This is a genomic window from Paludibaculum fermentans, assembly GCF_015277775.1.
GTDB lineage: Bacteria > Acidobacteriota > Terriglobia > Bryobacterales > Bryobacteraceae > Paludibaculum > Paludibaculum fermentans.
Genome location: NZ_CP063849.1, coordinates 5,152,844 through 5,210,285 on the forward strand (window position 1 = coordinate 5,152,844; position 57,442 = coordinate 5,210,285).

Annotated in this window: 50 protein-coding genes (2 of these 50 cut by a window edge); 22 read left to right on the top strand and 28 right to left on the bottom strand. The window is 62.3% G+C overall.

Annotated features, from left to right (window positions below):
- The 4 genes from IRI77_RS20190 to IRI77_RS20205 all read left to right on the top strand — a co-directional run.
- Window positions 1-596, top strand: partial view of a 3-oxoacyl-ACP synthase III family protein gene (locus tag IRI77_RS20190; RefSeq protein WP_194446828.1) — the 3' portion only. 337 nt of this gene lie to the left of the window's left edge; only the last 596 of its 933 coding nucleotides appear in the window; its start codon lies beyond the left edge, outside the window; the stop codon is at window positions 594-596.
- 39 nt (window positions 597-635) lie between these two features.
- Complete coding sequence (locus IRI77_RS20195; RefSeq protein WP_194446829.1) at window positions 636-1,175, top strand: RNA polymerase sigma factor; 540 nt, start codon at window positions 636-638, stop codon at window positions 1,173-1,175.
- Window positions 1,172-2,170, top strand: coding sequence for a FecR domain-containing protein (locus IRI77_RS20200; protein ID WP_194446830.1), 999 nt, complete (start codon window positions 1,172-1,174; stop codon window positions 2,168-2,170). Before IRI77_RS20195 ends, IRI77_RS20200 begins: the two co-directional genes overlap by 4 nt.
- Before the next feature lie 86 nt (window positions 2,171-2,256).
- The gene (locus IRI77_RS20205; protein WP_228486226.1) at window positions 2,257-2,565 is read left to right on the top strand and encodes an oxidative damage protection protein; all 309 of its coding nucleotides are present in this window, start codon (window positions 2,257-2,259) and stop codon (window positions 2,563-2,565) included.
- On the opposite strand, the gene IRI77_RS20210 is transcribed toward IRI77_RS20205, so the two are convergent.
- The gene (locus IRI77_RS20210) at window positions 2,554-3,819 is read right to left on the bottom strand and encodes an ATP-grasp domain-containing protein (protein ID WP_194446832.1); all 1,266 of its coding nucleotides are present in this window, start codon (window positions 3,817-3,819) and stop codon (window positions 2,554-2,556) included. The genes IRI77_RS20205 and IRI77_RS20210 overlap by 12 nt on opposite strands.
- A 47-nt stretch (window positions 3,820-3,866) precedes the next feature.
- On the opposite strand from IRI77_RS20210, the gene IRI77_RS20215 reads away from it, so the two are divergent.
- On the top strand, window positions 3,867-4,460 hold the full coding sequence (locus IRI77_RS20215; protein WP_194446833.1) for a hypothetical protein: 594 nt from the start codon (window positions 3,867-3,869) through the stop codon (window positions 4,458-4,460).
- A gap of 39 nt (window positions 4,461-4,499) precedes the next feature.
- On the opposite strand, the gene IRI77_RS20220 is transcribed toward IRI77_RS20215, so the two are convergent.
- The 3 genes from IRI77_RS20220 to IRI77_RS20230 form a co-directional block, all read right to left on the bottom strand.
- A complete protein-coding gene (locus IRI77_RS20220) occupies window positions 4,500-5,819 on the bottom strand; it encodes a CUAEP/CCAEP-tail radical SAM (seleno)protein (RefSeq protein WP_194446834.1) in 1,320 nt (439 codons plus the stop codon).
- A gap of 99 nt (window positions 5,820-5,918) precedes the next feature.
- Window positions 5,919-9,308: a TonB-dependent receptor gene (locus tag IRI77_RS20225; RefSeq protein ID WP_194446835.1), complete on the bottom strand. Its 3,390-nt coding sequence runs from the start codon at window positions 9,306-9,308 to the stop codon at window positions 5,919-5,921.
- Window positions 9,309-9,878: 570 nt separating this feature from the next.
- Window positions 9,879-11,135, bottom strand: a complete 1,257-nt coding sequence (locus IRI77_RS20230; RefSeq protein ID WP_194446836.1) for a P-loop NTPase family protein — start codon at window positions 11,133-11,135, stop codon at window positions 9,879-9,881.
- 102 nt (window positions 11,136-11,237) lie between these two features.
- Between IRI77_RS20230 and IRI77_RS20235 the strand changes: the two genes are divergently transcribed.
- From IRI77_RS20235 to IRI77_RS20270, 8 genes are all read left to right on the top strand, one after another.
- Complete coding sequence (locus IRI77_RS20235; RefSeq protein WP_194446837.1) at window positions 11,238-12,914, top strand: type II secretion system protein GspD; 1,677 nt, start codon at window positions 11,238-11,240, stop codon at window positions 12,912-12,914.
- Window positions 12,915-12,999: 85 nt separating this feature from the next.
- Window positions 13,000-13,260: a hypothetical protein gene (locus IRI77_RS20240; RefSeq protein WP_194446838.1), complete on the top strand. Its 261-nt coding sequence runs from the start codon at window positions 13,000-13,002 to the stop codon at window positions 13,258-13,260.
- A gap of 12 nt (window positions 13,261-13,272) precedes the next feature.
- Window positions 13,273-14,340: an SIS domain-containing protein gene (locus tag IRI77_RS20245; RefSeq protein WP_194446839.1), complete on the top strand. Its 1,068-nt coding sequence runs from the start codon at window positions 13,273-13,275 to the stop codon at window positions 14,338-14,340.
- A gap of 25 nt (window positions 14,341-14,365) precedes the next feature.
- Entirely contained in the window at window positions 14,366-15,427 is a 1,062-nt protein-coding gene (locus tag IRI77_RS20250) for a metallophosphoesterase family protein (RefSeq protein WP_194446840.1), read from the top strand.
- Between the two features lie 135 nt (window positions 15,428-15,562).
- A complete protein-coding gene (locus IRI77_RS20255; RefSeq protein ID WP_194446841.1) occupies window positions 15,563-17,209 on the top strand; it encodes a sodium:solute symporter family protein in 1,647 nt (548 codons plus the stop codon).
- A gap of 10 nt (window positions 17,210-17,219) precedes the next feature.
- Window positions 17,220-17,399: a hypothetical protein gene (locus tag IRI77_RS20260; protein WP_194446842.1), complete on the top strand. Its 180-nt coding sequence runs from the start codon at window positions 17,220-17,222 to the stop codon at window positions 17,397-17,399.
- Complete coding sequence (gene galK, locus IRI77_RS20265; protein ID WP_194446843.1) at window positions 17,378-18,481, top strand: galactokinase; 1,104 nt, start codon at window positions 17,378-17,380, stop codon at window positions 18,479-18,481. The genes IRI77_RS20260 and galK overlap by 22 nt, the downstream gene beginning before the upstream one ends.
- Window positions 18,471-20,153, top strand: coding sequence for an ArnT family glycosyltransferase (locus IRI77_RS20270; RefSeq protein WP_194446844.1), 1,683 nt, complete (start codon window positions 18,471-18,473; stop codon window positions 20,151-20,153). Before galK ends, IRI77_RS20270 begins: the two co-directional genes overlap by 11 nt.
- A gap of 29 nt (window positions 20,154-20,182) precedes the next feature.
- Here IRI77_RS20270 and IRI77_RS20275 read toward each other — a convergent pair whose 3' ends face one another.
- The 6 genes from IRI77_RS20275 to groES all read right to left on the bottom strand — a co-directional run bounded on the left by IRI77_RS20275 (window position 20,183) and on the right by groES (window position 22,977).
- Window positions 20,183-20,491 (bottom strand): hypothetical protein, encoded by a 309-nt coding sequence (locus tag IRI77_RS20275; protein WP_194446845.1) that lies wholly within the window; start codon window positions 20,489-20,491, stop codon window positions 20,183-20,185.
- A gap of 68 nt (window positions 20,492-20,559) precedes the next feature.
- Entirely contained in the window at window positions 20,560-21,222 is a 663-nt protein-coding gene (locus tag IRI77_RS20280) for a transglutaminase family protein (RefSeq protein WP_194446846.1), read from the bottom strand.
- Between the two features lie 43 nt (window positions 21,223-21,265).
- Complete coding sequence (locus IRI77_RS20285; protein WP_194446847.1) at window positions 21,266-21,565, bottom strand: hypothetical protein; 300 nt, start codon at window positions 21,563-21,565, stop codon at window positions 21,266-21,268.
- 52 nt (window positions 21,566-21,617) lie between these two features.
- Window positions 21,618-22,094 (bottom strand): hypothetical protein, encoded by a 477-nt coding sequence (locus tag IRI77_RS20290; protein ID WP_194446848.1) that lies wholly within the window; start codon window positions 22,092-22,094, stop codon window positions 21,618-21,620.
- Between the two features lie 23 nt (window positions 22,095-22,117).
- Entirely contained in the window at window positions 22,118-22,645 is a 528-nt protein-coding gene (locus tag IRI77_RS20295) for an OmpH family outer membrane protein (protein WP_194446849.1), read from the bottom strand.
- A 44-nt stretch (window positions 22,646-22,689) separates the two neighbouring features.
- Entirely contained in the window at window positions 22,690-22,977 is a 288-nt protein-coding gene (groES, locus tag IRI77_RS20300; RefSeq protein ID WP_194446850.1) for a co-chaperone GroES, read from the bottom strand.
- 269 nt (window positions 22,978-23,246) lie between these two features.
- Between groES and IRI77_RS20305 the strand changes: the two genes are divergently transcribed.
- Genes IRI77_RS20305 through IRI77_RS20315 form a run of 3 tightly spaced genes read left to right on the top strand, consistent with a single transcriptional unit; the run spans window position 23,247 to window position 25,726 of the window.
- The gene (locus tag IRI77_RS20305; RefSeq protein WP_194446851.1) at window positions 23,247-23,834 is read left to right on the top strand and encodes an RNA polymerase sigma factor; all 588 of its coding nucleotides are present in this window, start codon (window positions 23,247-23,249) and stop codon (window positions 23,832-23,834) included.
- On the top strand, window positions 23,824-24,504 hold the full coding sequence (locus tag IRI77_RS20310; RefSeq protein WP_194446852.1) for a hypothetical protein: 681 nt from the start codon (window positions 23,824-23,826) through the stop codon (window positions 24,502-24,504). The genes IRI77_RS20305 and IRI77_RS20310 overlap by 11 nt, the downstream gene beginning before the upstream one ends.
- A 49-nt stretch (window positions 24,505-24,553) precedes the next feature.
- Complete coding sequence (locus IRI77_RS20315; RefSeq protein ID WP_194446853.1) at window positions 24,554-25,726, top strand: hypothetical protein; 1,173 nt, start codon at window positions 24,554-24,556, stop codon at window positions 25,724-25,726.
- On the opposite strand, the gene IRI77_RS20320 is transcribed toward IRI77_RS20315, so the two are convergent.
- Entirely contained in the window at window positions 25,698-27,737 is a 2,040-nt protein-coding gene (locus tag IRI77_RS20320; protein WP_194446854.1) for a CHAT domain-containing protein, read from the bottom strand. The genes IRI77_RS20315 and IRI77_RS20320 overlap by 29 nt on opposite strands.
- A 52-nt stretch (window positions 27,738-27,789) precedes the next feature.
- Here IRI77_RS20320 and IRI77_RS20325 point away from each other — a divergent pair, with 52 nt between their 5' ends.
- Both IRI77_RS20325 and IRI77_RS20330 read left to right on the top strand, forming a co-directional pair.
- Window positions 27,790-28,632, top strand: a complete 843-nt coding sequence (locus IRI77_RS20325; protein ID WP_194446855.1) for a ThuA domain-containing protein — start codon at window positions 27,790-27,792, stop codon at window positions 28,630-28,632.
- Between the two features lie 654 nt (window positions 28,633-29,286).
- The gene (locus IRI77_RS20330) at window positions 29,287-30,396 is read left to right on the top strand and encodes a TIGR03118 family protein (RefSeq protein ID WP_194446856.1); all 1,110 of its coding nucleotides are present in this window, start codon (window positions 29,287-29,289) and stop codon (window positions 30,394-30,396) included.
- Between the two features lie 112 nt (window positions 30,397-30,508).
- Here IRI77_RS20330 and IRI77_RS20335 read toward each other — a convergent pair whose 3' ends face one another.
- From IRI77_RS20335 to IRI77_RS20355, 5 genes are all read right to left on the bottom strand, one after another.
- The gene (locus IRI77_RS20335) at window positions 30,509-31,399 is read right to left on the bottom strand and encodes a DUF6807 domain-containing protein (protein WP_194446857.1); all 891 of its coding nucleotides are present in this window, start codon (window positions 31,397-31,399) and stop codon (window positions 30,509-30,511) included.
- Complete coding sequence (locus IRI77_RS20340) at window positions 31,392-32,939, bottom strand: sodium:solute symporter (protein WP_194446858.1); 1,548 nt, start codon at window positions 32,937-32,939, stop codon at window positions 31,392-31,394. The genes IRI77_RS20335 and IRI77_RS20340 overlap by 8 nt, the downstream gene beginning before the upstream one ends.
- A gap of 117 nt (window positions 32,940-33,056) precedes the next feature.
- The gene (locus IRI77_RS20345; protein WP_228486227.1) at window positions 33,057-34,622 is read right to left on the bottom strand and encodes an MGH1-like glycoside hydrolase domain-containing protein; all 1,566 of its coding nucleotides are present in this window, start codon (window positions 34,620-34,622) and stop codon (window positions 33,057-33,059) included.
- Window positions 34,623-34,680: 58 nt separating this feature from the next.
- Window positions 34,681-37,635 carry a TonB-dependent receptor gene (locus IRI77_RS20350; RefSeq protein WP_194446859.1) on the bottom strand — a complete coding sequence of 985 codons (2,955 nt, stop codon included), beginning with the start codon at window positions 37,633-37,635 and terminating at the stop codon, window positions 34,681-34,683.
- 40 nt (window positions 37,636-37,675) lie between these two features.
- Complete coding sequence (locus IRI77_RS20355) at window positions 37,676-38,944, bottom strand: Gfo/Idh/MocA family protein (protein ID WP_194446860.1); 1,269 nt, start codon at window positions 38,942-38,944, stop codon at window positions 37,676-37,678.
- A gap of 124 nt (window positions 38,945-39,068) precedes the next feature.
- On the opposite strand from IRI77_RS20355, the gene IRI77_RS20360 reads away from it, so the two are divergent.
- Complete coding sequence (locus IRI77_RS20360; protein ID WP_228486228.1) at window positions 39,069-39,890, top strand: IclR family transcriptional regulator; 822 nt, start codon at window positions 39,069-39,071, stop codon at window positions 39,888-39,890.
- On the top strand, window positions 39,890-40,756 hold the full coding sequence (locus tag IRI77_RS20365) for an NAD(P)-dependent oxidoreductase (protein ID WP_194446862.1): 867 nt from the start codon (window positions 39,890-39,892) through the stop codon (window positions 40,754-40,756). Before IRI77_RS20360 ends, IRI77_RS20365 begins: the two co-directional genes overlap by 1 nt.
- Window positions 40,757-40,806: 50 nt before the next feature.
- Here the strand turns inward: IRI77_RS20365 and IRI77_RS20370 are convergent, their stop codons facing one another.
- The 9 genes from IRI77_RS20370 to IRI77_RS20410 form a co-directional block, all read right to left on the bottom strand.
- Window positions 40,807-41,175, bottom strand: coding sequence for a response regulator (locus IRI77_RS20370; RefSeq protein ID WP_194446863.1), 369 nt, complete (start codon window positions 41,173-41,175; stop codon window positions 40,807-40,809).
- 73 nt (window positions 41,176-41,248) lie between these two features.
- Window positions 41,249-43,030, bottom strand: coding sequence for a methyl-accepting chemotaxis domain-containing protein (locus tag IRI77_RS20375; protein WP_194446864.1), 1,782 nt, complete (start codon window positions 43,028-43,030; stop codon window positions 41,249-41,251).
- The gene (locus IRI77_RS20380; protein ID WP_194446865.1) at window positions 43,015-44,094 is read right to left on the bottom strand and encodes a protein-glutamate methylesterase/protein-glutamine glutaminase; all 1,080 of its coding nucleotides are present in this window, start codon (window positions 44,092-44,094) and stop codon (window positions 43,015-43,017) included. The genes IRI77_RS20375 and IRI77_RS20380 overlap by 16 nt, the downstream gene beginning before the upstream one ends.
- Before the next feature lies 1 nt (window position 44,095).
- Window positions 44,096-44,995 (bottom strand): CheR family methyltransferase, encoded by a 900-nt coding sequence (locus tag IRI77_RS20385; RefSeq protein ID WP_194446866.1) that lies wholly within the window; start codon window positions 44,993-44,995, stop codon window positions 44,096-44,098.
- A 136-nt stretch (window positions 44,996-45,131) separates the two neighbouring features.
- Window positions 45,132-45,515, bottom strand: coding sequence for a response regulator (locus IRI77_RS20390; RefSeq protein ID WP_194446867.1), 384 nt, complete (start codon window positions 45,513-45,515; stop codon window positions 45,132-45,134).
- Window positions 45,516-45,545: 30 nt separating this feature from the next.
- Window positions 45,546-46,037, bottom strand: a complete 492-nt coding sequence (locus IRI77_RS20395; protein ID WP_267239318.1) for a chemotaxis protein CheW — start codon at window positions 46,035-46,037, stop codon at window positions 45,546-45,548.
- Window positions 46,038-46,081: 44 nt separating this feature from the next.
- The gene (locus tag IRI77_RS20400; protein ID WP_194446869.1) at window positions 46,082-47,908 is read right to left on the bottom strand and encodes a methyl-accepting chemotaxis protein; all 1,827 of its coding nucleotides are present in this window, start codon (window positions 47,906-47,908) and stop codon (window positions 46,082-46,084) included.
- A gap of 119 nt (window positions 47,909-48,027) precedes the next feature.
- Window positions 48,028-50,097, bottom strand: a complete 2,070-nt coding sequence (locus tag IRI77_RS20405) for a chemotaxis protein CheA (protein WP_194446870.1) — start codon at window positions 50,095-50,097, stop codon at window positions 48,028-48,030.
- Window positions 50,087-50,482, bottom strand: a complete 396-nt coding sequence (locus IRI77_RS20410; protein ID WP_194446871.1) for an STAS domain-containing protein — start codon at window positions 50,480-50,482, stop codon at window positions 50,087-50,089. Before IRI77_RS20410 ends, IRI77_RS20405 begins: the two co-directional genes overlap by 11 nt.
- Window positions 50,483-50,845: 363 nt before the next feature.
- On the opposite strand from IRI77_RS20410, the gene IRI77_RS20415 reads away from it, so the two are divergent.
- A complete protein-coding gene (locus IRI77_RS20415; RefSeq protein WP_194446872.1) occupies window positions 50,846-52,465 on the top strand; it encodes a SpoIIE family protein phosphatase in 1,620 nt (539 codons plus the stop codon).
- 18 nt (window positions 52,466-52,483) lie between these two features.
- On the opposite strand, the gene IRI77_RS20420 is transcribed toward IRI77_RS20415, so the two are convergent.
- From IRI77_RS20420 to IRI77_RS20430, 3 genes are read right to left on the bottom strand one after another with little or no spacing between them, the layout of a single operon-like run.
- Entirely contained in the window at window positions 52,484-53,698 is a 1,215-nt protein-coding gene (locus tag IRI77_RS20420) for an aspartate aminotransferase family protein (RefSeq protein WP_194446873.1), read from the bottom strand.
- Window positions 53,699-53,748: 50 nt separating this feature from the next.
- Window positions 53,749-56,175: a hypothetical protein gene (locus IRI77_RS20425; RefSeq protein ID WP_194446874.1), complete on the bottom strand. Its 2,427-nt coding sequence runs from the start codon at window positions 56,173-56,175 to the stop codon at window positions 53,749-53,751.
- A 16-nt stretch (window positions 56,176-56,191) separates the two neighbouring features.
- Window positions 56,192-56,671, bottom strand: coding sequence for a hypothetical protein (locus IRI77_RS20430; protein WP_194446875.1), 480 nt, complete (start codon window positions 56,669-56,671; stop codon window positions 56,192-56,194).
- A 411-nt stretch (window positions 56,672-57,082) separates the two neighbouring features.
- On the opposite strand from IRI77_RS20430, the gene nusG reads away from it, so the two are divergent.
- On the top strand, window positions 57,083-57,442 hold the 5' portion of the coding sequence (gene nusG / locus IRI77_RS20435; protein ID WP_194446876.1) for a transcription termination/antitermination protein NusG. 159 nt of this gene lie beyond the right edge of the window; only the first 360 of its 519 coding nucleotides appear in the window; the start codon lies at window positions 57,083-57,085; its stop codon lies beyond the right edge, outside the window.

Below are 57,442 nucleotides of genomic sequence, written 5' to 3' on the forward strand. Positions count from 1 at the left end.
GTTCACTGTTCGGCCTCTCGATGGCGGCGCGCCTTACCTCGCAGATTGGTCCGATTCTCGTGATCGGCGCCGAGAAGATGTCGCGGATTGTAGCGCGCGAGCCGCAGGAGCGCGGCGTGGCGGTACTGTTTGGCGACGGCGCGGGCGCCTGCCTGATTACAGCCGAAAAGGGCCGGGCCGAGATCGTCGATTCCGTTTTGGGCACCGATGGCTCGTATTCCGAGGATTTGACGCTGGAAAACGGCATGCCCATAAAAATGAATGGGCGCAGCGTGATTCTGCAGGCTTCCCGCAAGATTCCGGCCGCGATCCGGTCGCTGCTGGACCGCTATAAGATTCAGCCGCCGGATGTGCTGGCGTTCCTGATGCACCAGGCCAACCAGAACCTCATCGACCGGGTGGCCAGCACGCTGGGCGTGCCCAGCGCGAAGTTCTTTTCGAACATCCGCAAGTATGGGAACACCTCGTCGGCTTCGATGTTGATTGCGGCCTGCGAGTGGAGCCAGGACAACGACTTCGAGCCCGGCTTGCCCGTGGTCTTCGCAGCCTTCGGCGCCGGCTTCAACTGGGGCGCCCTGCTGGTTCGCGGCGTTTAGTTCACACATTCCACATTCCCGGCGTCTACCCTGTAGACAATGGCGGAGGAGACGCAAGGGCTGGTCGAAGCCGCGCAGCGCGGCGATCGTACCGCCTTTGGTTCGCTCTACGAACGGTATGGCCGCATGGTGCATGCCGTCCTGCTGGCGCGCGTCCATCGCCAGGAGACCGACGACCTGGTCCACGAGGTCTTCCTGCAGGCATGGCGGGCCCTGCCTTCCCTGCGGGAGCCGGCCGCCTTTCCCGGCTGGCTGGCGCGCATTGCACGAAACAAAGCCATGGATCACTACCGGCGCGGCCATGAGGAGCAGGAACTGCCCCTGACCCTGGAGGGCGGCGGGCGTCCGGGCGAAGATGGACAGTACATCCTCGCCATGGTACGGAGCCTGCCGGAAGCTTACAGGGAAACCCTGCTCATGCGCCTGGTGGAAGGGATGACCGGGCCCGAGATTTCGGTGCTGACGGGGCTGACGCATGAATCGGTGCGGGTGAATCTGTCGCGCGGCATGAAGATGCTGCGCGAGAAACTGGCTCCAGGATCCGGTGAACCGGGCCCCGGGGCGGAGAGACAGTCATGAGCGACTGGCACGACGACGAACTCGAGCGGATGCAGGAGGCTTTGCGGCCGCTGCGCTACCAGTCCCGGCGGGCGGAGTTGGAGGCACGCCTGGAGCCGCGTGGCCCCGTCCGCATGCCTGCCTGGAAACACTATGCCATCGCCGCCGCCGTGCTCGTCTCCGTTGGCGTTTCCGCCGCCGCGTATGTCTATCAACATTCACCGGGTTGGGCCATCGCCAGTACCGAGGGAGAGGTAAGCCTGAACTGGGGTTCGCGCTTCACGCGGGTATTGCGGTCCGGGGAAGGACTCGAGACCGCCGCGGGCCAGGTGCAGCTTCGCGTGGGCAGCATTGGGGCTCTCACCATCGGGAAGAACTCGCGGATCCGGCTGGTGGAGGCGTCGCCCAATCAGCAGACGGTCTCGCTGGAGCATGGTGAGATCCGGGCCAGCATTCTGGCTCCGCCACGCCAGTTCCAGGTATTGACCCCGGCGGCGAAGGCGGTGGACCTGGGGTGCGCGTACACGCTCAAGGTCGATCGCGACGGGAACGGACACCTGGAAGTGACCATGGGCTGGGTGAGCTTCGAGGACCGCGGCCGACAGTCGTTTATCCCGGTCGGGGCGGCGTGCCGGACCCGCAAGGGGCTGGGACCGGGCACTCCCTACTACCTGGACGCCGAACCCGGTTTGATCAACGCCCTGGAGCAGGTGGACTTCTCCGCACAGCCCGCGGAACGGCTGGCGGCCCGGAAAACCCTGCTGCCCCTGGCGCGCCGCCGGGATGCTTTGACGCTTTGGCACCTGCTTTCGCGAGGGACGCCAGATGAGCGGGGCATGACCGTGGACCGTCTGACCGCCCTGGCTCCGCTGCCGCCGGGCGTGACCCGCGAAGCCATACTCAGGCTGGAGCCCGACGCGCTGCAGCGGCTGTGGGACGGCATGAACCTGGGCCCCGGGGCGTGGTGGAAGCTGTGGGGCTTTACGCCGCCGCCCGCTCCTGTTGTGCGTCGCTAAGCGGCCGAAGGGCAGGAGTGCCGGGGCAGCCTTGCTGGGGTATCCTGGGATCACAGGAGACTTTCGATATGGGATGCGGCGGTTCGATGCCACCGAGACAAGAAGATTTGACGGGTAAGCGCACCGTGATGTGCGTGAAATTCGGGAAAGAGATGGTCGGCCTGGACGAGGCGCCTTTCGACGGGCATCCTCTCGGCCAGCGGATCTACGAGAACGTCTCGAAAGAAGCCTGGCGTATGTGGGTGGAGCACATGAAGATGCTCATGAACGAGTACCGCCTGAATCTGGGCACCAAGGAAGCGCAGGATTTCCTGCTGGCGCAGATGGAGCAGTACTTCTTCGGCGAAGGCGCTCAGCTTCCGCCGGATTTCACCCCTCAAAAATCAAAGAGCTGAGCGCTGTGGCTTTGCCATAACCGGCAGGGCCGTGGCGAATTGGAATTGCAGGCGGCTGTGGGCCTGGCGGAGCGAGGATTCGACCTCCGCCGGGCCCGGCCCCTTCGCAAATAGAAAACCCAGATAGCTGCTGCCTTCCGGCAACTGCTGAAACCGCTGCCCGGGCTGGGCTGTGATCTCCACCCCCTCCATTCCTGCCACTGCCAACGCCGCTTCCACGCCCGAACACCCTTCATAGAGACCATTGCGCGGAATGGGGATCATCATGACTCCGGACGCGGGTCCGTCGAGCGCAAGTGCTTCCAATGGCTGGCCGAGCGCATGGCGCAGAATCACCTGCTCCAGCGGAGTGCCGCCGTTGAAAGTGAGGACGCGCGCGCATAGGCCGCCGATGGGCCGAGCCGCGACCTCGAGCACCCAGGCTCCGCTATCGTTCCAACGCAGTTCCGAATGGATGGGCCCGTCGGTCAGCCCTAAAGCCGCCGCCGCGCTTTGAATCGCCTCGTGCATGGCGGCCTGGGCTTCCCGAGGCTCGCGGGAGGGCGTGACGTAGAGGGTCTCTTCGAAGAAGGGGCCTTCCAGCGGATCGGGCTTGTCGAAGATGGCCAGCGTCTGGAGTTTGCCGCGGGTCATCAGCCCTTCCAAGGCGAACTCGCGGCCGGGGATGTACTCCTCGATCTGAATAAAGCCGAGGGCGGGATGGCGATGGCGGAGCAACTCCGGCGCATTCAGCAAATTGCGAATTCTCTCGAAGGCGGCGACGAATTCGTCTGGATTATTGGCGCGGATTACGCCGCGGCTGCCGGAGAGTCCGAGTGGTTTGAGGACGCAGGGCCAGGGCGCCTGGAGGCAGGCGTCGGCCGGAGCCGTCGCGAGGGGGACGCGATAGAAGGTGGGCACGGGCAGGCCGGCGGCGGCGAACCGCTCGCGAGCGAGGTACTTGTTGCCGGCGGCCTCGACGGCGTCCGGCGGATGGAAGGGCAGAGACAGGCGGGCCGCGATGTGCGCAGCGGCCACGGCTGGCAGGTCGCCCACAGCCACAATGCCTGCGATGCCAGTAATTTCGCGCGCCAGGCGCTCGGCGGAGTCGGCTGGTTGATGGAACTTCAGGGGGAAGGCGTGGTCGCCCCAGGGATCGTCGAGGGAGCCGCAGCGATCGGTGGCCAGAACGGCCTCAAGACCCAACCGGGTCGCGGCTTCCTGGAAGCTGCGAGTCTGGTAGCCGAGCTTGGAGGCGACGATGAGGATCTTCACCAACATTAATTCTAGCTGGTGAAAAATGGGTGCGTTATTGTAGATCCATGAAGGGCCTTTTCTGTTTATTTCTCGCACTGGCGCCGCTGCAGGCGCAGTCGTGGTCAGTGGGCATTCCGGACTCCTTGATTACCTATCTCGCGTTGACGAGCAGCCAGGCAGGTCAGCTCGCGCAGAATAACAATGCCTACTCAGAGCTGGTATCCCGGAAGAATTCTCGTATTTACGAGGTGCAGAGCGAAATCGCTACAGAGACGGCCAAGGACCCTATCGATCCCAGCGCGCTAGGCGTGCGGTATATGGAGATCGAGCTGATTTGCCGCGACATCAAGAAGGCTGGAGACGACCTGCGCAAGAACAACACAGCATTGCTCACGGAGGCGCAGAAGGTCAAACTGGCGGCGCTGGAAGAGGCGATGAAGCTGGCTCCGGTGTACACGGCGGCTCAGAACGCGAACCTGCTTGCGGGGATACGGAGCGGGGATTTCTCGGCGATCATCGGCATACCGTCCGCTGCGGTCTTCTACCAAAAATGGCCTGCTGCCTGCAACACGCCATCCGCTGTTTCCATCTACGACCCGGTGGCCATGCCAACACCGCGGCCGTGCCGGGATGCTTCCTGCGTCGACAAACAGAAGTAGAAATTAGAGAAGAGCAACCTGCTCCTCAGTGGGCTCCGCTCAGCAGTACCAGGGTTCGTCCAGATAGGGCACGGCGGCGCGCGGGATGAGGTCGAAGTTCTCCGGCGGAGCTGCACCGTGGACCAGTTGCCAGATCTGGCGGAAGATCTCGTGCGGTGGATTGGCTGCTCTCTGACGGGACGCCACCAGATCGAAGACGCCGCGGGCCAGTTCGTCCACATCCGGATCCGGATGGTGCCAGCGGTGGAGGAGTCCGGCCGGATCGAAACCTTCCAACAGCGGTTCCACCTCCGGCAGACTCAGGATCAAGGAGTGCGCCGGGATCAGCAGCCGCAGGGCGAGTTGAATGGGCGCCACGTGGCTCGCCAGTCCGGTTTCCAGCAGCAGCGCCAGGAGGTCGCGATAGCCCTCCAATGTCGTCCAGGGGGTGAACGGCACGAAGGTCGGGTTCAGATGCAGCCCGGCTTCGCGGGCCAGAACCAGGGCGGCCAGGAAATCGGCGCGGGTGTGGCGCTTGTCGAGCTTCTCCAGCACCAGATCCTCAGTGGATTCCACGGCCGTCGTGATCAATACGCAGCCGGTGCGAGCCAGGGCAGGCAACAGCGCACGATGTTTGAGCAGGTGCTCCACCTTGATGGTGGCGTCGTAGGTCAGTTCCGGCCATTCCTGGTGCAGCGCTTCCACAATCCGCATTGCGTGTGTGGGGCCGTTGAGGAAGTCGGGATCGCCGAAGGTGATGTGCCGGGCTCCGGCGCTGGCCTGCCGGCGAATGTCCTCCAGGACGATTTCGGCGGGGACGACGCGGAAGACGCCGTTGTAGACCGGGACGACCGGGCAGTGCCGGCAGAGGTGCTTGCAGCCGCGGCTGGCCTCGGTGTAGCCCACGGTGCGGCGCTCGCCATTCACGTGGAGATGGGCGTAACGCTCGAGCTTGGGCAGGGTCGTGCGATCGGGCACGGCAAACGCCTGCCGTTCCAACTGGATGAGTGCGCCGGCCAGGCGTCCCTCTACCGCCTCCACCAGGCCTGATTCGAACTCACCGCCGATGATGTCGTGGACTCCGAGCTCGCGGAGGTGCTCGGCATTCAGCGGCGCGTAGAGGCCATAGGCCACCAAACGAACCGAAGGGTTGGCGTCGCGCACGCGCTCGAGCACCGGCAGGGCCATGCGAGTGGCCGTGTGCATGGGCAGGTGGAAGGCAATGCAATCCGCCTCTCGAACCGCCTTTGCCGGCAGGAGGCCGACCGTCAGATCGGCGCAGGTGACTTCGTGCCCGCGCGCCCGCAGCCAGGCCGCAGGCGAGGCCAGCCCGAAAGGTTGCCGGCCGAGTTCGTAAGTGGAGACAAGAACGACGCGCAACGGATCCGCCTGCTTTCATTATCGGATCTGGACAAAAGAAAAGGCTCCGTCCGAAGCAGGGGGAATCGGACGGAGCCAGCGGCGAGCGTGGCCGTCGAGTTAGAAGATGTACTTCAAGGCGAACTGCAGATTGCGCATGTTGGTGCGGGTGCCGCCGATCACGCCGTAACTCCCGGCATTGGTGATGTTGCCTGCCGAGTCACGCTGGATCTGTCCGGCATTGGTATCCGGATTGCCCCAGTTGGGATGGTTCGGCAGGTTGAAGGCCTCAAAGCGGAATTGCAGGGTGTGGTTTTCCGTCTTGGGAATGCGGAAGTTCTTCAGCGCCGAGAAGTCGACACCGACGATGGAGGGGCTGATGAGCGTGTTGCGGCCCACGTTGCCGAAGGTGCCGAAGGGCTGGAGCACGAAGGCAGCCGGGTTGTACCAGCGCTGCGGATCGCGGTTGCTCAGGTTCGGATCGGTGCCCGAGTTGTACATGGGGCGGTCGAAGCCGGCGCCTGTATTGGACTGGTCGCGGCCGGAGGTCACGGTGAGTGGGAAGCCGGTGGAGGCGGTCACGATGGTGCCCACCTGCCAGCCGCCGATGATGGTGTCGGCGAAGCTATTCGAGACGTTCCAACCCTTGCCCTTGCCGACCGGCAGGTCGTAGAGCAGCGAGGTGACAAAGCGATGGCGGGTGTCGAATGCCGACAGGCCGCGTTCGCAACGCATGCAATAGCTGTTCTGGGGGAAGAGGGTATCGCCGTCATTGACGCGAATGCCCGAGGTTTCGTCGATGGACTTGGACCACGTGTAGGACATCAGCGTGGAGAGGCCGCGCGAGTAGCGCTTGGTGACCTTGACGCCCAGCGAGTTGTAGTTGCCGCGGCCGCCGTTGTCGACCAGTTGGATGCGCCCGAAGTAGGGGTAAGGCGAACGCTGGATGACGCTGCCGGTGGCTCCGGGGAGGGCTTCGTTGACGGCGCGGAGGGATTCCAGCTTACGGCTGACAGAGCCGAGGTAGCCGGCTTCGATGACGAAGTTCGACGTGAACTCGCGCTGTACGTTGAACAGGTACTGCATGGAGTAAGGGGTGCGGCGTTCATACAGATTGGCGAACGCATAAGGATTCGCGATCTGCGGGAAGGCACCCACGATGGAGGAGAACGAGTTCGCCCACTGGCTGTCAGGCCGGTCGCTGACCGATTCCTTGCGGAAGCGGCCGGCGGTGTTGCGGGCCATGTCGAAGCGGGGATTGCCGGTGTCCTGGGTGTAGAACATGCCGGCGCCGGTGCGGATGACCCACTTGGAGGTCGGGCTCCAGCTGATGCCGATGCGCGGGGCGAAGTCGTTCATGTCACGGCGAACCATGGTGTTGCCGAGGCGGCCGTCCTGCGCCACATCGATGCCGGGCCAGCGGATGGCGATGCCGTCATAGGGATCCTTGCCGACGCCCTGCCGCAGGAAGATGGGGTAGCGGCTGCGGTCCTGGATCGCCGGCGTGGAATCCATGAACGGCATGTACACGGTGAACAGCCGGCCGCTGTCATCGGTCCAGGCGGGGGTGTTCTCGTAGCGCAGGCCAAGCGACAGGGTGATGTTGGAGGCGATCTTCCAGGTGTCGTCGATGTAGAACGAGAAACTGGTGGCGCGGAAGCGGGCGCTGCCGATGGCAACAGCCTGTTCCGCACGCCGCACTTCGCCCAGCAGGAAGTCGGCGAAGGCGTCGCCGCCCAGGTTCGTTCCGGTGGGCCCGCGGCGGGAAGCGTTCACTTCAAAGCCGAACGAACCGCGGGCGAACTGGTTGCCGTCCTGGTTGAACTGCTCGTTGCGCACTTCGCCGCCGAAGCGGAAGGTGTGGTGGCCGTGGATCCACGAGGTGTTGTTCAGGAACTGCATGGAGCGGTTCTTGTTCTCGTAGGGGCCCTCGGAGTCGTCGCCAAACCCGGAGTAGTTGGTGAGTCCGATGGCCGGGATGCCGTACGTGATGGGCGCTCCGCCCTTGAGTCCGGGAATGGCCAGTTCGTCCACGACATTGCGGACATTGGCGAGTTCGCGGGCCGTGGAGTTGTAGAACCGGGTGTAGCCGAAGCGGGTCTCGTTCACGATGTTGGGCGTGAGGGTGCGGGTGTTGGAGCCCATGTACTGCTCGACGTTGGTCAGTACCTGGGAGCCGTTCAACTTCAGGCCGGCATTGAGCTGGACTTCGTCGCCCCAGCTGTAGCGGCCGGCCCATTGGGATTTCGGCGATTCCACCCAGTCGAGACGCAGGATGAACTGGTCGCGATTGATGGGGGCGCCCTGGGCCTGCTGGAAGTTGTTCACGCGCGGGGTGGAGGTGGCCAGGTTGGGCGCCGGGTAGAACTCCAGCAGTTTCTTGGAGATGCCCTCGATACGATTGGCCGGGATGATGCCGCCCGGGAACGGGGTGGAGGTGATGAGACCATCCGCGCCGACCGTGCGGGTCTTCGGGTCGTAGATACCGCCGGCGATCTCGCTGAAGTCGCCGCCGCGCATGGCGGCGCTGGGCAGGCTGTAGAGAGACTGCGTGGAGCGGCGCTGGCGGAACGCTTCATAGTTGCCCATGAAGAAGAGCCGGTCTTTCCCGTTGAGGATTTTCGGGATCATAACCGGGCCCGACAGGGTGCCGCCGTATTGGTTCCATTTGAAAGGATCCTTGGGTGGGCGAGCGCTGCGGAAGGCGTAGTTCTTGGCGTCGAGCTTTTCGTTGCGCAGGAACTCGAAGACGGTGCCGTGGAACTGGTTACCGCCGGATTTAGTCAGCACGTTGATCTGGGCGGTGGCGCGGCCGAACTCGGCCGGGTAGACACCGGTCTGGACCTTGAACTCCTGCAGGGCGTCGATGGAAGGCTGGATCACGAAGGTGTTGAAGTTCGGATCGGTGTTTTCCACGCCGTCGAGGGAGTAGTGGTTGAACGAACTGCGCTGTCCGGCGACAGCGATCGACTGTTCGGAGCGGAAGCCGCCCTGCCGGGAGCGGGCCTGTCCGGCGGAAGGAAAGCCGGTGGAGGTATTCGGCGAGAGAGAGACTAACTGGAGGTAGTTTCTGCCGTTCAAGGGCAGTTCCACGATGCGTTTGTTCTCGACAACCGTACCCAGGGTGGAGTTTTCCGTCGTGAGCGCGCTGGCCTGCGCCGTAACTTCAATGGTTTCCGAAACGGAGCCGACGGCGAGATCCAGGTCGAGGCGAACCGTTTGCTGGACCTGGACTTCGATGTTAGTGGAGGCGGCGGCTTTGAACCCGGGCTTTTCGGCCTTGAGGTTGTATGAGCCAGGCGGGAGTGACGGGAAGCTGTAGATGCCGGCTTCGTTCGTGACGGAAGAACGAGTGGCGTTGGTGGCCAGATTCACGATGGTGACCGCAACTTCAGGCACGGGCGCGGAAGTTGTATCGCGGATCTGGCCGGTAATTTCACCCAGAGTCTGCGCAAGCATGGGCAGGCCCAGAGCAAGCACAATACAAACGACGTAGAAGATCCTCTTCATTGAGGCACCCCAGAGAGTGATGTATCGCCACAAGGCGAAAGTGTAGGTGGAGCATATCAGTAGGGATTGACGATTTCAAGTTCGTGAACAGAACTTATTTGCGAACGGTTCACGGAAGCGGACGTCAAACTCCAGTTTTCAGTCGAGATTCAGGCGAAGATCGAGCACATCACGGGATAGCTAACGATGGACGGAAGGGAACGACTTCGGAGGGCTCGTCTTAAAGACGCAGGAGTGTAGCAGCGAATACACAAGAGAGCGATGTTGAACCGCAACTAGTTGATAAGTATGAATTTATCATCTAGGCAGCAGACAGACGCTTCGCTGCCTGGGGCGACCCAGGTGTGCAGCGATTCGCGGATTCGAACACCCGTCGGCATGATCCCTGAGTGAGTATAGATTGATAGCGCCCGGCGGAGCGGTCATGGCCTGTCAGAAATTGCAGCGGTGATATGAATCAATTCACCAGCCTGGGCTCAATCTGGAATGCGTGGCTGCACGTCGGGCGGCGGGTGGAATACAGGGCGCCTCGGCGCCCGTACCCGGGAGCTTACTCGTTGGACCGCCGGCTTAGCTGCGGGCGAAGTAGAGGTAAACCGCGCGTTCGATATCCGGCTTGTTGACCTGGAGCGGACGGTTCTCGTACTGGCTGATCGCACCGATGATGTTGATGATGTCGAGCGGATAGCAGGCACGGAGCTCTGTTCGCCCGCCGGACAGACAGAGTTTGCGCAGGTACTCACAGCTGTCGTATTCAGCCGGTACGTTCTTGGTGGAGACGACGCGCTGGAAGATCATGTCGAACACCTGAGGAGCCACCGGCTCGACTTCGATCTTGTTCTGAATACGCCGGAGAAACGCTTCGTCAGCGAGGTCCGAAGGGTCGAGGTTCGTCGAGAATACGACCATCAATTCGAATGGAATCTGGAACTTAACACCATAGCGGAGGGTGAGGTAGTCGACACGGCGGTCGAGCGGCACAATCCAGCGGTTCAGCAGGTCGCGCGGGCTCATCAACTGGCGGCCAAAGTCGTCAATGATGAAGATGCCGTTATTGGCCTTCATCTGGAGGGGCGCGGCGTAAATGCCGGACGCCTCATCCAGGCGCAGTTCGAGCATCGAAGGAATGAGTTCGCCGCCCACGACGATGCAGGGGCGCTTGCACATCACCCAACGCGGATCGATGTCAGGATCGTCGAGTTCCAGCCGCGTGTGAACCACGGGGTCATACAAGCTGAGGATCTGGTTGTCGACTTCCACCGCGTAGGGAATGAGAACAGCGTCCTGATAGACGCGCAGCATGCGCTCCGCAATGGAGGTTTTGCCATTGCCGGAAGGGCCGTACAAGAAGATCGAGTTTTGCGAGATGAGCGCGGGGCCGAGTTGGTCCAGCAGGCGGTCCGGCACAACGAGGTCTGAGAACGCGGCGCGCAAAGCGCGGCGGTCAATGTTTACTTTGGCGGCCTGGCGCTTGGTGGCGGCGTGATAGTCCCGCAGGGCCACCGGGCAGGCGCCGGCGTACTGGGAGATCTGAAAACGGTCGGACGCGAGTTGCTTGCCTGCTTGCGTGAGAACGAACGAGTAGTCGTTGCCCACCATGCCTTTCACTTCAATGAGCTGCTGCTGGCGCAACTGCCGGAACGCCTGATCGATGATCGGGAGCGACAACCGGAGAGCACGGCTCAGGCTCTCCAGGGTGCTGAAGCCTTCGAGCATGGTGCGTCGAACCAGGAGGTCGATCACCAGGGATTGGGAGATGCCAAGGTCCGTCAGATTCTGCGGGACGGGCGGGGCATAGTTGGCGCGAGGACCGACCAGGGAAGTCATGGCAGTGGTCTATCGACAGGAACCCGGCGAGAGTTTAGCCGGGCCGGGCACGAATCAATACTGCACGTCCGGGCTGGCTGGGACGTCTTTCCTGATGTACTAGTGTCTCTGCGCATTTACACTCTCGTGCTCTGCCTGTGCTCGCTGGGGATCGCTGGCGAGAGCGCCCCTTCGCTCTACAAGAAGGCGCGCAAAGCCGCGGCCAGGAACGACTATGCGGCCGCGTATCTCCTTGCGTCCCAGGCAGTTGCGGCCGACCCGGCGAAGCCGGAATACTGGAACTTCGCGCAGGCGGTGCGCAGCAGGGCGCTGCCGAACCTGAAGGTGGGCCTCGAGCCGATTGCGGTGGCAGCGGGACCTGGCGGCGCTGCGGGAGCGATTCCGAGGGTTACTGAGGAAACGTCGATCAACACCGAGGGGAAAACCAGCGCGGCCGCCCCGGATCCGGAGGTCACTTTTCCGGAAATCACTGAAAGCGAGCTGAAGGAGGCACGGCAGATCCGCCCGCTCCCCACCCTGGCCGGCGGCTCCGCCCTCAAGAGCTTCAATCTGCGCGGCGATGCCAAACGGCTGTTCGAGGAGGTCTTCAAGGCGTACGGGCTGAGCGTGGTGTTTGACGGCGACTACCAGGCTGGAGCACCGGTACTGTTCCGGGCGGAAAATATCGACTGGAAAGAAGCCATTCGCGACCTGGAGAATGTCACCAGTTCGTTCGTGGTTCCGGTGAGCTCCAAGGTGGCCCTCATCGCCAAGGACACAACTCAGAAGCGGGCCGAGGTGGAGCCCGTGATCTCCGTCGTGATTCCCTTCCCTGAGCCGTTGAGCCCGCAGGAAGTCCAGGAAGCGGCCCGCGCCGTGCAATCGACCTTCGACATGACGAAGATGGGCATCGATAACGGCCGCAGGCTGGTCCTGTTCCGGGACCGTGTTTCGCGGCTGCGGCCGGCCATGCAGCTATTTCAGGAACTGATGTTGCACCGCGGGCAGATCGTGACGGAAGTGGAGCTGATTTCGGTCAACCAGGATTCCTCCCTGAGCTACGGCATGACACTGCCCGGCAGCTTTCCATTTACGTATGTAGGAGATCTGTCGCCGCTCAACTACAAGCCTGTCTACGCGTCCACATCAAGTCCTTACGCGACGTTTGGCGGCGGGCGAACACGTTTCGCCATGGGGCTGGTCGGCGCCAGTTTATTCGCCAGCATGTCGCGCGGCCAAACCAACTCGCTGATGAAGGCGGAACTGCTGGGCCTGGACGGGCAGGCGGCGCAGCTCCATGTGGGGGATCGGTACCCGATCATCACCAGCATGTACTCCGGCGCGGCTACCGGCTCGACGACCGGCGGCTATGGCACGGCCCCGAGCATCAACTTCGAGGATCTGGGTATCGTGCTGAAGATCACTCCGCACCTGCACGGGACGGAAAGCGTGACGCTGGAGATCGAGGCGGAGTTCAAGGCGCTGGCGGGCTCCGCGGTCAATGACATACCGGTCATCTCCGAGCGGAAATTCGCGACCAAGACGCGGGTTAAGTACTCTGAAACCGCTGTGATAGCCGGCCTCGTGCGCGAAACGCTGACGCAGAGCTGGAGCGGTATCCCGGTCCTGGCCATCGCGTCGCCATTCCGCTCGAACGACAAATCGATGGAGCGGACACAATTGCTGCTCACTGTGCATCCCAAGCTGGTCAATCTGCCGCCCTCGGAGTTTCCGTCTCCCCAGGTTTGGGTGGGATCCGAAACACGTCCGCGAACAGTTCTCGAGCCAACGGCCAATTGACATCCGCCCACCGGATGCTGTCCGATCAAGAATAGACTATGCTTGGCTCTGAACCGCAAGTGCGGACAAAGGAAGGAGACGGTTAATGAGCGAAGGAACTACGAAATCCCCTGAGGATCTGGCCGCTGAGCTGGAAAAGCTAAAGGCCGAGAATGCGTCACTGAAGAAGGCTCGCAATGCGGGCGTCAGCTTCAAGGTGAGCGAAAAGGGTGCCGTTTCGGTGTACGGCCTGGGCCGTTTTCCCGTCACGCTGTACAAGGAACAGTGGGAACGCCTGCTCGCGTCCGGCGACCAGATCAAGTCATTCATGGCCGATAACGCGGACAAACTGAAGATCAAGGAGTAGACTCCCCCCTCCATGTCAAAAATGCTGGCTGAGATCCGTGAGCAGCCCACGGCGCTCGAACGGACCCTGAAAGCGGAGCTGCGCGGATTTGAACGCCTGCGCGCCCGTTTCGAGAAGGAGCGGCCTCGCCTGGTTGTCCTGGCAGCCCGTGGGACCTCGGACAACGCAGCGCAATTTGGGCGCTATCTAATTGAAGTGACAACCGGAATTCCGGTTTCGCTGGCCGCTCCGTCAGTCTCGACCCTGTATCATTCCAATCTGCGGCTGGAAGGCGCCCTCCTCGCCGCCGTCTCGCAATCGGGCGAATCCACCGACACGAATGTGGTGCTGGAAGAGGCGAAGAAGCAAGGCGCATTCACCATCGGCATCACCAACGAACCCGAGAGCACGCTGGCCCGCATCGCGGACCATGCGGTCCTGGTCCGTGCCGGACGGGAGAAGAGCGTCGCCGCCACGAAGACCTATACCGGGCAATTGCTTTCTTTCTACCTGCTGGCCTATGCGCTGGGGGCGAAGATCCGGATCGACGATCTCCGCCTGCTTCCGGATCTGGCGGCCAAGGCCCTCACGCTGGAGAAGGAAGTGGCGGCCCGGGCCGAGAAGTACAAGTACGCCCGGCATGCCGTTGTGATCGGGCGAGGGCTGAACTACGCGAACGCCTTCGAATGGGCTCTGAAGATGATGGAGACCTGCTACATCATCGCCGAGCGCTTTTCCCAGGCGGACATTCTGCACGGACCCATCGCGATGGTTGAACCGTCGTTCCCGGCATTTGTCCTGGCGCCTCCCGGCCCGACCTGGCCGGTGATGAACGAGATGATCACGAAGCTGAGCGGACTGCGCGCCGAGACCCTCGTGCTCACTGACAAGTCGAATGCCGAAGCGCCGAAATCCGCTCTGCGCATCCCGGCAAAACTTGCGTTCAAACCCGGCAAGAATGGACCAGCCCTGCCTGAGGACCTGCTGACGCCCATTCCGTACATCATCCCGGCCCAGATGTTCGCCGCGTCTTTATCCGCGGTGAAGGGACTGGATCCGGACCAACCGCGAGGGTTGTCGAAAGTCACCCTCACCCTCTAGCCATGTAATACGATACAGGGCAGTCATGCTGAAACAGACTGCCCTGTCCGCCCTCCTTTTGTGCCTGTCCGGCCTCCACCCATCCAGACTTTTCGCTGAAGACAAGATCGTTGGCGGTCCGTTTGCCGTCAACGTGACAGGCAAGAGCGCCACCATCGGCTGGGTCGTCCAATCCGGCGAGGTGAGAGTGGGCGAGAACCGGGTGGTGCCCGTGCTTCGGTCAGAGAAGATCTCGATGACCGGGCTGAAGGCCGGTGAAACGGTGACCTACACCATCCCGGGCGGGCTGCGCGGGACCTTCAAAACAGCGCCCGCCAAGCCGGTCGCTTTCGAAGCGGTGGTCTTTGGAGATACGCGCACCCGTCACGACCTGCACCGCAAGATCATCGGCGCCATCGAGAAGACGAACCCGGACCTGGTCTTTCATACCGGCGACCTGGTCACGGACGGACTGGATGTCGAGCAGTGGCCGCGCTTCTTCGACATCGAGCGCGTGATGCTGGACAAGACGGCGTTCTTCCCCGTGCTGGGCAACCACGAGCGGAACAGCCGCCGCTTCTACGAATTCTTCGATGTTTCCACGCCTTACTACTCAGTGGACTGGGGCGGAGTCCATTTCGTCCTGCTGAATTCAGACCTCGGCAATGCCGCATTGAGCGCCCAGGCTCGCGAGTCGTTCTGGGCCGAGCAGTTGCGCTGGCTGGACGAAGACTTGGCCAAGGCCCAGAAGGCGGAGTTCCGTGTCGTGGTCATGCACCATCCGCCGTTCACGGCCATGAAATCCCGGCAGTCCGGCGAAACTCCGGTGAAAGCGATGGTGCCGATTTTCGAGAAACACAAAGTGGCGGTGGTATTCAGTGGACACGATCACAACTACCAGCACCACCTGAACAAGGGCGTGCACTATGTCGTCACCGGCGGCGGCGGCGCGCCATTGTATCCAGTGGACGCACCCATTGAAGGCACGACTGTAAAAGTGGAGAGCACTGAGCACTACGTACGGTTGCTGGCCGCGCCAGGGTCGATCCGGATGGAAGCGATTGCATTGGACGGCCGGATGCTGGAGAGTTTGGAGCTGAAGCCGTGAGGAGGCAGCGGATCAGCCCGTTGGGAAATTTAGGGATACGGGCCTCTCTTTATGCCCGAAATCGGACCCAAAGCTCCGGAGCGGGCTACGCTGACACGGTCCGGCAGTATATGATGTTGTTTCGGTTCGCGCACCATGACCCTACACCTAATTGACTATGTCGTCTTGGCGCTGTACTTCGGGTTCGTCCTGGGTATCGGCTGGTTCCTCCGTAAGAACGTCAAGTCCAGTTCGGACTTTCTGACCAGCGGGCACTCGCTGCCACTCTGGATCACGTCGCTGGCTTTCCTCGCGGCCAACATGGGCGCATTGGAAATGATCGGCATGTGCGGTTCGGGCGCGAAGTACGGCATGATGACGTCGCACTTCTATTGGGTGGGCGCCATTCCGGCCATGCTCTTTGTGGGTGTCTTCATGATGCCCTTCTACTACGGCAGCAAGGCTCGCAGCGTGCCGGAATATTTGAAGCTGCGGTTTGACGAAAAGACGCGCGGCTTCAATGCGATCACGTTTGCGATCATGACGATCTTCAGCTCGGGCATCTCGATGTACGCGCTGGGCATCCTGCTGCAGGCGATTTTCGGCTGGAGCTTCACCTTCTCGGTGCTGGCGTCCGCCGGCATCGTGCTGGCGTACACCTACCTGGGCGGCTTGTCGAGCGCGATCTACAATGAGGTGCTTCAGTTCTTCCTCATTGTGGCCGGCTTCGCGCCCCTCGCTATTTTGTCGGTGCACAAGGCCGGTGGCTGGGACGGCATCGCTTCGCGGCTCAGCCCGAAGATGACGCAGTCCTGGCAGCATATCGCCAAGGCCGGCGACAATCCGATGGGCGTCGAGATCATCGGCCTCATCATGGGGCTCGGGTTCGTCTTGAGCTTCGGCTACTGGTGTACGAACTACCTGGTGGTGCAACGCGCCATGGCGGCCCGGAACATGACCGACGCGCGGAACACGCCCATCGTCGGCGCTTTCCCGAAAATGTTCATCCCGTTCGTGGTCATCGTGCCCGGCATCGCCGCCGCGGCCCTGGCCTCGATGAGCGTCGGCTACGCGCTGCCTCTCAAGAACGGCAACCCCGATTACGACAAAGTGCTGTTCAGCCTGATGGCGCAGTTCTACCCCAGCGGCATGCTGGGCGTCGGCCTCACGGCGCTGGTCGCATCCTTCATGAGCGGCATGGCCGGAAATGTAACCGCGTTCAACACGGTATGGACCTACGACATTTACCAGAGCTACATTCGCAAGCACGCGCCTGATGAACACTACCTGTGGATGGGCCGCATGGCGACCATCTTCGGCACGGGGCTCTCCATCGGCGCGGCCTACCTGGCGCAGTCCTTCAACAACATGATGGACTTCCTGCAGCTGATTTTCGGCTTTGTGAACGCGCCACTCTTTGCGACATTCCTGCTGGGCATGTTCTGGAAACGCTCCACCGGCCACGGCGCCTTCGCCGGCCTGGTGAGCGGAACCGCCGCCGCGGCAGTCACTTATGGCCTGACGGAGGCGGAAGGCAAAGGCGGCTGGATGGGCGCTCAGTATCACTTCCCGTCGTCCATGGCTCAGAATTTCTGGGTCGCGATTGCCGCCTTCGGCTGCTGCCTGGTGGTCACGACCATCGTCAGCCTGGCCACGAAAGCGAAACCGGACGCCGAACTGGTTGGCCTTGTGTATAGCGTGACACCTCGCCAGACGGAAGAAGCGGAATGGTATCGCCGGCCCGCCACCCTGGCCATTGTGGCCAGCGTGATTTGCATTGCGCTGAACTTCGTATTCTTCTAAAGGAATAACCATGCTGGATCTGCGAAAACCGGCCGGCTACTTCTTCGGCCTACTCGGCCTGCTGCTGACGGGGACGGGGCTGATGGCGAACTTCAACGCGCCATTGCTGGACTCCAACCTAAATCTGTACTTCGGCATCTTTTCCATTGCTTTTGGAGGCATCTTTCTGTGGCTCGCGCGCCGCGCATAAAGCACTATCACGCCCCCGGGCGCGTCAACCTGATCGGTGAACACACGGACTATAACGCAGGCTTCGTGATGCCCATCGCCATCGCGGTTGGCTGCGACATCCGGGTGGGTTCGATCCGGAAGAAAGAGATCCGGCTGACGTCCAGGCAGTTTCCCGGGGATCTTTCCTACCCCATCGATTCGATTGCGGGCATGTCGAAGACCGGCACGTGGGCCGATTACGTCCTGGGCGTGGCACAGCAGATCCTGGCGCTGGGTCTTGAGCTGAAACCGATGCATCTGGCGATCGACTCGTCGGTGCCGACAGGCGGCGGGCTCAGCTCCTCGGCGGCCCTCGAGGTTTCCGGAGCATTGGCCCTGCTGGGCGACAACGAGGTCACTAAGCTGGAGCTTGCCCAGTTGTGCCAGCGGGCGGAGCGCGAGTTCGTCGGCATGCCTTGCGGAATCATGGATCAATACGCCTCGGTCTTTGGCGAGGCGCATAAAGCGATCATGCTGGATTGCCGGTCCAACACGCACAAACTGGCGCCCATCCCGGATGGCGCGGAAGTCGTGGTCGTCAACTCGATGGTAAAGCACGAGTTAGGCTCTTCGGCCTACCGCGATCGGGTGGCGGAATGCCATCAGGCACTCTCTCACTTCCCCGGGAAAACGGCTCTCCGCGACGTCACCCTGGGCGAATTGGAGCGTGCCGCATCCAAGATGGAAGAGATTCCGCTGGCCCGCGCCCGCCACGTCATCCTTGAGGACCTGCGCGTGGAGAACTTCTTCGCCGCGGCGGAGGACAACGACCTGCCACTGATGGGCAAGCTGATGGTGGAATCCCATCGCAGCCTGCAGCACGATTACGAAGTGAGCTGCGTGGAGTTAGATTCCCTGGTTGATACGGCGCTCACGATCGACGGCGTCTACGGCGCCCGCATGACCGGCGGCGGCTTCGGCGGCTGCACAGTGAACCTGGTGGATCCGAAAGATGTTGATCGCTTCGAAAACGAGATCATCGCGCGCTACCAGGCCCAGTGGAATCTGACTCCGGCTGTTTATCGCTTCACGCCATCAGCCGGCGCGCGGCGTGTGGAGTAGGCTTCTGCACAGGCGGGCCGTATGGCTTGCCTGTGTACTGGCTCTTGTCTCGCTACAGTTCGCCCGGCAGTTCACCGCCGCGCTGCAGGAGACGCAGGTTTTCGACGAAGGCCTGCACCTCTCGGCGGGTTACACCATCCTGCTGACCGGCGATTACCGCCTGAATCCGGAGCACCCTCCGCTGGGCCGGGTTCTCAATGCGTTGCCTCTGCTGTTTCTGAAGCCCGACCCAAAACTTGACTCGCAGGGATGGAAAGAAGCGGACGCCATCGCGGTCGGCCGCGATCTGCTGTATCACCAGCAAACTCTGAAGCCGGAGCAGATCCTGCTGCCTGCGAGGCTGGTGACGATTGCCCTGACCCTGGTCCTGGCCCTGACCATGGCGTTCTGGATGCGAGCCCGCTACGGCCCACCGGCGGCGCTGCTGGCCGTATTCCTGGTCACGCTTGACCCGAACCTCTCCGCGCATGGGCACTACGTCACCACCGACTTCATCGCAACACTGACTTGCTTCCTCGCCGTCCTGGCGTTCGACCGCATGCAGAGGCGGGGCCACCCGCTAGATATCCTTTGGGCCGGGCTCGCCCTGGGCGCGGCGTTGGTTTCCAAGTTCTCGGCCGTCTTCCTGCTGCCGGTCTTTGCCGTGCTGTGGCTGCTGCACCGGACACCCTGGCGCACGACGCTGCTGCAGTTGGCGGGGCTGATCCTGGTGAGCGGGCTTGTGGTGGCCGTCAGCTATGGTCCGGAAACGCTGCGCTCGCGCCATGCGCCCCGGCTGAACGACGTCGTCAAGAAAGACACGGCGATTGGCTATGCGCTGCGCGTGGGCGGACGCTACCTGCACCTGCCGGCGCATCCCTTCTTCCTTGGATTGAATGAGATGGCGTTGCATCAGAAGGCCGGACACCCATCCTACATGCTGGGCATGGTGCGGCTGCATGGGACGTGGAGCTATTTCCCGTTTGTCTTCCTGGTCAAGACCCCGTTGGGCGCCCTGCTGCTGTGCCTGCTGGCGCTGCCACTGCTGCGCCGTTTCAGCCGGGACCTGCTGGTCCTGGCGGTCCCGCTTGGCATCTATTGGGTGCTCTGCCTGACCAGCGGGATCAACATCGGCGTGCGCCACCTGCTGCCGGTATTCCCCTTTACCTACGCGCTGGTAGCCGTTCTCATCGCCCGGCATTCCGTTCAGGTGTACAGGAAGGCGGCTCCCGCCCTGGTGGGCGTGGCCTGCCTTGTGCTGGTGGGCGAGTCCGCTTACATTGCGCCGCACGACATCGCGTTCTTCAATCCGGCGGTGGGCGGACCGGCGAACGGCCCGAAGCTGCTGTTGGACTCCAACCTGGACTGGGGACAGGACTTAGGGAATCTCCGGCGCTGGCTGGACGCGCGCGGGCGGAATGACGTCTGCCTGGCCTACTTTGGCTCGGCCGATGAGAAGTACTTCCGGTTTCAGGGCTGGGCGATCCCAGCCAATATGCACCTGCGTGCAGGCGAGCGTCCGCCGTGCCACCTGGCCGCTATCAGTGTGACTCTGCTGGAAGGGGTCTATCACGAGCGCGCCTGGTACGCCTGGCTGAGGGCAAGACAACCGCTGGCCCGCATCGGGTGGTCCATCTACGTCTACGACACAACCGATGTTTCGGAGGGCAGGATCCCGAAGGAGAGCTTCTGACCGGGCGCTGGCCGTCCGGCGGTTGCGAGTCAGACGACCGGGTCGGCGCCGTTCTCCACCGGCCCCGCAATGGGCAGCCTGTGCTTCTTCTCCAGGTACTCTGAGAGCTTGAGCAGGGTGCGTCCGCCGCGGTCCACATACCGATTGGCGGCCTTCTGGTAGCGCCGCAGCACCTCACGGCGGTTGGCGTCGCGCAGTTCGCAGGACTCGATATCCAGCAGCACCTCCACTTCCCAGGACTGGAACGTGTTGCGCTGAATGCGGCCGCGCAGCAACTCCTGCATCAGCTTGTTGAACTGGTGCAGGCGCGCCTCAAGCTCGTGAACGGGTAAGTTCATTTCCTCCGCGTAATGATTTTAGCTGGAATTGGGAGACAGTGCCTGGAATCGTTCGTTCCAGCAGGAGACTAAGGCGCTACAAAACGAAGCCAATTCTCCACGATGCCTGCCCTGGGGTTGTCTCCGGCGCGGCGGTAAGAGCCCCATAGATTCCTCAACATGCGGCCCACAATCGCCCGCTTGCCGCAGGGCACAAACTGTAGTTCCACGCTCTGGCCGGGCCGCGCCGTGAGCTCGCGAATCTTTTCGACACAGTCCTCTTCGGTCAGCAGCCGGCCTTGATCGAACACATCGACGTAAACTCGCACCAGCCCGTCGTTGTACTGGCACACGAAGTGAGCCGGCAGGGCAACGCCATATACAGGCCGCAGCAATCGACGGGCGATCTCTAGGTAGATGACGGAGAGGGTAATCGGCAGTCCCTTGCGCCTCTCGATGACCAGCGGCAGGCAACTGTTCTCCGCCGCATAGTAGTCTTCCCGATCACCGCGCAGGCCCACCCCGTCGAACAGAACCCGGTTGACGGCGCTGAGGAAATGAGCCCCACCCGCGCCGGGCATCAGCATGCCTTCGATTTGCCCGGCCCATTCATCCAGAAGCCGCAGGATCGGCTCGGGATCACAAGGCCCGGTGTGGATGGACGCCAGTTCGATTGCCGCGGCATCGAGTTCCATCGCCTGTTCATCGCCTGCCACCAGGGCTTGGAATGCGGCTGAAGGCTCTACCAACATGATTTCTCGCAGGATAGTTTTCCAATAATGGACATCGTCCGCATCAGGCCCACTGGCCCAAGCCGCCGGACAGGGAAACGACACCCAACAACGCGACCACAGCCCCCGCCAGACGGAGTGAAGTGGCGGCGGGTGGGTTTCCAGCCGAACCACGGGACGTTACGGCCCAGGGATGCCCGCCCTGCAGCGCGCTGCTAAAGCGCTGGATACCTTCCATAAAGTCCTGGATCAGCCGCCATGCACCGGCGGGCTGGACGGCCATCCAGACGCCTGCATAGATCAATCCCGCGCCCACGACAACCGGCGCCAATCCCTGACCCGAACCGGCCGAAGGCAAAAGCATGCCTCATGCTACCACTAGATCGAGTGGGCTCACCCCGGCCGCGCAGGCGTGGCTATTTGAAGAAGATATCCAGAAACTTCGTGTTGCGTCCGGTGGCATCGACGCAGTACTCAAACGGGCTGAAACTGAGGTTTCGGTCCTTCCGGTCCACGTAGAGCAGGACTTCTTCCTTCGGAAACTGGAGAATCTGGATCACGCCCCCGTCGCACGAGCGTGTGCGGCGGATGCTCGCCAGCGTGATATCGGCGTGCGCGCTCTTCGGTCCCCAATCCTCCAGGAACCGCTGGAGGTTATAGTCGCGGCACGGCTTAGCCGGATCGCAACCCCACAGGCGGTACGCGTCTTCGTATTTCTTATCTTTCAGCAGGTCGAGAAACTTCGAGATCTGCCGCTTCTCCTGGAAGTCGTGCAGAAAGAAGTAGCCGGCCACGGAAAGCAGGACAACAGCCACGGCGGCGATGACGACGCGTTTCACTCCACGTTCGCGCTTCGCATCGGAGACTCCGTAGCTGTCCAGATACCCGGCCATGACTCGGGTCCTCCTGTCCTAGACTACTTTTTCGACGGATACGCTTTGTCGTAAGCGGCGGTGACGTCGGCTGAGATGTCCATCGTCGGCTTGAAGTACAGGAGGTTGGCGCCATCGACAACGAGATCCAGGCCCTTCTCCTCGGACACCTTCTTCACGACTTCCTGCAGCCGCTGACCCACGCGCTGCAGGATGTCCTGCCGCTCGCGATTCACTTCGTTCTGCAGGCCTTCGCTGTTGCGCTGCAGCTGGCGCTGCTTCATCTGGATCCTGGCAGCCATGTCGGCCAGGGCGGCCTCGTTGTACTTGGCCTGATTGGTTTCGTAGTCCTGGCTCAGCTTGGCAACTTCCTTTTCGAGGTTCGCCAATTCATCCTGGCGGGGCCCGAATTTGGCCTTCAGGTCGGCTTCGGCCTGCTTGATCTCGGCCGTATCGGCCAGGGCCTTTTGCAGGTTGACGGCCGCGACCTTCACTTGAGCTGAGGCCACCACTGTGGCGCAGAGCATCAGGGCAGCCAAACCGGCGAGACGTTTCCAGCGGATCGCAATCATGAGAATCTTCAAACTCCTTAAAACTTACTTTGAGGGGCCCGGCTCTAGCCGAGCACCGCCAGAATTTCGTCCTCGCGTAGAATCAGGTACTCGACTCCATCAATCTTTACATCCGAACCGGAGTACTTGCCGAAGAGAATAACGTCACCGGATTTCACTTCGAGACCGCAACGCTGCCCGTTCTCCAGCAACTTACCATTGCCGACGGCTACCACTTCGCCACGCTGCGGCTTCTCCTTCGCGGTGTCCGGAATAATTATACCGCCCACCTGCGCTTCGCCTTGCTCCACGCGCTTTACCAGCACTCGGTCGTGTAACGGGCGCAGTGCCATAGGTTCTCTCCCTCGCTATTAGACGCCAGAACTTCGAATTCGGACGCACACGCCCTCTCTCGATGCGGCCGTGCTGGTCCATCTTGCATTGTAGAATCCCCGGAGCCACATCCTCAACTGCCGAATGCCCCCCTCGTCCGTTATGATGATCTCTGGAAGATCGCCTGCAGCAAGGTCGCACGGAGTTGTTCCCGCGAGCCCCAAGCGCTGTCTTAACCGTTGTATGACGGAAGCGGGCATCCAGGCGTTTCGGAAAGATACAACGCCGCATGAACGAATTCAGCGACGAAGAGCTGGTGGCTCGGGCGCTGGAGTCCGGCCGGCCGGACCCGTCAAATCCTTGGCTGCACGAACTTTTCTCCCGTCACCAGCGTCGCGTTGTCCTTTGGTGCCTGCGCTACTCCGCCAATCGCGAAGAGGCCCTGGACCTATCGCAAGAGGTGATGGCGAATACGTTTCGCCGCCTGGAGACCTTTCAGGGCAACTCCAAATTCACGACCTGGCTCTTCACTGTCTGCCGCAATCATTGCCTGAACGCCATCAAGAGCAAAGCCAGCCGGCCGGAGTCCGGTGGCGAGGAGTTGCTGTTGAGCCTGGCCGCTCCCTCCGGCGCGTCCATCGAGGACCGCCTGACCCAGGAATCGCAACTGGAGCTCGCCCGGACCTGGATTCGAGACTCGCTCGACAAGACCGAGCAGCGCGTGTTTGTCATGCACTTTCTGGAGGAGATCCCCTTGGACGCCATCACGCGGGCCATGGGACTCACCAATCCCAGCGGAGCCAAGGCGTATATAGTGAGCGCCCGCCGGAAACTGTCCGAAGCCGCGCGGCGATGGAGGTCGCAGCATGAACGATAACGAGGCTCTCCGCGCCCCCGGCCATTGCCTGGAACCTGCTGAAATTGAAGCCTTTGTGGAAGGGCGCGCGGATCAGCTCGCGGCCCACGTCGAAGCCTGCCCCGCTTGCAGCCACGTCGCCGCCTCCTATCGCGAATTCCTGGAAGCTGACGTCCGGGCCGACGAGAAGGCCGATATCGAATGGATCGAGTCACGCCTCAGGAAGCCCGCTCCGAAGCGTAGCTGGTTCGCCTGGCTGGGCCCATCACCCATGCCACGCTGGGCTTTCAGCCTGGCCGCGATCCTCCTGATTGTGGCCGGATCGCTGCAACTGCGCCGCATGGCCGGTCCGGGCCTGCGTACCCCTGAAACGGGCGCCAGCGTCGTCCGCTCGTCGCAGGTTCACCTCCAGTCCCCTTCCGGAGATGTGGAGACCGCCCCCGATTTCTTCCAATGGGACCCGGTCGACAAGGCCGCGGCCTACGAGTTCCAGATCACCGAAGTAGACGGCACACCTCTCTGGACGGGCCGCACAAATCAGACGAAACTAAATTCCGCGCCGGACATCCAACGCTTCATGCTTCCGCGCAAAGCGCTGCTTTGGCGGGTGAAGGCACTCAGTGCCTCAGGTGGGGTGATCGCAGAGTCCGCTTCCGAGCGATTTAAGGTTCTTCCCTCCGCCAGCCGCTAGTTGAGTTATCCTTTCAAAACGCACGTGCGCGTATCAGAGGGCAGATCGCATGAAACTGGTGTTGGTTTTCCTGACAGCCGGGCTGGGACTGTTATCAGCCGGTGACTACTCCGGATACTACGGCGGAAAGTACAAGGGTCTTTGGTTGGAAGTGTCCAGCGAAGCCGCGCCGCCGGGCGGCGTTGCGCAGGTTCGCATCACGCTGACCGAACCAAAGCCCATCATCCGTACGAAGCTTTACCTCGAATTCGACGAGCAAGTGGTCGAGCAGATCATGTCCGTCGGCGCCTACAGCGAAAACGTGGAAGCCACAGGCGTCGCCACCCGCAGAGGGAACGTGCTGGTGGTCGAGGCAGCCTCCCCCACTGGCAACCTGGGCAAGCTGCCGTGGTACCCGATCTTCTCCATTTCTGTAAAGCTGCGCGATGGCCTGCCGGCCGGCACGAGCTCGCTTTTCACGATAGGAGCCAATTCGGAGTTCTACCAGCCCGATGGTACGCCCTGGACCATTGAAAGCAACAAAGCGGGCAGCGTGGCCGTCGACGGGTCCCTATCTATTGATGATGTCTTCCCGGGCGGCGGCACGATTCAGCCGGGCGAGTTCGTTAAGGTGACTGGGCGCGGCTTCACGCCCCAGAGCCAGGTGGCGGCGTACAGTGCACCCGGCGTGGCAAACTATGCCGCCGATGCGCTGCAGGTGGAATACGTCTCCTCCACCGAGCTCCACGTCACCTCCGGTACGCCCTTCAGCCTGGATCTGCGCTATCTCGAGGTGACCAATCCCGACCAGTCAGAGAAGCGCTTCTACACCTCGTTGAGCGGCATCGATACCTCCCCCAGCCTGTTCGATAACCTGAGCGCGGCCAAACCGCTCTTTGCCCCGCGTACCTTCGACACTGCCATCCTGCCCGTCTCGCAACTCAGCCCGGAGTCCGGAGCGTTCCAGGGGATCGCGCTGCAGAATCCCTCGCAGGATGCGATCGCGGTTCGTCTCGAAGTGGCAAGTCCTGACGGGGTGGGTTTCGCCTCTGCCAACGCGACCCTGCTGCCGCGGGAACAGCTATTGAAAGATATGGAAGAGGTTTTCCCGGGCTTGGCCTTGCCGGCCGGCACCACGCTGCGGATTCAATCCAGCGCTCCGGTAAGATTGATGGGTATCGCAGGCGACCGCAACGCCGGCACGATTCAACCCGTTATCCCCTCCGTCCCGTCCTCAAACTGAGGGCGAGGCCCGCGGCGGCCAGGGTAGCGGCAGCGCCGCTCAGCAACACGCTCCAGGACCAATAGGGCGTCAGTGGACTCAAGCCGTCTCCGGACAGGACAAAGGCGGCCCAATCCTCCACAGGCGCCCCCTTTTGCATCATCTCGAGCTTGGCTGTGCGAACGGCGGCCCCGCGAGGCGTCCCGTTGCTCAACTCCCGGTAGAAGCGCTGCATGAAATCGGCGGCGGCTTCATCGCGGACCGCCCACAGCGAACCCACCACACTCCCGGCGCCCGATTCCAGAAAAGCCCGAGCCAGACTCATCGGAGAATCCCCCCGCGCCGCGGCTCCAGCCTCAGTCTCGCAAGCGGAAAGGGTGACCAGTTCAACCCCACGGAGATCCAGCTTGACCACATCGCGCAGATACAAGTACTCAGGCCCCGAGAAGAGGATGCGCGAGCGTGCAGGGTTTTCGAAGTCCGCGGCGGCGTGCGTGGCCAGATGGATCACCCGGAAGTCACGCGCCTCGTTTAACGCCTGCTTGCGGGCCTCGCTTTTCACCCGCAGATCCGCCTGTCCATTCAGCTGTTTCGAGACCATGACCAACTCCGCGGCAGCGCGCGGCAGGTGCGCCCAATCCGGGTCTCCAGGCAAGGCCGTGCGGACCTCCGGATCACCGATTCCCAGCAGTTGAGCCTCCCAAGGCCAGCGCGCCCCGGTCTTGCGGGCGGCCGCAGGCAGGAATGTGGACGAAGGCAGGCTCCAGGTCTCATACCGTTCCACCACCTTCGTGCCGTCGGCCCAAGCCAGGGCATCGAAGGCGACCCCGGCCAGCGTGCCGTCAGGCACCAGGACCAGGCGATGGATCCCGTCCAAAGGCGGCAGAACATCGGAAGCTGTTCGCGCCGGCAGGTGGATCGCGCTCCACTGGCTACCGGCTTGTGTGATCTTTAGCACGCCGGCCTGCTTCCGCCCCACCCAGTACACCAGCAGGGCTGAGCCGGCCGGCACTTTGCCGCGCAATTGCGGCAGGGGTAACGTGGTGCGCCCGCGCGACCGCTCCAGCCAATCCAGCCGTTCTGCATCGCTGGCCGCGCTCTCGATCAGGGCATCGAACACATCGCGCTTGTCAGCCAGAAACCCGCCGCGCAATTCCGCGCGTCTCAGGTCAGCGCGCGTCGATTCGATGACGGCCGCCGCGGCCTGCCACTGCGACCGGTCGTGATCCACCCGGCCCAGGCCATAGAGGGCTTTCCACTGCTCTTCCGGCAATTTGAGACTGCGCGCGTTGTCCAGCACACTCTGCCAGCGGAGCCGGGCTCCGGCTTCATCGCCAGTCCGGAAGAGCGCCTCACCCAGGTACAGCTCGCACTGCAGCTCCTCGCGTTTGTTGCCGCTGCGGTGCGCCAGCGCGAGGGCCTCGGCGAACCCGGCGCGCGCGGCTGAGTAGTCCTGGAACTCCATGGCCTGCGCGATGGCGATGTTCTTCATGGCTCCCAACTGGCCATCGACGTCCTGAACCTGGCGGAATAAGGCGACGGAGGCGCGCTCGGTTTCCAGAGCCTTGTAGGGGTCGCCCAGGCGGCGATAGAGCGCCCCCAGGTTCGCTAGGACACGAGCCTCTTCCCCGGCCTCCAGCTTCTGGCCGGCCCGCCGCAGCTTCAGGTAGATATCCAGTGCGTCGTGATCCTTACCCAGCTTCTGCAGCAGTGCGGCGCGGTTTACGTCGACAAACTGCAGGACATCCGGCACCCACGGCTCGCCTGCACGCTCTTCCGCCATGGTGGCGGCGCGATTGTAGACATCCCAGGCCTCAACATAGCGGCCGCGGTAGAAATGGACCGCGCCGATGTTCACCCACGAGACAGCCTCCTGGCGCACTTCTCCGCGTTCGTGAAACAGGCTGCGGGCCTTGCCGAAGGCGTCCAGCGCCTTCTCATACTCGCCGCCATAGAGGAACTCGCCGCCCGCCTTGTTCAGCGCCTGCGCATCGTCAACACCCTGCCCCCAACACACGGCACTGATGAGCATCACTGCCACCAGGCGAATGGTATGATGGCCCGGAAACGGTGCATCCCCCCTCATGAAACCCCTTCGAATCGCATCCATTTGCCTGATCGTTTTGGGCCTATGCGCCCCCGTCAATCATACCCTCCAGGCCCAGGCCCGCAAAAAGAGGCTCCTGGTGATCGGCGCCAACAACACGGTTGGCGAGCGGCAGGGCTTTCAGCACGATTCCACGTCGCAGGCCATGGCTACACTCTGGAACCTCGGCCGCGAATCCACGCTTTGGGATACCTACTTCAAGAGCGATACGTATCTCCTGACGAAGCAGAAGCTGCCCAACAACGCCAAGAACCTCGACTATTTCGACGCGGTTGCCTTCTACACCACCGGCAACTTCCAGCTCACGGACGAGCAGAAGTCCGCACTGCTGTCCTTTGTCCGCGACGACGGCAAGGGCTTCATCGGTGTGCATTCCGCTCCGGACAGCTTCTACGACTGGCCCGAGTATGGCGAGATGATCGGCGGGTATTTCGATGGCCATCCCTGGAATACGTTCCAGGCCCCCATCGTTGTCGAGGACCCGTCGAACCCCATCGTGCGCCACTTCTCGAAGGAGTTCACGACTCTGGACGAGATCTACCAGGCGAAGAACTTCTCGCGCGAGAAGTGCCGGGTGCTGCTGCGCCTGGATGAGAACAAGCTGGATCTGACCAAGCCGGCGGTGAAGCGAACGGACAAGGATTTCGCGGTGGCCTGGATCAAAAACTACGGCAAGGGCCGGGTCTTCTACTCCACGTTCGGCCACACCCCGGAATCGTGGGACCGGCCGGATATCCGCCAGATGTGGCTGGAAGCGGTCAAGTGGACCATGGGCCTGACCGAGGCCGACGCCACCCCGCGCCCGCGCCCTGCCAAGTAGCCTCCTGCTCGCGCGCACCCTGGCGGGCTCCTGCCGGGGTGCGCTCCCCCACACCCAGCCCCGCTGACGTTTCGCCGGTTCTCCGCCATCGTTCCATCCCGCTCATTCGTCAGCCTCCTCTCCGCACTTTGCCCTCCACCCCTTGATTAAGTTCAACCTGGCCCGCTGGATAATCCGCAAATGCCGCAAAACCTGGCCGCGCCGCATCGCGGCGCAACGCCCCTGTGCCCGAAAGACAGTCCTTCTTGCAGTGGTGCTCCGGGTTAACATCCTACGCGGACGTTCTGGTTGTCTCATCACGCCCCAAGGGAAGGAAGCGGCGAATAACCAGTCTGGACACCCGCCTCCGGGCGTCCAGAATCGAGCAGTACGGTGAATGTCGTGCCCGCGCAGTTGCCTCTCGGCCTGCGGGAAACAAAGAGAAGAGCGGCCGGCTCGCTCGTGAATCGGGGCACCGGGACGCGCAAAGACATAATCACTGACCCGCCACGGTGAACCCCATATCAGGCTCACCCGGGAGAACCGGCGTGGTCGCGGGATAGCTGTTGAGCCGTTATTCATGGGCACGAGTGAACGCTCGGCCCCTGATCCCTTGCCGCTCTAAGCGTTCCGCGTAGCCCGCCGAAATGTCCAAGAAATATGCGGAGGGATTTAATGTCCACTCGATTGTTGATGATCGCGTTGGTAACCGGGAGCTTGACCGGACCGGCGATGTTGGCCAGTCCGATTGCGGGTTTCCACCAGACAAACCTCGTATCGAACATCCCAGGCATGGCAGTGACCACCGATGCCAACCTGAAGAACCCCTGGGGCATTGCGATGAGCCCGGCGAGCCCCTTCTGGATTTCGGACAATGGCACCGGCCTATCCACGCTATACAACACCGCGGGCACCAAATTGGGCCTCGAGGTCACGATCCCCGGAAACGGCACGCCCACCGGGCAAGTTTTCAATGGGACGCCCGGAGCCTTCAACGGGGATGCGTTTATCTTCGCAACCGAAGATGGGAAGATCGCCGGCTGGCGAGGCGGGCTTGGCACAAATGCGGAAGTTCTGCAGGACTTCTCAGGACAGGGCGCCGAATTCAAAGGGCTGGCCATTGGCACGAACGGCGGTGTGGTGACGCTCTACGCAGCCGACTTTGCGAACGGAAAGATTGATGTCCTCACGGACGGCGGGGGCGTGCCGCCATCCGGAAACTTCACTGACCCGGGCCTCCCGTCGGGCTTCGCACCGTTCAACATCCAGAACCTTGGCGGAGCGCTATATGTGACCTACGCCAAAGTCGGAGTCGGCGGGGATGACGAGGCCGGTCCGGGCAACGGCTTCGTCTCGAAGTTCGACCTCAACGGGAACTTCATTCAACGCGTGATCACGCAAGGCGCCTTGAACTCTCCGTGGGGGCTCGCCATCGCGCCGGCTGGTTTCGGCAGCCTCGGCGGCAAACTGCTGGTGGGCAATTTCGGAGATGGAAAGATCAACGCGTTCGACCTCAACGGCACCCTGGTTGGCACGCTGGCCGACCTGGGAGGCAATCCCCTGGTGAACAGCGGCCTGTGGGGCCTGGCTTTCGGCAACGGGAAACAGGGCGGCAACGCCAACTCGCTCTACCTGACCGCCGGACTGAATGACGAAGCGGACGGCCTGTTCGCGCAGGTGGATTCGGTGCCGGAACCGGCCACTTACTCACTCATCGGAGCCGGGCTGGCGCTGTCCGCCCTTGCCCGGCGCATTCGCCGCACCCGGAGTGCCGCAGGCGCCTAACGCGGATTTCGAGACCGGAGGGGCTCCGTCCAAGCCGTCAAGGTGTCGATGGAGCCTCTTCTGCTTGGCCGCGGCAACTCGGTTTCCGCTGGCCCATCGTGGCTGGGCCGACCTACCGCCGGGCAAACTCGCCGTAGAGTTTCGCAATGTCGGGAGCGCCCTCATAGATGACGGCGCGGTAACGCATCACCAGCTTCTGCCCGGCCGGCAGGGTGTAGCCCCCGTCTGCATTCGGGTCCTTGGTGAAACTCTTCAGCGCGAACGGATTCGCCGCGTTCAGCCCATAGCCGCGCGCATGCCATCTGGTGGGATGACGCAGGTTCGACGGGTGGTCGAACAAAGCCACTCCGGCCTGCCCGCCGTCCACGGAAGCCGAATAGTCCACCCACAACGCAGGTTTGCCCCAGATCGCCTTGGTTCCGGTGAGACCGTTGGAATTGCGCAGTCGCGCGCCTTTGTCCTCACGAAACGACTCGTTCAGGCGGAACGCGAAGCCTCCGTCGTCGCTGTCTCCGAACACGAGCCCGACTCCGCAATCGGCGAGAATCGTGATCACCGCATCAATCGTGCGCAGGTTGCCCTTGTCCGCGAACCGGAACTCCTGGCGCATGGAACCGATAGCCTTCCCGTCCGGCGGCGTCATCGAGAGATCCACCACCACGCTGCCCTTGCCAAGGCGAGGTTGGGCTTTGTTGATCAGGCGGGCCGTCTTGTCCCTGCCCTGCTCGCGCCAGAAATCAGCTCCATTGATGCTGCCGTGGCCGTACCAGAATCCGCGGTGCCAGCCATGATCCTTGCTATCGCCCTCTCGCGGCTCCAAAGGCCACCCTCGCGAAAGCACCTTGCCGGAAACCGTCTTGATGGGATAGAGAAACGGCTTGTCGTAGGCCTCGCCCGAGTAGAAGCTGGCCGCGACCTGCGATCCCACCCGGATGGGCAGTGGAGCTTCTTCGGGGGCCATCAGTGTAGCGGCACAACCGAACAGGAAGTTTCTTCTATGCATGAGAGCCTTTCTCTACCGTTGCCTGCCGCGACGCCAGCCAGTGCCAGACCGTGCCCTGATCGCCCGCTAGTGTTGGCTGCTCCAGAAGGCTGGCGGCCAGGCCGGCAACAAAGAGAATGACGTTGCCCACGGCGCCAATCGTCAGGTCGTCGCCTGGATAGTTGAACGGAGCAAGATTCACCAGGGGAGCCGCGCCTTTTGTCAGCACAGCCCACACGGTGAATACCGAACTGCACACAATGCCCACCCAGGCGCTGCGGCGTGTCGCGCGGCGGCTGAGGAACGCCAGGAAGAATAGCCCCGCCAGGCCGCCGGAGGCGATGGCGGAAACCGCAAACCACATGGACAGCGCACTGCCCTTGGTCTGGACCAGGATGACCGCCGTGACGACGTTCAGGAGCCCCACCACCACCACCAGCAGGCGGGCCACCTTGAGCCGCTGCTTGTCCGTGGCGGCGGGCCGCGCGGCGCGGTAGAAATCTTCCACCAGGACCATGGACAGCGTGTTCAGGTCGCTGGCCAGCATGGTCATGGCGGCGCCGGTCAGCGCGGCCAGCAGCAGGCCCATCACTCCGGGCGGCAAATGCGCGCTGAGGAAATACGGGAACATCTGGTCGGCCTTCTGGATCGTCTTGGGGATCGCCTCTCCGGTCAGCCGGAAGAAGGACCAGACACAGGTGCCGATCAGCATGAAGAACGCCCAGACGGGCACACAGAGCAGCGCGCCCATCGCCACACCCCGCATCGCACCGCGATCGGACTTGGCCAGCAAATAGCGCTGCACCATGGTCTGGTCCGCCACGTAGCGCTGGCCATACCAGAACAGCCCATAGAGGATCGCCACGGGAATCGTGGGCCGCGTGAAGTCGAAATCCGGGCTGCCCAGTGCAAACTTCCCGCTGTGCGCGGCGGCGGCGAAGACGGCTCCGGGTCCGCCTGGAGGCAGGAAGAGAAGATAGCCCAGGGCCACGGCAATGCCCGCCCACATGACGAAACCCTGCACGACGTCGGACCACACCACCGCCTCGATGCCGCCGATGACGGTGTAGAACACCATCACCACGGCTACCGCGAAGATCACCGTGACGATGTCCCACCCCGTCATGCTCGCGATGGTCAAGGCCATCAGGTATAGCACGAAGCCCATCTTGCTGAAGTGCGCCAGGGAGAATGCAATCGCGGCATAGACGCGCGCCGGCCGGCCGAAGCGCCGTTGGAAGTACTCATAGGCGCTCATCCCGACCTCTTCGCGATAGAAGGGGATGATGATCCTGCCGATCACCGGCAGCAGCGCCAGCAGCAGGAACCCGGGCACCAGCAGCGACCAGTCCTTTGCGTAGGAGGACCCGGGGTAAGCCACAAAGGTCACGCTGGACACCATCGTCGCCAGCATGCTCATGCCCATGGCCCACGAGGGCACAGAGCGCTTCGCGACGAAGTAGTTCTCAGTGGAAGTCTGGCGGCGCGAGAACCACACACCCAGCCCGGCCATGAAGGCGAGGTAGGCGGCGACGATGGCCAGGTCGAAGGCGCGCGTCATGGCGCCACCTGAGAACGTCTGCCGCAACCAGCTTCTATATGCATGACATCTTCCCGCTCACTCTCATCTGAAAATACTCAAACCCAGTATGCTCGAAAGCCGGCCGCCGTCCCCGGCTCAATTCAGCCGCCCCGTGGTCCGCCGCAACACCGGCGAGCGGGCAATCGGCTTGCCCCCGGCCATGACGACCAGCCCCTTGCCACGGCCGAACTTGCGGCCCGTACGATCCCACAGGATGGTGAGCGTCGTGTTGTGATAGGGCACGTTATCCAGGCAGAACCAGTCCCAGCGCCCAGCCGGGATCAGCGGATTCACCTCCACGATATTGTCCGCCCGAGGCCGCAAGCCCACCAGTCCGGTAATCACCAGGTCGTTGTAGGACGAATGGTTATAGTGGTCGCCGCGCGCCGTGAACTGTCCTTTCTTAATGGCCAGAGCCCGGGCCCACCACTCGCCGGTCTGCGGATGGAGATTCTCGTCGATGAACGGCACCACCGTCCCATCGGGCCGCCGCAGCGTCTGGCTCCTGGTGTAGATCCCGAAGGTCTTGAAGTAGTCATCTACCGAGATGCCGCTCTGCTCGTAATCGTTCAGGACATTCGCCAGCGCCTTGAGCGTGATGGTGGTGGAGAAAGGCCAGCTCGGACCATTCCACTGGCAGTTGTCACCCACCTCGTGGATGCCGTAGGCGGGGTGCCGCTGCTCGGCGGTAGTCGGCCCGTATGGCGCAAAGAAACCTTCTGGGTCCATCAGTTGCTTCCAGGCAGCCTCGAACCCATGCCGGGGCTCCGGCAGCTCAAACAGCCAGGGGGTAAAGCCGATCTCCTCCCGCACACTGGCCAGTTGATTTGTATCCAGCCGCGCCTTGAAGAACCGGGCATCCTGGTCCCACAGCTGTTGCTCCACCAGTTCGCGCAGGCGGACGGCCTTCGCGTCATACATCAGGGCCAGTTCCTGCTTGTTGGCAAGCCGCGCTATGGCGGCTATGGCCTTCGCGTTGCCGAACATATAGCTGTTGATCGTGGGACGGGCGTTCTTGTTCTTCCGCGACCCGCTGGCCGACTCCTCCATCCCGTCTCGTACGTCGTACTGCCAGAACAGCCCACCGGGCAACTGGCGGTCGCGCTCCCACTGCTGGTAATCGCTCACCAGCGCGTCCAGCAGGGAAGTTACGTACTTCGTGTCCCCGTCGGCCAGCCAGCGTTCATAGGCCGCCCACGCCGTCCAGCCGCTGTACTGGTGGTAGTGGCGCTGCATGCCGCCCTGCTCACCCTTACGCAGCCAGAAATTGAGGTACTCGTCCAGGTAGCGCCGGTCCCGAAGCCAGCGGCCCTCTGCCAGATGGTGGCCCAGGGCGCAACTGATCGTGTTGTGCACCCCCGCGTGCCTGACAGGCCGCAGGAACTCAGTAATCACAAAACCATCCGGCGTCTGTTTGATGTGCTTGCGGAAGGTCCACCAGCGGTAGTACCAGGTCCGCTCGATATCAGGATCCGGACAGGTGAACAGCGGTGTGTTGCGCTGCATCCACTCGGCGGCCTGCGCGTCCGGGATCGCGTTGACCAGATCCTCAGGAAAGGCGCGGTTGAACTCCTGCGCGTAATGAGCGAAGTGCTCGCTACGCAAAACAGTTTGCCCGCTGGCGGCCGAGGCCAGCATCAGGAGTCCAATCAAGCTTCGCATTGTTCGTCGGCCCGGCTCCATCCTATTACGAGCTGGAACCAGGCCGTGTCCCCCATCGCTAGAAGCTGAGCCGTGCATTGAACTGCATCACCCGGGCGCCACGCGTGGAAGTGAAGCGGCCGAAATTGCCCGCTTCAATCGCCGTGGAAATCCCGGAGAAGTTCGTGTGGTTCAGCGAATTGAACATATCGGCCCGCAGTTGCAGCCGCACGCGTTCGCTGAAGTCCAGATTCTTGGCCACGGCCATATCGAGATTCCAGAAGCCGGGCGCGCGCAGCGCGTTACGGCCGATATTGCCGAAGCGCAGCGGCGCATTCGCCAGGCCCACCGGAATCCTCGCGAAAACCGCCTTGTTCAGGAACTGCAGGGTGGCGGACGCATCAGGCATGTAGGCATTCCCTCCGATGTAGTCGGGCCGCGTGCTCTGGTACGACGTGCTCTGTGTGAGGTTGATCGGCGGTCCGGTTTCCGCCGTATAGATGCCCGACAGTTGCCAGCCACCCAGCAGCAGGCGGGCGCCCTTGCCCGTCCGTCCCGTCAGCTTCAGCAGAGGCAGCTCATACAGGTAGTCGATATTGAACCGGTGGCGGATGTCGAACGGGCTGGGGCCATAGTCGCCGCGGATGTTCGTCGAGTCCTGCGGCGGGTTCGGGAACCCGATATTGGCCGCATTGCTGTACGACATCGACCGGGCCCAGCTATACATCCCGCCCATCTGGAATCCGTTCGAGAACCGCTTGCGAACTGTGTTCTGCCAGGCGTTGTAGTTGCTGCTCTCCGAACCGTCGTAGTAGTTGTACTCGGAGTAGCCGTCGTAGGGACGCAGTCCGGTCAGCGGATTCACCTGGTTGATGCGCCGCACGACGTTCGCGTGGATGGCGTGGTTGCCTACATAGGCGGTCTCCACGGAAAAGGTCTTTCCGAGTTCGCGCGAAATGCTCATGGTCCATTGAATGCTGGACGGCTGGGGGAAGCGCTGTCCGATCACCGTGCCCGAGATCGGCCCGGCTCCTTTCACCAGCGGCAGTACCGTCGCGTTCGTAGTCGGGTAGGAGATCCCGAAACGTCCGGCTTCGACCGCGCTGAACACCACGCGATTCGGCTCGTCGATCGCATTCTGGATCAGCTCCACCGGCCCGCCGAACTGGTTGTGCGCGCTGGTGAAGATGCCGCTGCCGGCGCGGATGACCGTCTTCGGCGTCACGGTCCACGCAAATCCGGCTCTCGGCGAATAGTCGAACTTGCTGCCGCTGTAGATGCTGTCGGGACTGGTGTAGGGACCGATGCCGAACGGGCCGGTGCGATTGAAGATGCGGCCGGAATCCTCAGTCGGCACGGAAAACCAGTCCGCGCGCAAGCCCAGGTTCACCATGAAGTTCCGGCTGACCCGAAAGTCGTCCTGAATGAAGAAGCCGGTGATCCAGTTGCGCAGCGTGTAGGGCCGGACTCCAAAACTGATCGTCACCTGGCTGGGTTTGTTGGCCAGCAGATCGTTGGCGTTGGCGAACTGGAACTCGGGTACCGTCTCATTGTTGCGGCCCGATTCGTACATCTGGAACAGGCCGCCGAACTTGATCGAGTGCCGGCCGCGGGTCAATGCCACGATCTGGTCAAAGCTGTAGTTGATTCCCAGGTTCTCCATCAGCTCGCCGGAGTTGGAGAAGCCCAGCGAACCCGTGATGGCGCTCACCCCAAGGGTGAAGATACTGTCGAGCCGGGCTCGCTCAAACCGGTTGTAGCCGACGCGCGTCTCGGCGCTGTAACCGGCGCTCGAATGAATGTAGCTGACTACACCCTTGTGCGTTGTGACATCGAAGGTGCGCGTGTTCTGTGGAGAGACGCGCGGCGTCAGTTGGAACGGCGTGTCATAGGTGTAGCGAATCGAAAGCATGTCGCGATCGGTCGCCATGTAGTCGCCGCGCACGCTGTAGTGGTTGCTGTTTTCCACGCCCGACGCCGCGCTCTGGTAGAACCCGGTCACGGCGCCCGGCGCGTAGCCGGAGTTCGGCAGCGGGAACGTATCGAAGAAGGTCTTCATGGCGGGATTGGCCGCGGTGGCCAGCGCTCGGAACTCACCAGTCGGCACATTGCCGCTGACAGCCGTGAAGGCCCGCGACCTGTAACCTTCAAAGACACCAAAGTAGAAGAGTTTGTTCTTGATCACCGGTCCGCCGATGGATCCGCCGAATTGGTTGAACGTCACCGGCGGACGGGTCGTCAGGAACTGGTTGCGGGCCGCGACATCTTCGATGCGATTGTTCTCGAACAACGAGCCGTGCATGTCGTTTGTGCCGCTCTTCGTAATCACATTCACGTTGCCCGACATCGTAGGACCGGTTTCGGCCGGTGCGATGCCGCTGGTTACCGTGACTTCACGCACCGCTTCCAGGCTCACTGCCTTAATGTAGCCAAGCGACGTAAGTGTCTCCGATTCGCCACTGCCGCTCGCGTTCGCGCCATCCACCGTGAACCGGAAGCCGTCCTGCGGCAGGCCGTTCATGGAGACCGCATTATTGCTCACGGTCATGCCCGCGCCCAGGTTGAGCAGCGAACTCCAATCCCGATTCGCGGTCGGCAACTCCTTCACGCGAGCCAGATTCAGATTCAGGGATTGCTCGGCGTTGGCGGTATTGATCAGGGGTGTCTCAGCGCTCACCGTCACGGTCTCCGTCACCTCGCCCAGCGCCATGGCGTACTTCAGCCGCAGCTCCTGTCCGCCCGAGAGTTCGATGCCCGTATTGCGGGACTCCTTGAAGCCAGCACCCTTCGTGGTGATCGTGTAGAGGCCGGCCGGGAGAAATGTAAAGGTGTACTCGCCGTGCGCGTTCGTGACGGCATTCCAGCTTCCTCCGGTCTGCAGGTTGGCCGCATTGACGGCAGCCTGTGGGATGGCTGAGCCGCTCGGATCCGTGACGGTCCCGTAAATCGTGGCTGTGTTTACCTGGGCGAGGCAGAGGGCTGAAAAGAACAGCGCCGCGGCCCAGACCCGGGGCCAATGTCTGACTTGAGACATGGTTTACTTCCTCCTCAATTTCAGTTCGTTCGGCTGCGCCTCACACTCCGCGAGGCTTTGACCAGTGGTCCCGGTAGGTACGCTGGGCGAGCTTGGCGGCCTCAGCGTCCCCCGTGACTGCGTCTGTGTTCGCGTCGTAATGAATCGTGCGTCCTGTCCGAGCCACGATGTTGGCCAGGTGACAATGCACCACCGAGCGGAATCCAATCTCGATCTCCGCGTTCGGCGCCTTCCTCGACTTCACACAGTCCACGAAGTTCCTGACATGCGCCTCATCTTCGCCCGCGCCCTGCTCGTGCTTGACCAGCTTGCCCTTGTCGTCAAAGACCTTATAGCCCCACTGCCGGTCCCACTTGCCGATCTGCACCATGCCGTTGCCGCCGTACACCGCCACGCCGTTCTCCACCCCCTCCAGGCCGTACGGATTCCAAATGCGCAGCTCGAACATCAGCATCTTGCCCGGGTAGCGGAATGTGGCGTTGATCGTGTCCGGAGTCTGTTGATCGTCCTCGAAGTACAACTTCGCGCCGGTGCCGGCAGCCTCGGTGGGCAGCTCAACACCCAGCGCCCAGCGCGCCATGTCAATCTGGTGCGCCCCGTCATTGCCCGCGTCGCCGGTGCCGAAGTTCCAATGCCAGTGCCAGTTGTAGTGGAAGCGGTTCTCATTGAAGGGCATGAACTGCGCCGGCCCTACCCAGGTGTCGTAATCCACCTCCGCCGGTACCGGGCTGTCGGCTTTGTGCCCGATGTCGTTGCGCCGCTGCACATCCCACGCCTTCGCCATCACCACCTTGCCGATGTTGCCGCCGTGGATATAGTCGATTGCGGCCCGCGTGATCTCGCGGCTGCGAGACTGCGTGCCATGCTGCACAATCCGCTTGTTCCGGCGCGTGGCCTCCACAATCAGCCGCCCCTCGCGAATGTTGTGCGAGCACGGCTTCTCCAGGTAGACATCCTTCCCGGCGTCGCAGGCCATGATGGCCGCCGGCGCGTGCCAGTGATCCGGAGTCGCGATCACAACCGCATCAATCGACTTGTCGTCGAAGACGCGCCGCATGTCTCGGATGACCTTTGGCGGCTTCCGGCCCGCCTTCTCCAGCAGCGCCGCGGCAGCGGGCACCACCCGGTCGTCCACATCCACCAGGTACTCCACATTCGCGTCCGCCAACTTCGCAAACCCGCCCGTTAAGGCCCGGCCGCGGCCGCGCACTCCGATCACCGCTACGTTGACCCGGTCACTGGCAGCCGGCGCCAACCGGATCGCGCCGAGCCCCGCCGCCATGGTGGGCAGGAAATATCGCCTGTTCATTTTGAGTCCTTTCGGAATGCGAAATAATATTCGGATTTGTGTTGAAGTTGACGTTATCATGCTATGAAAACCGCGTCAATACAGGTGTACAAAGTTTGCCGGTTGGGTTAGCATGATGTTTTCGATGAAAGTTTCGGATACCGAGTCTTCCAAAAGCATGGTGATGTCGCTGGCCAAGGGCTTCCGGGTCCTGGAGGTCTTCGACGCCCGCGAGCCCGAGCTCACGCTCTCGCAGATCGCTGCCCGGGCCGAGCTCGATCCCGGCACGACTTACCGCCTGGCGAAGACCCTCGTCATGCTCGGCTACCTGTTGCCCGCCGAGGGCAAACGCTACCGCCTTGGGCTCAAGGTGCTGGATCTGGGCTTCAACGCCTTCGGACAGATGGACCTCAACACCATCGCGCGGCCGATCTTACGCTCGTTGATGGGGCCCATCAATGAGGCGGCCAGCATCGCCGTCCTGGATGGCCCCGAACTCGTGTACGTGGAACGGCTCCAGATGCCGCTCGGCCGCCTGGGCATCTCCCAGCGTGTCGGCGCCAGGGTACCCGCCTTCTGCACGGCCATCGGTCACGCCATTCTCGCCCATCTGCCGCTGGAAGAGCGGCTGCAGATACTCAACGCCAGGCCGCGGACGAAGATGACTCCGAATACGCCCGTGACAATCCCGGAGATCGAATCGCGCCTTCAGAAGGTGCGCGAGCTCGGCTACGCGGTGTCAGATCAGGATACGGTGATTGGAGTGCGTGTGATCGCAGCGCCAATCTTCGATCCGGACGACCGCCCGTGGGCGGCCATCAGCGCCGCCGCGCCCTGGATGGCCTGCTCTCTCCAGGAGTTCGTGGAACATACGGCTCCGGCCGTCGTCAGCGCGGCCAAGCAGTTGACGAAGGTCTCGCGCATCTCGGGTTCGACCGGATTTGCGCCGGGACGGCGGGGGGCCTGATGAATCGAGTGGGCATCATTGGCATCGGCCTGGTGGGCACCGCCGTGGCGGAACGCCTGCTGGCATCCGGCTACACAGTGACCGGCTATGACGTGCGCGCCGAGCAAGTGGAAGCGCTCCGCCAGTTGGGCGGGGCACCCGCGTGTTGCGCCGCGGCCGTCGTCGCGGAGTGCGAGCGCATCATCCTGAGCCTGCCCACTTCAGCCATCGTCAGCGCGGTTCTGGAAGAGATCAAGCCCAAGCTAAAGCCAGGCTCGATTCTCATCGACACGACGACGGGCGATCCGGAAGACGCGGTCGGGTTTGCTTCCATGCTCAGCCCGCTGGGCGTCGACTACGTGGACTCCACGGTAGGCGGCTCCAGCCGCCAGGTGAAAACGCGCGAGGCAATCTTCCTCTGCGGCGGCTCCGATACAGCCTTCGCCCGCTGCCACGACCTCTTCGAACAATTCTGCAAACAGGCCTTCCATGTCGGTCCCGCGGGCAGTGGTGCGCGCATCAAACTTGTGATGAATCTGGTCTTGGGCCTGAATCGCGCCGTACTCGCGGAAGGCTTGGAGTTCGCGCGCACTTCGGGCATCGACCCCTATGTCGCACTCGAGATCCTGAAAGCCGGCCCGGCCTACTCACGCGCGATGGATACCAAGGGCCCCCGGATGCTGAATGAGGAATTCGAGCCCGAAGCCAGGCTCTCCCAGCACCTGAAGGACGTACGACTCATCCTCGCTTCGGGCGAACGCCAGGGTGCGCGGCTGCCTCTTTCAGAGGTCCACCTCCAATTACTGGAAGCAGCTGAAAACGCGGGCTTCGGCGCCATGGACAACAGCGCCGTCATCAAGGCCTTCCAGAATCAAACACCTAAGTGATGACTTCAGTCGGCGGGGTGTGACTGCCCGCCCCATCCGGTGCGGAACCTCTATCCCAATACCTTTTGAATCACGGCGAGCAACTGCTCCGGACGGAACGGTTTCACGATCCAGGCCGTAGCCCCGGCGGTGCGCGCCGCCTGCTTCTTCTCCACATCCGACTCGGTCGTGAGCACCACGATCGGAACGTACTTGAAGGCGGCATGCGCTCTCAAATGCCGGATCAGCCCAATGCCATCGAGATTCGGCATATTCAAGTCGGTCAGCACCATTCCGAGCGGCATCGGACTGGCGAGTTTGGACAACGCATCCTGCCCATCGCGCGCCTCGATTACTTCGTAGCCCGCGGAAACCAGCGTGAACGAAACCATCTGCCTGACAGTGCTGGAATCATCCACAGCTAGAATCTTCTTATTCATTACCACCCCTCACTCGTTCGCCGAATCTCAGAATCATCGCCACTCTCATGGTCTTGCGCGCCCGGCCTGCCCATTAGAAGAACTCGATATCGTTTTCCGGCCCCGCTTCTGCGGCCGCCGGCGCGAGGGAATCCTCACTCGGCGCCTGTAATCCCGTCATGGCGGAATGGATCGATCGTTCTGACCGCATGGTGTATTGCCCCTGCCCCATTGCCAGGCTCTCAGGACTGGCCTCGGGTGCCTCCGCCGCGGCATCTCGCAGGGCATTGCTGGCCCGGAGCAGAACCTCGACAGCCGCGTCCTGCGTGCCGAACTCCTGCACGCTGGTGCCCAGGCGCTGCTTCAATCCCTCGATCAGTTCAATCGACCGCCGGTAGCCGCACCCGGCCAGCGCTTGTGCTTCCTCCAACGCTGCCCCGTCCTGGCGCAGTCCGGCGATCTCCGCCTCAGTTTGACCAAATGAGTCAGAGGTCGATTCCAGTAAGTTGGCCTCCGCGCGGATCCCGTTCAGCAGGCTCTCCGTCCTCTCCGATGCCTGCTCCGCCTGCCGCGCCAGCTCCTGGATCGCATTGGCGACAATCTCCATCGAAGCGCCGGCTTTGCCAAGCCGAGCCGCCTGGATAGTCGCATTCAAGCCGATCCGCTGCATCATCACCCCCACCGCCCGCACTCCGGTGATGGCTTCCTCAATCTCGCGGAGGCTCTGCCGGACCGTCCATGACGTCGACACCAGCCGGTGCTCCGCTTCGCTGTTCCTGCCCAACAGGTTCAGCGTGGAGGCCAGGCTCGCCCGGACGCCCTCAAAAAACGCCGGCTCGCTGCCTTCCGATGCACCCAAGAGACGGGTGGCCTCAATCGCCACCTCACCCATGTTCCCCTCGATGCGAATCAGAGACTCTCTGATCCTGTGTACGGAGGATTCAAAGACGGTTCGCGCATTGTCCAGTTGCGCGGCCTGCAGGTGGGCGATTGCCGGCAGCAGGTTCGGGCCCCCAGCCTCGCCGCCTGCCGCCTGCAGCGCCTGTTGTACATGTTCAATCTGCTGCCGGACAATGTCCTGGGATTGCAGGGCCATCACGAGATCGCCCACCGACGTCGAGATACCCTCGAACTGCTGAGACAGGTGAGCGTTCGCATTGGCCACCGCACTTCGTTGCTCGCGAATCTTCCGAAGCCCGGCACTTGTCTGCTCCATCAGTGGAGCCAGATTCGCCTGCCTCTGTGTCGCTACTGTGCCTGCCTCCGCCGCCGCGGCGGAGACCGTCTGAAGCAACGCCGCGACAGACACCGCGCTGGTGCTCACCTGGTCGCGGATCTGCTGTGACAACTCCAGCACCGAGACGGCCAATCCGGCAAAATTCCCCTCCTCGTCGGCGAACCGGGCACTCTCCACCCGTGTCATGACCGCCAGAACATCAAAAGTGTGCAGAATCGGGCCGAACGCCTCGATGGCGGAGCCTAGCGCCTTCACATCGTGGCGCAGGCCGTTGACGCAGTCTTTGATCTGCCCCCCTCCGCCATCCCCCTGCGCATCCAGGAGTACGCCCTCCAGCGACGCGATCGAGGCGTCGTGGTTCGAAAGCTGGCCGGACAGCTCAGACATGTGCCTGGCTACCGCCCGCGCCATCGACTGAATCTCCATCAGGCGCCCGCCCACGGGCAGAAACACTTCCTCCGCCGACAGGTTGAACCCGGAGAGATCCGAAGTCACCCGCCGAAGCAAGGCCGCTTCTTCAGCCGTCAGCCCGCTCACCCGGCGGCTGCTTACCGCACGCCCCAGCTTCTTCCACAGGCGGAGACAGAATTCGCTACCCAGCGCGCGCCTGGCGGCTGTCGCGCCTACTGTGCGTGACATAAGCGCACCACTTCGCGGGCGATCTCGCCGAGCGGCAGCACCCGGTCGACACCGCCAGCCTTAATCGCCTCGGCCGGCATGCCGAACACCACGGACGTCGCCTCATTCTGTGCAATGTTGAAGCTGCCGGCCTGCTTCATTTCCAACATGCCCCTGGCTCCGTCATCGCCCATGCCGGTCATGATTACGCCAATCACGTTTCGTCCCCCATATCGGGCCGCCGAACGGAACAGTACATCCACTGACGGCCTGTGGCGGCTGACCAAAGGTCCGTCCCTTAGCTCCACGAAGTAACGGGCGCCGCTGCGCTTCAGCAGCAGATGCCGGTTGCCTGGCGCGATCAGAACCTGGCCGCGGAGCACCGAATCGTTCTCCGCCGCCTCCTTCACCGCCACGCGGCAACTATGATCCAACCTCTGCGCAAACCGGGCGGTAAACGCCTCCGGCATGTGCTGCACGATGACGACGCCCGGCGCGTCCAAAGGCAATGCCTCCAGAAACTCACGGAGTGCCTCGGTCCCTCCGGTCGAGGCGCCCACTACCACTACCGTCTCAGTGGTCTGAATCAGGGCGCGGGACGCCGGAGCGGCAATCACGGCATCCGCCGTCAGCTTCGGCTTCACGCTATCGATGCTCACCCGCGGCCGCTGCAGCCTTGCACGCGCAGCCGACTTAACCACGTCGCAAATGCGGACTCTCGACTCTTCCATGAACTCCTTTGCCCCTAACTTCGGCTTGGCAATGATGTCCACGGCGCCCTTCTCCAGGGCCGCGAGAGCTGTGTCCGACCCATGCCCAGTCAGCGTCGAACAGACCACAACCGGGATCGGATGCTGACTCATGATCCGGTCGAGGAATGTCAGCCCGTCCATGCGCGGCATCTCGATATCCAGGGTCATGACGTCGGGGATCTCCTGCTTGATTCGCTCCACCGCGACATATGGATCCTGCGCCACGCCAATCACCTCGATCTGTGGATCGGACTCCAGGACTTCCCTCAAAACCTGCCGCACCGAGGCGGAATCGTCGACGATCAACACCCTCACCCTGCCCGGAGTCTTCATATCAGTCCTTCCCCTGCACCAGTGCGCCCTCCCGCCTCTGATAAATCGCCGTTCCGATCGACCTCAGGGGCACATCTAGAGCTGACAGTGATTCCGAATGGCTCGCGAAAAAATACCCGCCCGGATTCAGGTTGCGGCAGATCCTGTTCACCACCTCCTCCTGAGTCTTCAGGTCGAAGTAGATCAGAACATTCCGGAAGAACACGACATCGAACATGTCTTTGATCCGGTAATCCGCCTCCATGAAGTTCAGCTGGTGAAAGCTGACCTTCTTGCGCAGGCCAGGGATGATTCTCACCCGCTCCTCCGCCCGGTTGCGGCTCTTCAGCAGATACTTCCCGCGCATCTCCTTCGGGACGGGCTCAATGAGAGATTCCGCGTAAATCCCGCTTTGGGCATGCCGGAGAACCTTCGTGGAGATATCGGTACCGAGCACTGCGAAGTCGAAACCGGTGTTGACGCTGGCGTACTCTGCCAGCACCATCGCAATCGTGTAGGGCTCCTCGCCGGAAGAGCATCCCGCCGACCAGACCTTCAGCCGCGAGTCAATCCGGCTGCTGCTTCGCATCAGGGTGGGGATCGCGATATTCCGCAGAAATTCGAAGTGCCCGGCTTCTCGAAAGAAGTCCGTCTTATTCGTCGTCATGGCGTTGATCAGGTGCTCCCGCTCACTGCCGTGGGAAGCGGCGAAGAAGTACTCCTCATACTCATTGAGCGAGCGCATCTTGAGCTCTCGCACCCGGCGCATCAAACGGCTCTGCACCAACGGCATCTTCGATTCCGGCATCTTGATGCCAAGCTGGCAGGTGATGTAATTTGCAAACCGCGCAAATCCCTCCCGGGAGAGTTCGATCAGGCCATCCGGGACGTCTCCATTCACTCCAATATCAGCCCGCCTCATGCCATCCTTCCCCTTTCCAGCCGCTGCGCTGCCGCGCCGGACAGGCGCCAACGCCTCGCACCACCCGAATCCAGCTCATTCGCCAGATTCGCAACTGACGCCGAAATCGTGAGCCTCACCCGGAACGGCCGGCACCTCAACTCGACTGCCCTTGAGGGCTGCCCTGTATCGCCGCGCCGACCGCCGCCAATAGCTGCTCCTTCGAAAAGGGCTTTCTCAGCGTCTGGCAAGCCCCCATGAGCCGGGCAACCTTCAACATGTCTCGCGCACCGCCCATCCCGCTCATCGCCACGATGGGAACCTCCGGCCATTTGGCCCGCCGCGCGCGGATCACCTCCAGTCCGTCGCCGTCCGGCATGTAGATGTCCGTAACGATTAGATCTACGGTCTCCGACTGGAGCGTCAGTGCGGCGTCCGTCCACCTTGAGAACACACCCACCTCGAGTCCCGCGGATTCGAGCATGTCCCGAACCGACTCGAGAACCGACAGGGAGTCGTCAATTATCATGATTTTCGGCATTGTTATTTCCATCCCGCGGTCGGTCACGGCTCAACTCGGGGCGCCCTCCAGGCTCATCGGGCGGTCTTCCCACGACGGCTCCGGATCACCCGGCGAAGTGAGTTGCTCGCAGGAGAAAACGGCATTGACGTCCAATATGATGATGAAGTCTTCACCACGCTTCCCCATGCCCCGGATGAACTCGCTCCGCCACTGCATCGCAATTCTGGGCGCCGGAACTGTGTTGCTGCCATCCAGTTCGATGACTTCGTGGACACTGTCCGCGATCCCCCCCAGCACGGCAGGCTGCCCGGCCAGTTCCAGCTCCATCACAATGATCCTGGTGTGCACGGTGTCGGCTTGCGGGGGCAGTCCGAATCGCAACCGCATATCCACCACGGGAGTCGCTTGCCCGCGGACATTGACGACTCCGCGCATATAGGCCGGAGCCGTAGGCACCTTGGTAACCTGGCAAACCTCCAGCACCTCACGCACTTGGGCTACATCGATCGCAAACAGCTCGTTCCCGAGCTTGAAGGTCATGTATTGACAGCTCTCGGCCTGCATGGCTTCCTTCCTGATTGCGGCTACTCTTGATACCGGGAGAACTCGCCATCCCGTGCGTCCGCGTTGCCGGCATTGTCGTCGAGGTCGATACTCGCTCCACTTCCCAGCACCTGATGCATCTGCGCCAATCCGGCCGTAGTCGGCCTGGCCGCCGCCGGCCTGCTGCCGGATATCGCGGTGCGCTGTCCGCGGCCCTGGTGCCTGTGCGAGGTCCTGAAGAGTTGCTCGTCCCCAGTCTTGAAAAACCCAATGCTGGCCTGCAGCACTTCCGATTGACTTGACAGCTCTTCGGCCGTGGATGCCATCTCTTCCGAAGCCGCTGCATTCTGCTGGATCACCTGATCCAGTTGCTGCATGGCCTTGTTCACCTGATTGGCCCCCACGCTCTGCTCCAGGCTCGCCGCCGCGATCTCTCGAACCAACTCCGCCGTCTTCTGGATGTCCGGAACCAGCCGGCTTAACAGTTGCCCCGCCCCTTCAGCCACCCGTACCCCCTCCACGGTCAACCGGCTGATCTCGGCCGCGGCTGTCTGGCTGCGCTCGGCCAGCTTGCGGACCTCCGAGGCCACCACGGCAAATCCCTTGCCGTGCTCACCCGCCCTCGCCGCCTCCACCGCCGCGTTCAATGCCAGCAGATCCGTCTTGCGGGCGATCTCTTCGATAATGTTGATCTTCTCCGCAATCTGCTTCATCGCTCCGGCAGTCTGCACAACGGCATCCCCGCTCGCCCGCGCATCCTCAGAAGCCTTCGAAGCGATCTTGTCCGTTTGCCGGGCATTGTCGGCGTTCTGCTGCACGCTGGAAGCCATCTCCTCCATCGACGAGGTACTCTCCTCCGCGGCCGCCGCCTGCTCCGTGGCGCCTTGTGCCAGTTGCTGGGCAGTCGAACTCATCTCCTCGCTGCCGGTTGCGACATTGCCCGCCGCGGTCGCCACGTTCGACACGGTTTTTCGCAGGTTCGTCAGCATTCGGACGAGCGCGTGCCCCAACTTGTCCCGCTCTGAGCGGGCATTGGCATGCACCGTCAGATCACCTTCCGAGATACTGGCCGCCACTTGAGCTGCTGCGTTCAGGTTGTCCACCATTCCGTTCAGGGCCATCAGCATCTGCCCGAATTCGTCGGTCGACCTCACCTCCGCTTTGTTCGACAGGTCACCTTCGGACACCTGGTTCACCAGCTTGACCGCCGCAGCCAGGGGCTTTGTGAGACTGCCCGCCACCAGGATCGAGATCAGCAGGGCCATCGATAATGCAATGACCAACCCCACAATGATTCCCATGCGGGCACGGCTCACGGCACCTTCCACACCCTGTGAGGCGCGATCCGCACGCGCCTTGTTGTAATTCACGAGGTTCGTACTTGCCTCCAGGTAACGCAGAAACAGAGGTCTCTGCCGGATCGCCAACTCCAGCGCCTGCTTCACCGCTTCCGGGGTCCTCTGTTTGCTCATTGCGAAAATCCGGTCCGCTGCACCGTTGTAATCGGCCCGCGCCGCCTTCAGGCGGTCAAACAGCTCTCGATCCTTGTCATCCGACAGTGATTTCTCATAGGTCGCGTACATCGTCGTGATTCGTGTGCGCAGATCGTGCACTTCCGTATCCAGGCGCTCCATCTCCTCCCGGCTGCTGCTGATGATGTGCTGCAGCTCAAGACTGTAGGCGGCCTGCGTGTTCGCTTGAATCTGTCCGATGACATAGACTCCGGGCAAGGCCGCCTGCGTCACAAGCGCGGAGTCCTGGTTAATCCGCTCCACCTGGCTGTATGCGAACACTCCGAGCACGAGGGCAATCGCGATGACGATTCCGAATCCTGCTGAGATTCGCGTCCCGATCTTCCAGTTATTCATTTCCTTCTCCGTTTCTCTTACTCACCCCGTGACAGGTCTTCTTCCACTGCCGCGGATTCGCTCACACGCACGTCCGCCGCCGCTCTCGCTGGTTGGACGCCATCTCGTGGTCTCTCAAGTCATGTGGCCGGCGCGTAGTCCGTGGTCTGCTCGCTCGCCATATCCGGCAACCTCGCGCCAGCCTGGAGGCAGCCTCTGGACCCTGTGCCGGTACCTGCCGCGGGGTTCGCCTGCGCCATCCTCACAATCGCGGGAATGTTGAGAATCAACGCCACACGGCCATCGCCCATAATCGTCGCGCCGGACACCACTTCGATGTCCCGGTAATATCCGCCCAGCGACTGGATGACCGTCTGATGGGTGCCAAGCACAAAGTCGACGACCATCCCCACCCGTTGCTCTTCATGCTGGACAATCACGACCTTCTCGATCGGCAGCGCCGCGCCGTCCATCCTGAACATGCGCCTCAGGTCGATATAGGGAACCAGCTCTCCGCGCACTGCAATCAGGTTTCGCCCGTTGCTGCGGCATCGTTGCGAACGCAATAGCTCGACATTCTCATTCACCACCGCCATCGGAACAATGAACTGATCGTTGCCGATCTGGATCAGCAGCCCCTCGATAATCGCCAGCGTGAGGGGCAGGGTGATGCTGATTCGTGTGCCCTTGCCACGTTCGCTGGTGATCGCCAGACTGCCGCGCAACGTGTCGATTTGCCGCTTCACCGCGTCCATGCCAACACCGCGCCCGGATACGCTTGTCACCTTGCTGGCCGTCGAGAACCCGGGCAGCAGGATCAGCCCCTGTAGCTCCCTTTCGCTGAGACTGGCATCCGCCGCAATCAACTGCTTCTCCACCGCCTTCGCCCTCACCGCGTCAAGATCGATACCCCTTCCGTCGTCCTCCACGCAAACCACGACGTTTGAACCAATGTGGGTGGCGGACAAGTGCACCTTTACACGCCTCGGTTTGCCTCTCGCCTCCCGCTCATCAGGAAGTTCCGCTCCATGGTCCAGGCAGTTGCGCAGGCAGTGCACCAGGGGCTCTCCCAATTGATCGAGGATGCTCTTGTCCAGTTCGGTCTCAGCCCCCTCCGTCAGGAGGTCTGCTTCCTTCCCCAACTCATTCGAGAGGTCATGAACAAGCCGGCGGAACCCTCCGAATAAAGTGCCGATAGGCAGCATCCGGATGCCCAGCACGTTATCGCGCAACTCCGCCACCAATCGCTCCAGTTCCTGCACGGGATTCGCCAGCTCCGGCAGCCTGTGCTGCGAAACACTTTGAGCCAGGCGCGACTGATTCATCACCAGCTCGCCCACAAGGTTTACCAACCGGTCCAACCTGCTCGATGGAACGCGAACAGTCGACTCTTTCGCCACGCTCTTCTTCGAGGATGTAGAATTGTTGGTCCGTGTGGCCGCAATGGCGCCTGGAACCTGGACCTCCGGTGCGCGAACGGTGCCCTTGACCACTCCCCCAGCGGGTTTCACTTCCAGGAGACACTCATCTTCCACAAAGATGAACACGTCCCGCACCGCGTTTTCGTCGCAGTTGGCAGTGAGCCGAATGCTCCACCATAAGTAACATTGGTCCGGCTGGATCCCATCCAGCTCCGGAACCAGATCGGTATGCGCCACCACCTCACACGACCCGAGGCGCCTGAGATCCTTGAGCAGCGCAAGGGGATTGCCGCCTCTCGCAAACAAGCCCGCGTTGGGCCGGAACTCAATCAGCCAGGCACCCCCTGATTCCCCACCACCAGCCGCACTGTCGCTCCTGGCAGCTGCGACAGCCGCTATTCCAGGCTCTCCGGCAGCGGCAAGATTCCGTGCCTCCTCAATCAGCCTCTCGCTGGATCCTTCCCGCACGTCGTCCCCGCCGAGTTCCGCGTCAAGCAGCAGCCGAATCTGATCCTTGGCCTTCAGAATCAGGGCCGCCAGTACGCCCGACACCGGAACCACTCCATCCCTCACCTGGGCGAGCAGGCTCTCGATGTGATGGGTAAACCCGGCCACCGCGTCCAACCCGCACATCGCACCCGACCCTTTGATCGTGTGGAAGGCTCGAAACAGGAGGTGGACTGTCTCTTCCGGCGCCTCTCCGGCCGCCATCGAAAGCGCCGCCGTTTCGATTTCCGCCAGCAGCTCCTCTGCTTCGTGCAGGAAAGTATCGACTGGGTTAGGTGCCATAGCCGTCTCCAGACTTCCTCTCGCCGGAATCGGGTTTGCCGCTTTCGAGCCCAACCTGCCCAGTGGGCGGATCACTCCCCGGGTTTACTTCGGTCATGCCCGTCTCATAGAGCGAAAGGCCGAGCCCCTCGCTGCACGCCTTGACGGCCGGCGAGGGCGAGGCCAGGTTCAGACGGCCGCCCAGCCGATTCGCGGTCTTCACGGCGGAACAGAGCAGCTGAAGCGAGGCCGGGTCGCAGTGAGACACCTCGGACAGATCCAGTTCGGAAATCGAATGCGCCCCGACAATCCCGCAAAGCGCATCGTGCAGCGCATCTCCGTCGGTGATCTCGATCGTTCCGCTGATCTTCCATTGCCAGCCTGACGCGGCCTGGTGCAGCTCCACTTCGTACTCCCTTCAACCGCTCCATCTTTCGGGCAGAGTTCCGCCTGTCCGCCATGCATTCCATCTGCTGGAACGGCGGGCGCCCCAATCGAGAGTGCCGCCTGGCTGCGCATTGCCCGGCCAGGCTCGAAGTCGCACCCTCGCCGGATCATATCGGCGGGGCACGGAAGAGTTTGCGATTTTTGCTGGGGGTCGTTGCGGTTCATGCCGCTAGGCACCGGCCTACTCTTGGGGGTGCACCGGCCTATCCCGGCGGCTTTCTTCTTCCTCCTCCCGTGCAGGGGTGGAGCTGCCTTCCGCACGGCGCCGAAACCGTGAGGGCCCTATCCAATCAGCCTTCACCTTGCGCGATAATCTAGCTCAATGCCTGAACTGGCAATTACCGCGCCCGACGGCAGCGTCCGCAGCTTGACGCTGGATCAGGGCCATCTCTCGTTGGGACGCTCCGGGGACAACAATCTGCCGTTCCCCGAGGACGACTCGCTCTCGCGCCACCACCTGCTTTTCGAATCCTCACCTGGCAACTGGTTTGTCACCGATCTGGGCAGCAAGAACGGCACCTTCGTCAACGGCGCACGGATCCCTAACCGCCGACCTCTGTCACCCGGAGACGTCATCTCCGCTGGCCGCGTACGCATCCAGTTCCGCTCCGCCGGACCGCCGCCGGCGCCCGCTCCCCCCATCTTCGATGAAGACAGCTCGCCATTCCGCTTGACCGCCTCCACCAATCTCGCCAGCGTCCTCTCCGCCCACGTCGCCGGCGCCGCCCGTTCCGACCGTACGATCTCCATCCTGTTGCACGCCGGCCGGGAACTCGCCGCTCGCCGCCCGCTGGCGGAACTGTTCCCGCTGATTCTCGATCTGGCGATTGAGGCCTCCGGCGCCGAACGCGGCATCGTTCTCACCCTCGACAACGCCACTCTCGTCGCGCGCGCCTCCCGCGGCGAAGGCTTCCGCATCAGCAGCGCCATTCGCGACCGCGTCATCGACCAGCGGGCGTCACTCCTCGTGCGCGATACCAGCCTCGAGGAATCGCTGCGCGACCGCCGCAGTATCGTCACGCAAAGCGTCCGCTCCTTCATGGCTGTGCCCCTTCAGACCGAAGACCGCGTCTTTGGGCTCATCTACGTGGACGCCAGCGAATTTGTCCACTCCTTCTCTCCCGGTGACCTGGACCTGCTCACCGTCATCTCCAATGTCGCGGCCATCCGCATCGAACACGAGCGGCTCGTCGACATCGAACGGCAGGATCGCCTGCGCGAAGCCGAGCTCGAACAGGCCGCGCACATCCAGCAGGGACTCCTCCCCGGCGCTCCGCCCGACCTCCCCGGCATCGACATGGCCGGCTTCAACGCCGCCTGCCGCACCGTCGGCGGCGACTACTTCGACTACCTTCTGACCCCGGACAACCGCCTGGCCATCGCCATTGGCGACGTCGCAGGCAAGGGGATGCCGGCCGCCCTTCTCATGGCGAGCTTGCAGGCCCGCGTCACCTCGCTGGTGGAGTCCGCGGTTTCCACCGCCAGCCTCGTGCGCAGCCTCAACCGCGGTCTCTCTTCCTACTGCCCCCGCAACCGCTTCATCACCTTCTTCCTCGCGATTCTCGATCCAGCCACAGGCGAGTTGCTCTACACCAACGCAGGGCACAATCCGACCATCCTGATGCGGAGCGCGGGGCAGGTGGAACTGCTGGAAGATGGTGGCCCTGTGCTCGCCATCCTGCCGTCGTTCCCCTACTCGGAGCACCGGACGCAGCTCCACCCCGGCGATCTGTTGTTCTTGTACAGCGATGGGCTCACTGAAGCCGAAAACACCGACGGCCAGGAATTCGGAGAGAGCCAGCTGATGTCGGTCCTCTCCGCAAACCCCACGGCATCCGCGGAAGCGCTGATTACTGCCGTCCGCGGCGCGGTCCAGGAATGGACCGGCGGCCGGGCGCTGGCGGACGACCTCACCATGCTGGCGGTCCGCCTGGCCCGTTAACTCGACAAATCCCGTCAGTTACTCCTGCGGCTTACCGTGCTTGAAGATTCGCGACAATCCCTTCAGAGCGCGATCCACTTCCTTCTCGGTAATGATGTAGGGCGGCAGCATTCTCACCACGTTGTCGTGCGTGACATTGAACAGCAACCCTAACTCCATGCCCTGCTTCACAAAGTGACGGCATGGAAAATCGATCTCGACACCGATCATCAGCCCGAATCCGCGCACGTCCTTCACAATGGAGTGCTTCTGCTGCAAGACGCGCAACCCGTCCAGGAAATACGCACCCACCCGCCGCATCTGCGGCAGCAGCTCTTCCAGGATCTCGTAGAACTCCAGCGCCACCCGGCACGCCAGCGCCCCGCCCCCGAACGTCGTCCCATGCATGCCCGGCGCAATCGACGCCGCGGCCTTCTCATTGCACAGGATCGCGCCCAGCGGCAGACCGCATGCGATGGGCTTGGCCATGGTCACGATGTCAGGCAGAATCGCCGGTTCGTGCAACTGGTAGGCGAAATGGGTGCCCGGACGGCCGATCCCGCATTGGATCTCATCGAACACCAGCAGCGCATTATGCTGCTCCGTCAGGGCTCTCGCCTTGCGCAGCAGTTCCGCCGGCATGGGATAGATGCCGCCCTCTCCCTGAATCGTCTCCAGGAAAACCGCCGCCGTCTTGTCCGTAATCGCCGCTTCCAACCCGGCTTCGTCGCACATATTGACGAACTTCACACCGGGCATTAACGGTTCGAAGTCCTTGCGGTACTTCGGCTGGCCCGTGATCGACAACGCGCCGATCGTCCGTCCGTGGAAGCTGTTCTCCAGGGCCACGATCTCGGTCTTCTCCGGATCGATCCGGCGCCCATGGGAATGCGCCATCTTGATGGCGCCTTCAATCGCTTCAGTACCCGAATTACAGAAGAACGTTCTCTGTAACCCGCTGGTCTCACACAACTTCTTTGCGAGTGGGCCCTGGTATTCGTGGTAGTACAGATTCGAGCTGTGAATCAGTTGCCCTGCTTGCTCTTTCATCACTCGCAAGATGCGCGGATGGGCATACCCTAACGAATTCACACCAATGCCGGAAATCAGGTCCAGGTAGCGCTTGCCTTCCAAGTCGGTCAGCCAGCAACCCCTTCCTCTCTTCAGCACCAGCGGATAGCGCCCGTAATTCTGCAAGAGATACGCGCGCTCCAGTTCCATCACCGCCTGCGTCGGCGAAGCCACGTTGTCCATTTATCTATGGTAGCGTCCTCTGCCCGGTTGGTCAGCGCAGCCCGCACCGGTCAGCGGACGATGAACCCATCCAGGTCAAGATAACAACTGGCGATCGGAATCTTGCTCACGCCTTCCGGAAACCGCAACTGCATCAGGTGCTCCCCTGGATTCCCGGCGTCGTACTCCGGTGACAGCGTCTGCCACTTGGTCTCCAGCGAGAACTCGTTCACAGGTTTCTCTTCGCCCTCGTCGATCGACACCAGCCCCGAACACCGGTTCGCCGCCGCCGTGTACTTCAACTGGATCGACCGTCCCCGGAACCGGATCAATAGCCTCGACCGCGTGTCGTTCGTGTACACCAGCGTGCCCTCGTACGCCTGCGTAAACTGCAAATCCCTCGACCAGCGCCCCGAAAAATGGCTGAACCGGGTCACTTCGTCGTATGTCCCCGGCGGCGCAAAAGCCGGAGGCGGCCCCTGCATCCCAGGCGCTGGCGGAGCCCACTGCCGCAATTCCATATCGCCAAAGGACGCCACCGGTTTTGTGAACGCATCCAGGAAATCTCTCGAATACACATTCGTCGCCGGCTTCGGACTCGATGCCGAGGGCGCGAGGAAATACTTGATCTTCAGATCCTGCGCCAGCCAGGAATGTCCCTCCGGCGAGGTCGACTCCCTCAGACGTGTTGAGAACAGGACGCTATGCCACGAATTGGTGAACGCATACCCATGGAAATCCGCCACCGCGTTGTTCTCCATCCACGCCGCCCTCTCGTTCGGATCGTGCGCGTTCAGCCAATCCACCAGCTTCCGCTCGGGCGCCGATACCGCCAGATACTCGTCCACCGGCTTACGGCTCAGAACCTGGTTCAGGGCGAATTCCCGGTGATACCACCCCGCCGACGGCAGGAAGAAGAGGTTCAGCACCACCGTCAGGCCCGCCGCCCAGCCCAGGGCTCGGCCCAGTTCGGGCCCGTGCGCCCGGAAGGAGGAGATCGCGATCCCAATCAGCAGGGTCAGCATCGGCAGCGCCGGGTACGCATACCTCAGGTTCGACTGCCGCGCGAAGGTTCCGGCCAACCCGGCCAGCCCGACCCAAAGCAAGACGAAGCCGGTCCTCGGCCACCGCCGCCTGACTCCGACCAGCGCCACCGGCACCAACAGAAAGAAGAAGAACCCAAAACCCCCGTCCAACCCTTCCAGATACCGCGACGTGTGGAACGTCAGGTCGTACCACAACCGCCACGAGGGCGGCGTCGCGAACCGGACATCGATGAAGTTCTTCTGGACGTCATACAGCGGCGAGTGGAACACCGCGTTGAAAAATGGGAAAACCGGATTCGACGTCCGCACCCACGCCGAAACGTAAGTGTAGCCCCCCACCAGCACCGCGATCGGCAAACCCAGCACCAGGTGCCGGAACTTCACCAGCACCACGGCGGCCGCCAGCAGCGGCAGCGCAAAGGCCAGCGCACCCAGCTTGGTCGCCATCGCGATCCCGGTCAGGAAACAGCACGCGTAGAAGTACACCCCGCGCCGCTCCTTCACGTGCACCCGCAACAGCAGCGCCGCCCCAAGCAGTACCACCGCTTCCAGATTCTCCACGAACAGCGAGCCCGTCACCTGCTGCGTCAGGGGCGTGGACAGAAACGCCGCCGCCAGCAGGCTCGCGATCCACCCCGGGACCCGCGCGTGCAGCCGCTCCATCAGAATCCACACAATCAATGCCAAAACGCCAAGATTCAGCAGCCGCGCCCCGTACTCCCCCGCCATCTGCCACCCGATGGAGTACAGGAAATCGCCGCCCATCGGCATCACCGCCCAGATAAACTCGTGGATATTGAAATTCCACGAATGCGCGTAGGTCATCCTCGACGGAATCACCGTGTGCATCGCCAGCCCGTCCGCGCTCACCTCCGGCTTCAGCACAACCAGCCAGTGGCAGGCCAGCGGGAACAGCGCCACCGAAAGCGGAGCCAGGTCGTGCGCTGTCTTGGGGTAGTCAAACTCCAGCGCCGGCAGCCATTGATAGCGCAACGCGTAGTAGATGGGGATCGCCGGCAGAATCCAGTACAGCGCCCGGTAATGAATCGGCAGGCCCGCCGTCACCAGGACGAAAAACACCCAGGTGGCCAGCCCCGTCAGCACCGCCATCTGCGGACTGCGCGCCGTGAACGCCGGATGCCGCCGGAACCAGATCCCGCCAATCGCGAAACACGATGCCCCGAAATACCCCACCGCCAGCGGAGCCAGGGGCCCCACCGCCAGCATCGTGTAGATCACCATCGACCCCGCCAGCGCCGGCAGATACCACCTAGGCGCCTTCAGCAGCATCACTCCGGTGAACAGGGCATAGAATACGGCGAATCCTGCGAATCGCGCCAGCCCAACCGGAGCCCACACGCTCTGCCCCGCCAGCCCGTTGTGGACGATCCCGAAGATCGTCAGGATCAACAGGACAGCCAGGACACCCCATGCCAAGGCGCGTTGTACCATTTTTTGGTTGACTCGGTTACTGAGCCTGGCGCGACAGCGGCTGCGGATCGTTCTCCGGAATCTCTCCGAAGTTGATCCCCTGCTTCGCCGCGTTTTGGATGTAGTAGCTCACCGTTAACTCCGCCGCCGACGTCTTCAGAATCTTGAACGTCCCCTTCAGCGGAGGCTTCAGGTCGAAACTCACCACCTCACTCACCAGCTTGCCCTCGAAACGGAAACTCACCTTCGGATTCAACTTCTCGCCCGGCGGCACCGCATAGGTGCATTCATACGTCCCCTGCACCTTGTCGCCTTCCTGCGTAATCTCCGCTTTCGCCGCAACCCATTGATAAACATCGCCATTCTTCTTGGCGTTCGGATTGGCATACACCCAGATCCCCGCCAGGGTCGGCAGCACCATCTGCATCGCCACGGGAGTCGCTCCCAGCTCTGGAGCGGCAGGCGCTTCCTGCCCGGCCAGGGCCTGTCCGGCGGCCAGCATAGTCAACAGGGGCACGGCTAGATATCGCATGGATGGAAAGACCAGTCTAACTTTACTATAGCGGGCTATCCTAGATCCTAGGATAGGACCTCGTCTAATTCTCCTCTTAGACTATACCTGTAGTCCTGACAACACGAGAGAGATCAGCGCCGCCCGCTCCACCTGTTTGGGTCCGACGCCCGCCGCAAACCTGCTCAAACGTAAGTTCCACTACACTTTACCCGCCTCCTCGCACTCCGCCCCGGCTTCGATTTCTCGTGAGAATAACCCGCCCCGCCGTCACGATATTGATGGAGGCTGTCCCGCCTACAGCATGGACAGAGTACCTCGCCTGCGTTAGGATTAGGAATTATTATTTTAAGGACGGTCGGCCCTTCGTGTAGGTGAAAATACTACCACTTGCATGGGGCTTGCTGAGCGGCAGCTTTGTCTCAAAACGAGCTATCTCACAATCCGCCAAACTGGTACGCCCTGCGCGTCCGGCCCAACGCGGAGAAGGCTGCGGCCGAAACTCTGCGCCTCGCCGGCCTGGAGGAGTTCCTCCCCCTCGCCCGCACCCGCCGCAATTGGTCCGACCGCGTCAAATTACTGGATATTCCGCTTTTTCCCGGCTATTTATTCTGCCGTGTTTCTCTCGATATTCCCTACCGCATCGTCGATACCCCCGGCGTCTTAGGCTTCGTCGGCTTCCACGGAACCCCGGAGCCTATCCCCGTCGCGGAGATCGACGCCGTCAAACGCATGCTCGACGCCCGCCGCCGCCTCCGCTGCATGGCCCTCCTTCGC

Bases quoted from the DNA above. Each gene is read 5' to 3' on its own strand.
- IRI77_RS20195 (WP_194446829.1), top strand. From the start codon at position 636: ATGGCGGAGGAGACGCAAGGGCTGGTCGAAGCCGCGCAGCGCGGCGAT.
- IRI77_RS20200 (WP_194446830.1), top strand. From the start codon at position 1,172: ATGAGCGACTGGCACGACGACGAACTCGAGCGGATGCAGGAGGCTTTG.
- IRI77_RS20205 (WP_228486226.1), top strand. From the start codon at position 2,257: ATGCCACCGAGACAAGAAGATTTGACGGGTAAGCGCACCGTGATGTGC.
- IRI77_RS20215 (WP_194446833.1), top strand. From the start codon at position 3,867: ATGAAGGGCCTTTTCTGTTTATTTCTCGCACTGGCGCCGCTGCAGGCG.
- IRI77_RS20225 (WP_194446835.1), bottom strand. From the start codon at position 9,308: ATGAAGAGGATCTTCTACGTCGTTTGTATTGTGCTTGCTCTGGGCCTG.
- IRI77_RS20230 (WP_194446836.1), bottom strand. From the start codon at position 11,135: ATGACTTCCCTGGTCGGTCCTCGCGCCAACTATGCCCCGCCCGTCCCG.
- IRI77_RS20240 (WP_194446838.1), top strand. From the start codon at position 13,000: ATGAGCGAAGGAACTACGAAATCCCCTGAGGATCTGGCCGCTGAGCTG.
- IRI77_RS20245 (WP_194446839.1), top strand. From the start codon at position 13,273: ATGTCAAAAATGCTGGCTGAGATCCGTGAGCAGCCCACGGCGCTCGAA.
- IRI77_RS20250 (WP_194446840.1), top strand. From the start codon at position 14,366: ATGCTGAAACAGACTGCCCTGTCCGCCCTCCTTTTGTGCCTGTCCGGC.
- IRI77_RS20255 (WP_194446841.1), top strand. From the start codon at position 15,563: ATGACCCTACACCTAATTGACTATGTCGTCTTGGCGCTGTACTTCGGG.
- IRI77_RS20260 (WP_194446842.1), top strand. From the start codon at position 17,220: ATGCTGGATCTGCGAAAACCGGCCGGCTACTTCTTCGGCCTACTCGGC.
- IRI77_RS20275 (WP_194446845.1), bottom strand. From the start codon at position 20,491: ATGAACTTACCCGTTCACGAGCTTGAGGCGCGCCTGCACCAGTTCAAC.
- IRI77_RS20280 (WP_194446846.1), bottom strand. From the start codon at position 21,222: ATGTTGGTAGAGCCTTCAGCCGCATTCCAAGCCCTGGTGGCAGGCGAT.
- IRI77_RS20285 (WP_194446847.1), bottom strand. From the start codon at position 21,565: ATGCTTTTGCCTTCGGCCGGTTCGGGTCAGGGATTGGCGCCGGTTGTC.
- IRI77_RS20290 (WP_194446848.1), bottom strand. From the start codon at position 22,094: ATGGCCGGGTATCTGGACAGCTACGGAGTCTCCGATGCGAAGCGCGAA.
- IRI77_RS20295 (WP_194446849.1), bottom strand. From the start codon at position 22,645: ATGATTGCGATCCGCTGGAAACGTCTCGCCGGTTTGGCTGCCCTGATG.
- groES (WP_194446850.1), bottom strand. From the start codon at position 22,977: ATGGCACTGCGCCCGTTACACGACCGAGTGCTGGTAAAGCGCGTGGAG.
- IRI77_RS20305 (WP_194446851.1), top strand. From the start codon at position 23,247: ATGAACGAATTCAGCGACGAAGAGCTGGTGGCTCGGGCGCTGGAGTCC.
- IRI77_RS20310 (WP_194446852.1), top strand. From the start codon at position 23,824: ATGAACGATAACGAGGCTCTCCGCGCCCCCGGCCATTGCCTGGAACCT.
- IRI77_RS20315 (WP_194446853.1), top strand. From the start codon at position 24,554: ATGAAACTGGTGTTGGTTTTCCTGACAGCCGGGCTGGGACTGTTATCA.
- IRI77_RS20320 (WP_194446854.1), bottom strand. From the start codon at position 27,737: ATGCTCATCAGTGCCGTGTGTTGGGGGCAGGGTGTTGACGATGCGCAG.
- IRI77_RS20325 (WP_194446855.1), top strand. From the start codon at position 27,790: ATGAAACCCCTTCGAATCGCATCCATTTGCCTGATCGTTTTGGGCCTA.
- IRI77_RS20330 (WP_194446856.1), top strand. From the start codon at position 29,287: ATGTCCACTCGATTGTTGATGATCGCGTTGGTAACCGGGAGCTTGACC.
- IRI77_RS20335 (WP_194446857.1), bottom strand. From the start codon at position 31,399: ATGCATAGAAGAAACTTCCTGTTCGGTTGTGCCGCTACACTGATGGCC.
- IRI77_RS20340 (WP_194446858.1), bottom strand. From the start codon at position 32,939: ATGACGCGCGCCTTCGACCTGGCCATCGTCGCCGCCTACCTCGCCTTC.
- IRI77_RS20345 (WP_228486227.1), bottom strand. From the start codon at position 34,622: ATGCGAAGCTTGATTGGACTCCTGATGCTGGCCTCGGCCGCCAGCGGG.
- IRI77_RS20350 (WP_194446859.1), bottom strand. From the start codon at position 37,635: ATGTCTCAAGTCAGACATTGGCCCCGGGTCTGGGCCGCGGCGCTGTTC.
- IRI77_RS20355 (WP_194446860.1), bottom strand. From the start codon at position 38,944: ATGAACAGGCGATATTTCCTGCCCACCATGGCGGCGGGGCTCGGCGCG.
- IRI77_RS20360 (WP_228486228.1), top strand. From the start codon at position 39,069: ATGAAAGTTTCGGATACCGAGTCTTCCAAAAGCATGGTGATGTCGCTG.
- IRI77_RS20365 (WP_194446862.1), top strand. From the start codon at position 39,890: ATGAATCGAGTGGGCATCATTGGCATCGGCCTGGTGGGCACCGCCGTG.
- IRI77_RS20370 (WP_194446863.1), bottom strand. From the start codon at position 41,175: ATGAATAAGAAGATTCTAGCTGTGGATGATTCCAGCACTGTCAGGCAG.
- IRI77_RS20375 (WP_194446864.1), bottom strand. From the start codon at position 43,030: ATGTCACGCACAGTAGGCGCGACAGCCGCCAGGCGCGCGCTGGGTAGC.
- IRI77_RS20380 (WP_194446865.1), bottom strand. From the start codon at position 44,094: ATGAAGACTCCGGGCAGGGTGAGGGTGTTGATCGTCGACGATTCCGCC.
- IRI77_RS20385 (WP_194446866.1), bottom strand. From the start codon at position 44,995: ATGAGGCGGGCTGATATTGGAGTGAATGGAGACGTCCCGGATGGCCTG.
- IRI77_RS20390 (WP_194446867.1), bottom strand. From the start codon at position 45,515: ATGCCGAAAATCATGATAATTGACGACTCCCTGTCGGTTCTCGAGTCG.
- IRI77_RS20395 (WP_267239318.1), bottom strand. From the start codon at position 46,037: ATGACCTTCAAGCTCGGGAACGAGCTGTTTGCGATCGATGTAGCCCAA.
- IRI77_RS20400 (WP_194446869.1), bottom strand. From the start codon at position 47,908: ATGAATAACTGGAAGATCGGGACGCGAATCTCAGCAGGATTCGGAATC.
- IRI77_RS20405 (WP_194446870.1), bottom strand. From the start codon at position 50,097: ATGGCACCTAACCCAGTCGATACTTTCCTGCACGAAGCAGAGGAGCTG.
- IRI77_RS20415 (WP_194446872.1), top strand. From the start codon at position 50,846: ATGCCTGAACTGGCAATTACCGCGCCCGACGGCAGCGTCCGCAGCTTG.
- IRI77_RS20420 (WP_194446873.1), bottom strand. From the start codon at position 53,698: ATGGACAACGTGGCTTCGCCGACGCAGGCGGTGATGGAACTGGAGCGC.
- IRI77_RS20425 (WP_194446874.1), bottom strand. From the start codon at position 56,175: ATGGTACAACGCGCCTTGGCATGGGGTGTCCTGGCTGTCCTGTTGATC.